A 57,474-nucleotide genomic window follows, 5' to 3' on the forward strand; every position below is an offset into this window, starting at 1 on the left:
TTTTCATCGCTGACCGTGCTGCCCGCCAACATCGCCTCCGTGGTGTTGAACGCGCTGGGTAATCTGGTCTCCGCTGTACTGATCATCTATCTGTACCGGCTGTATATGCTGTTACGTTAATCGTTACGGCGCTCACTCGGGCGCCATAACTGAACGCTCCTGCCCTAATTGGAAACGCTATGAAGCAGTTACTCGATTTTCTTCCCCTGGTGGTTTTCTTCATCTTTTACAAGCTGTACGACATCTTTGTCGCCTCCGGCGCATTGATTGTTGCCACCGGTCTGGCGCTGGTCGTCAGTTGGGTGCTCTATCGCAAGCTGGAAAAGATGACCATTTTCACCTTTGTACTGGTTGCGGTATTCGGCACGCTGACGCTGGTGTTCCACAACGATGAATTCATCAAATGGAAAGTCACGGTGATCTATTCACTGTTTGCCGTCGCACTGCTCTACAGCCAGTGGTTTATGAAGCAACCGCTGATCCAAACCATGCTGGGTAAAGAGTTGCAACTGCCGTCAGGCGTGTGGCGCAATCTCAACATTGCCTGGGCAATATTCTTTCTCGCCTGCGGCTTAGCGAATATTTATGTTGCGTTTTGGTTATCGCAGGAATTTTGGGTTAACTTTAAAGTGTTCGGTCTGACCGGCCTGACCCTACTCTTTACCCTGTTAAGCGGCGTGTATATCTGGCGACAGATGCCGCAACAAGAACAAAAATAATGCCACTCCGCCCGACAGCGTCGGGCTTCTCTTCACCTGCAGAAGAACTGAGCAATGGACGAAAAACATAAGTCGCCGCAAGGCGAGATGGTGTTGCGTACCCTGGCAATGCCAGCGGATACCAATGCCAACGGTGATATCTTTGGTGGTTGGTTGATGTCGCAGATGGATATGGGCGGCGCAATCAAGGCGAAAGAGATTGCTGAAGGACGTGTTGTTACCGTGCGCGTGGATGGAATGACGTTCCTTAAACCTGTAGCGGTTGGCGATGTGGTGAGCTGCTACGCACGCTGCATCCGCACCGGCAACAGTTCCATGACCATTAACGTCGAAGTGTGGATCAAGAAAGTGTCGTCGGAACCCATTGGACAGACTTACTGCGCAACCGAAGCGGTATTTGTCTACGTTGCCGTCGACAATACCGGGCAATCTCGCCCATTACCGCCCGGCAGAAGCAATTTAAGCGATCTCTAACACTAAAAAAGCGGTCATCTGACCGCTTTCTTTTTGCCTCTCAAACATGAATGCTTATTCGATATTGGCGCCGCCGTTGATGCGGAACACGATATTCATGGTCAGATTCTTGCCAGGACGACCCGGCTGATAACGCCATTTCTTCATCGCCTGCTTCACTTCGCGTTCGAACATGTTGCGCGGTTCAGCCGATAAAATCTGGACGTTATCGACACGACCGTCACTATCAACATCAAACTGCACGCGTACACGTCCCTCAACGCGCAGCGCGAAAGCGCGTGCTGGATAGGCTGGTTTGCTGACGTTCATCGCTTTCGGGCCATCAGAGATGCTTGGCGTTGCGGTTGGATTGGCTTTCGGCGCGGTAGTTGGACGCGTCTGCGTAGCTGGCGCGTCCTGCTTCACCGGATTTTCCTGCGGCTTCACTTCCTGACGCGGTTTCGGCTCAACCTTCTTTTCCACCTTTGGCTTCGGTTTAGGTTTTGGCTTCGGCTTAGGTTCCGGTTTAGGAATCGGCACCGGCTCAACCTTCGGCGGCTCTGGCGCTACTTCAGGTTCCGGCTCAGGCTCGGGAGGTGGTGGCGTAACCTGGGCAGGTGCAGGTTCGGGTTGCACTTCAGGCGCCACCAGCGAAACGCTGATAGGCTGCGACGCTTTTGGAACTTCAATGACCTGATGAAACGATGCATAGAGAATGCCAGCGATCAACGAACCGTGAAGTACCACGGATAAAATTACAGCAATGGGGGTACGTGTAGGTAAAGGCGTAGTCAACGTGGTCATATCATTCATGTTCATTGAGTGAAGCGCAGATTTTAAATGCAAATAGCAATCAGTTTCAATAAGCGATGTAAATGTGGCTGCAGAAAGGCCTTTTTTAACCCTGATTGCGCTGAATGACAGCGTATTTATCTTTCGTTTGCACTCTGATTAACGATCACTTAACGTGTCACGCAATTTCGGCAAGTCTAACGGGAGTATCCCATCGTGCTTTACGTCATTTATGCGGAAGATACCGCTGATTCACTGGAAAAACGCAACTCGGTACGTCCCGCGCATCTTGCTCGTTTACAGCTGTTGCAAGATGAAGGTCGTCTGATTGCTGCGGGTCCGCTGCCAGCGGTTGACAGCAACGATCCAGGCCCGGCCGGTTTCAGCGGTTCCGTGATCATCGCCGAATTCTCTTCACTGGAAGTCGCGGAATCATGGGCCAAGGACGATCCCTACATTGCCGCAGGCGTGTATGAGAAAGTCGCGGTCAAACCGTTCAAACGCGTTTTCTAATCTATGTGGCAGTCAGTTTTACTGCTGGTAATAGCATTCGCGCTTATCGGCAGAGCACTTTGGCTATGGCGTCAGCAAGGCTGGCGCAACGCTCGGCAGCACATTGTGATGTTAATTGTGCTGGCAGCGGCAGTAGAGATGGTCAATGTCATTCGGGTGCTACGCGGCGCATAGTGGCCGCGTAAGCCCATCAGACCATTTGCGAGATAAACAGGATGGAGCGGCGATGCTGCTGCGCCACCTGATGACGAATGGTGTGGATGCGTTTATAACGACGCGACTGCCCTTCCAGCCAGCGAGAACGACGACGGTGTACCTGACGTAACATTCTCCAGCGCGCCACTTCATTTTTGCTGCGTCTCATCACATCCTCTCAGACAGGCTAAACTCGGCAGGCATTATAAAGATCTGTTGGGAAATGCCAAATCGAAAGCTTCATCGAAACGTCATTCACGATTAAAGGTTTCACTACCTGTGATCAGCACGTAAACTTTGCACAACAAAGCGCGAACAGGATGTCCACTTAATGACCACATTTTATACCCTCATCAGTTGGTTGCTGCTGTTCGGTTACTGGCTGCTGATTGCGGGTGTCACGCTACGTATTCTGATGAAACGCCGCGCAGTCACTTCTGCAATGGCCTGGCTGCTGATCATCTACATTCTGCCGCTGGTGGGTATAATCGCCTATCTCTCCTTTGGTGAGCTGCATTTAGGTAAACGGCGTGCTGAACGCGCACGCACCATGTGGCCCTCTACCGCCAAATGGCTCAACGACCTCAAACAGTGTCGGCATATCTTTGCCACCGAACACAGCGACGTGGCGCGTTCCCTGTTTGATTTGTGCCGCCATCGTCAGGGCATTGCGGGCGTGAAAGGTAATCAGCTGCAGTTGCTGACCAGCTCCGACGATGTGATGCACGCGCTGATTCGTGATATCCAACTGGCACGTCACAATATCGAGATGGTGTTCTATATCTGGCATCCCGGCGGGCTGGCTGATGAAGTAGCGGAATCGTTGATGGCCGCATCGCGTCGCGGTGTGCATTGCCGCTTGATGCTGGATTCAGCAGGCAGCGTCACCTTCTTCCGCAGTCCGTGGGTCAATATGATGCGCAACGCTGGCATCGACGTGGTTGAAGCGTTGCAGGTAAGCCTGCTGCGTGTGTTCCTGCGCCGCATGGACTTACGTCAGCATCGCAAAGTGGTGCTGATCGATAACTACATCGCGTATACCGGCAGCATGAACCTGGTCGATCCACGCTTCTTTAAGCAGGAAGCGGGCGTGGGCCAGTGGATTGATCTGATGGCGCGCATGGAAGGTCCAGTGGCAACCACCATGGGCATTGTGTATGCCTGCGACTGGGAGATTGAAACCGGGAAACGCATTCTGCCGCCCGCGCCAGATGCCAACGTGATGCCCTTCGAACAGGAGAGCGGTCATACCATTCAGGTGATCGCTTCTGGCCCTGGTTTCCCGGAAGATATGATCCATCAGGCATTGCTCACGGCGGTTTACTCCGCGCGCGAGCAGCTGATCATGACCACGCCCTACTTTGTGCCGAGCGATGACCTGCTGCACGCCATCTGTACCGCGGCGTTACGCGGGGTGGAGGTGAGCATCATTGTGCCGCGCCACAATGATTCGTTGCTGGTAGGCTGGGCAAGCCGGGCCTTCTTTACCGAGTTGCTGGAAGCGGGCGTAAAAATTTACCAGTTTGAAGATGGCCTGTTGCATACCAAAAGTGTGCTGGTGGATGGGCAGCTGAGTTTGGTCGGCACTGTTAATCTGGATATGCGCAGCCTGTGGCTTAATTTTGAGATCACATTGGTGGTTGATGATGATGGCTTTGGCAGCGATCTCGCTACCGTGCAGGACGATTACATCGCCCGCTCACGCTTACTGGATGGCGCTCGCTGGGCTAAACGTGCCTGGTGGCAACGCATCGTTGAACGACTGTTTTACTTCTTTAGTCCTTTACTGTAAAACGAGCGAAAATATTACCGCCTCAGGGCAAGCAGGAATGACCATGGATTTAAATAATCGCCTTACTGAAGATGAAACGCTGGAACAGGCTTACGATATTTTTCTTGAGCTGGCTGGCGACAATCTCGATCCCGCTGACATTATTCTGTTCAATCTGCAGTTTGAAGAGCGCGGTGGCGCGGAACTGTTCGATCCTGCGGAAGACTGGCAGGAACATGTTGATTTCGATCTCAACCCAGACTTCTTCGCAGAAGTGGTGATTGGATTGGGTGAAGCCGACGGCGAGCCGATCACTGATGTGTTCGCACGCGTCCTGCTGTGCCGCGAGAAAGATCACAAACTCTGCCACATTTTGTGGCGCGAGTAAGAGACAGAACGAAAAACGCCGGGCAATCGCCCGGCGTTTTCATTTACAGCGGATCAACTTTCAGACAAGACACCGCATGTCGGAAACTGCCTTCCAGCAGCGGCCGGGTTTTCGCGCACTCTGGTCCGGCAATCGGGCAACGCGTGCGGAACACGCAACCTGATGGTGGATTGATCGGTGATGGCAGCTCCCCTTCCAGCAGTTGGATTTCCTTGTTCTTCTCCAGATCCGGATCGGGAATTGGCACCGCAGACATCAGCGCGCGGGTGTAAGGATGCTGCGGATTGTTATACACCGCATCGTAAGTACCCAGCTCGACCGCATGACCGAGATACATCACCAGCACGCGATCGGAGATGTGTTTTACCACCGCCAAATCGTGCGCGATAAAGATCAGTGACAAGCCCATTTCTCGCTGCAATTTCTGCAAAAGATTAACGACCTGCGCCTGAATCGACACGTCGAGCGCCGATACCGGCTCATCACAGATAATCAGTTTAGGTTCAAGGATTAGCGCACGCGCAATACCAATACGCTGACACTGACCGCCCGAGAACTCATGCGGATAGCGGTTGATGAGGTTAGGTAGCAACCCAACCTTCATCATCATGCTTTTGACCTTATCCTTCACTTCCTGACGCGGCATCTTCGGGTAATAGGTGCGCAGCGGCTCGGCAATGATGTCGCCTATGGTCATGCGCGGATTAAGCGATGCCAGCGGATCCTGAAAGATCATCTGGATATCGCTGCGCGCCTGACGCCACTGCTCCTGACTTTGCCCCAGCAAATCGCGTCCTAACCAGGCGACGCGCCCTTCCGTGGCTTTCACCAGGCCGATGATGGCGCGGGCCAGCGTCGATTTACCGCAGCCTGATTCACCGACAACACCCAGCGTTTCACCTTCGTACAAACGCAGGCTGACGCCGTCGACCGCTTTGAGCGTGTGCGGTGGCTGCCAGAACCACTGTTTGCCATCCTTAATCTCGAAATGCACCTTAAGGTCGGCGATCTCCAGCAGGACTTTTTTCTCTTCGACTACGGTGCTCATACTAATTCCTCCACCGGCTTGAAGCAGGCACGCAAGCGCCCTTCAGCAAAAGGCTCCAGCGGCGGTGCCTTGGCGCAAATGTCCATGGCGTAAGCGCAGCGAGGCTGGAACGGACAGCCTTGCGGCAGGCGCAGCAGGTTTGGTGGGTTGCCTGGAATAGTGGTCAGCGACTCGCCCTCTTCAGCGTCCAGTCGCGGCACCGCACTCAGCAAGCCAATCGAGTACGGATGTGCTGGATGATAAAACACATCGCGTGCACGGCCATATTCCATGGTACGGCCGGCGTACATCACCAGCACTTTGTCACAAATACCCGCTACCACGCCGAGGTCGTGGGTAATCATCACAATCGCGGTATTGAATTCGCGCTTTAGCTCATTCAGCAGCGTCATGATTTGCGCCTGCACGGTGACGTCAAGCGCTGTGGTCGGCTCATCGGCAATCAGCAGCTTCGGCCGGCACAGCAGCGCCATCGCAATCATCACACGCTGGCGCATGCCGCCAGAGAATTCATGTGGGAACATCTTCATGCGCTTACGCGCTTCCGGCATTTTCACGGCGTCCAGCATGCGTACCGACTCTTCAAACGCCTGGGCGCTGTTCATGCCTTTATGCAGCTTCAGCACTTCCATTAACTGCTCGCCAACGCGCATATACGGATTCAGCGACGTCATCGGGTCCTGGAAGATCATCGCGATCTGCTCAGCACGCAGTTTGTTCAGTTTGTTTTCTGGCAGATTGAGAATCTCTGCGCCGTTGAATTTTGCTGATCCGCCAATGCGCCCATTTTTCGCCAGCAACCCCATCAAGGCAAACGCGGTTTGCGATTTCCCGGAGCCGGATTCGCCAACAATGCCCAGCGTTTCACCCGCATGCAGTGAAAAGTTGAGGTCGTTCACAGCGGTGACATCGCCATCGTGGGTGCTGAAGGTGACGCGCAGATCTTTTACATCCAGCAGCAGGTTATTGTTTCCCGCACGTGCAGCCATGGCTGGCTGAAATTCATGAATGGTCATCGGGAAACTCCTTAACGATCTTTCGGGTCGAGGGCATCACGCAAGCCATCGCCGATAAAGTTAAAACAGAACAGCGTGACCACGAGGAAACCGGCCGGGAACATCAGCAACCACGGCGACACCTCCATCGAGTTGGCGCCATCACTCAGCAACGCGCCCCAACTGCTCAGTGGTTCCTGCGTGCCGAGGCCAAGGAAGCTGAGGAAAGATTCGAACAGAATCATGCTTGGCACCAGCAGCGAGGCATACACCACCACCACGCCCAACACGTTCGGCACAATGTGGCGCAATACGATTTTGAAGGTGCTGACACCGCCGACCTGAGCCGCTTCGATGAACTCTTTGCGCTTCAGGCCCAGGGTCTGCCCGCGCACGATACGCGCCATGTCCAGCCACGACACCATGCCGATCGCCACAAAGATCAGCAGGATATTGCGACCAAAGAAGGTCACCAGCAGGATGACGAAGAACATGAATGGGAAGGAGTTGAGGATCTCCAGAATACGCATCATCACCGAGTCGATTTTTCCGCCCAGATAACCCGCCAGTGAGCCATACAGCGTGCCCACCAGCACCGCGATCAGCGCGGAGGCAATGCCCACCATCAGCGAGATACGGCCACCAATCGCAACGCGCACCAGCAGGTCACGGCCAGACGAATCAGTGCCAAACCAGTGACCGGAAACGGTATCCGGCGCGGCAGACATCATCGCCCAGTCGGTATCGTCATATTTAAATTGCGACAACATCGGGGCGAACACCACGAACAGCGTGATCACCAGCAGCACCAGCAGGCTTATAAAGGCGGCGCGGTTGTGAATAAAGCGGCGACGCGCATCCTGCCAGAGGCTGCGCCCTTCGACTTCCAGTTTTTCACTGAAGGCATCCAGAGCTTCGCTGTTTTTCTTACTTAACATCATGGGCGAGCTCCACAATCAGTAACGGATTTTCGGATCGATCACGGCGTACAGCACATCAACGATCGCGTTAAACAGAATGGTCAGCACGCCAACCAGAATGGTCAGGCTCATCACCAGCGAGTAGTCACGGTTCAATGCCCCGTTGACGAACAACTGGCCGATGCCCGGCAAACCATAGATGGATTCAATCACCATGGAACCGGTGATGATGCCGACAAACGCCGGTCCCATATAGGAAAGCACCGGTAACATAGCGGGCTTCAGCGCGTGACGCAGCACGATACGGCGCAACGGCAGGCCTTTGGCGCGCGCCGTGCGGATGAAGTTTGAGTGCATCACTTCAATCATCGAACCACGGGTAATACGCGCGATGCTGGCGATATAGGCCAGCGAGAGCGCCACCATCGGCAGCAACATGTAATTCCATTGGCCGCCGTTCCAGCCGCCGCCTGGCAGCCAGCGTAAGGTAATCGCAAATACCAGCACCAGTAACGGTGCTACGACAAAGCTGGGGATCACCACGCCGGTCATCGCGACCCCCATCACGGCATAATCCCACAAACTGTTCTGCTTCAGGGCGGCGATCACGCCAGCCGTTACGCCTAGCACCACGGCGAGGAAGAATGCCGCAAGACCGAGTTTGGCTGATACCGGGAAGGCGTGGCCGACCAGATAATTGACCGAGTAATCTTTGTATTTAAACGAGGGACCAAAGTCACCATGTGCCAACTGCACCAGATAGCTCAGGTACTGTTTGCCAATCGGATCGTTGAGATGGTACTTCGCTTCGATATTCGCCATCACTTCCGGCGACAGAACACGTTCGCCGGTAAATGGACTGCCGGGTGCCAGTCGCATCATAAAGAATGAGATGGTGATGAGGATAAACAGCGTCGGGATGGCTTCAAGGAGCCGACGCAGGATGAATTTTAACATTGCCGTACCTACCAGGCTGTTGCTTCACAAAGTAAAAAGGCGGTGCCGCAGCACCGCCACTATCGATAGCCTGAGTGCTATTAATGTTTAATGATATACAGGTTTTTATCGACGGTTTTATCCAGCGGATCGTTGCCGGTGTAACCGCCCACGTAAGGTTTCACCAGACGCGCATTGACGTAGTAGTAAACCGGCACGATGGTGCTGTCTTTATCCAGAATCTGCTCAGCTTTCTGATAATCCGCTACGCGCGCTTTATCGTCTGTGGCTTTAACCGCATCGTGGATAACTTTATCGAAGTCAGCGCTCTTGTAGTGCGAGGTGTTACTGCTGCTGTCAGACAGCATGATGTTCAGGAATGAAGTCGGTTCGTTGTAATCCGCACACCATGCCGCGCGAGAGACATCAAAGTTGCCCTGATGACGCGTATCCAGGAAGGTTTTCCACTCCTGGTTCTCAAGCTTGATGTTAACGCCGATGTTTTTCTTCCAGATAGAAGAGGCAGCGATCGCCAGTTTCTTGTGCAGATCGGAGGTGTTGTACAGCAGATTGAAGGTCAGCGGTTTATCCGCAGTGTAACCCGCTTCAGCCAGCAGCTTTTTCGCTTCTTCGTTACGCTTGTTCTGATCCCACTTGAACCAATCCGGCGGCAGCAGTTCCATGCCATCGGTGGCTGGCGGGGTGAAGCTGTAAGCCGGTTGCTGACCTTGTGCCAGAACCTTGTTTACCATGATGTCGCGATCCAAACCGAGTTTCAGCGCGGTACGGACGCGTGGATCGGTGAATGGTGCTTTCTGGTTATTGATTTCGTAGTAATAGGTGCACAGATATGGCTTCACCATCAACTCTTTGCCGTTATCACGCTGCAGTTTTTTGAACAGCTCGATTGGCATGTTGTTGTAAGTGATATCGCTGCCGTTCTCAGAGAAGTAACGGTTAACGTCGCTGACTTCGGAGTTAATTGGCAGGAAGGTAACTTTGTTCAGAACGGTATGCTCGTTATCCCAATACTGCGTGTTACGCACCAGCGTTACGCGTTCGTTGATCACGTGTGATTCAAGTTTGAATGCGCCGTTACCCACCCAGTTCTGCGGTTGGGTCCACTGATCGCCGAATTTGTCGATAGCAGGTTTATAAACCGGAGACATTACTGAGTTGATCAGCAGCTTATAGAAGTAAGGTACGGGCTCGCTCAGCGTCACTTCCAGCGTGTGATCGTCGATGGCTTTTACACCCAGCTCGGATGTCGGCTTTTTACCGGCGATGATGTCGTCAACATTGACGATGTGGCCGTATTGCGGATAGCTGGCATAAGGCGATGCCGTTTTCGGATCGACCAGGCGCTGCCAGCTGTAAACGAAATCTTGTGCGGTGACTGGTTCACCGTTGGACCATTTGGCGTTCTTGCGCAGGTGGAAAGTCCAGACTTTGAAATCTTTGTTTTCCCAGCTTTCCGCCACGCCCGGAACTGGTTTGCCATCGCTGTCGCTGGTGATCAAACCCTCATACAGGTCACGCGCAATGTTGTCTTCCGGAACACCTTCAATCTTGTGTGGATCCAGCGACTGTACTTCATCGCCGTTACCGCGAACCAGTTCCTGTTTTGCTGCCAATTCAACGCCTGCTGGCACTGTTGCTGCCAGCGCGGCATTCCCTGCCAGCGCGCCGATTGCTGCTAATACGCCCGCTGCAATCAGGCTTTTTTTTGTGATGTTGTTCATTATTACGCTCCAGTTTTATTATCTTTACCGGGTCGATTTAACGCCCGGCGTACCCCGTTTCCAGGTGATATTCGCGTGTCTGAACGAAGACCCTAATCACCCTTCAGGGTTTACCACGGTAAAGTGCCGCCCGACTGTAGCGCCGGATCGGCCCATTACTCAATGTTTCTTTATGTAATAGTATTTCAACGCCAGCATGTCCTGCGGATCCTTACCGGTAAAACCGCCCACCCACGGTTTGACCAACCGCACGCTAACGCGGTAGTAGACAGGTACGATCGGCGAGTCTTTATCGAGTTGCGCTTCCGCTTGCTGATAAAGAGCGGCGCGCTTTGCTTCATCTGAAGTGGTTAATGTTTGCTTCATTAACTGGTCAAACGCCGGACTTTGGTAAAACGCGGTATTAATTGATGAACCGCTCAACAGCATATTCAGGAAGGTTGAGGGCTCGTTGTAATCTGCGCACCATGTCGCGCGTACCACGTCGTACTGCGCCTGGTGACGCGTCTCCAGCAGCGTTTTCCACTCCTGATTCTGTAATGTCACCACCGCACCGAGATTTTTTTGCCACATTGAGGCCGCAGCAATCGCCTGTCTTTTGTTCTGTTCGGAGGTGTTGTACAGCAGCGTAAAACGCAGCGGGTTTTGTTGATTAAAGCCGGCATCTGCTAATAACTGTTTGGCGCTGGCATTACGCTCGGACTGCGTTTGTTGCGCCCAGGCCGGTGGGGAAAGCGTGATGCCGTGGGTAAACGGCGGCGTCAATCCGTACGCAGGAATTTGCCCCTGGCCCATGATCTTCTGCGCAATGATGTCGCGATCAAGGGTTAACTTCAGGGCGGCGCGTACTCGGGCATCATCGAACGGCGCTTTTTTGTTGTTGATTTCGTAGTAGAAGGTGCACAGCAGCGGACTGATTTTGACCTCATCGCCCAGATCCTGCTGTAACTTTTTAAACAGCTCTGGCGGCACCGCGCTGTTGGTCATATCCGTGCCACCGCTGCGATAGCGGTTGATATCACTGTTCTCTGAAGAGAGCGGTAAGAACACGCCTTCTTCAATCGCCGTGTGTGCATTATCCCAATACTGCGGATTGCGTTTCACCACAATTTTTTCATTCACCACCCAGTCCGACAGCGTAAAAGCGCCATTGCCAACATAGTGTTGCGGCTGCGTCCACTGCTCGCCCCACTGCTCTATCGCCGGCCGATAGACCGGTTTCATCGCGCTGTGGGCCAGCATGGCAACAAAATAGGGAACGGGTTCAGAAAGGGTGACTTGTAGATGACGATCGTCGAGGGCTTTAACGCCAAGTTCAGCTGGCGCGGCTTTGCCAGACAAGATGGCATCAACGTTGGCGACATGGGCCGCCTGTAAATAGCTGGCGTAAGGCGAGGCCGTTTTGGGATCGGCCAGGCGCTGCCAACTGTAGACGAAATCCTGGGCGGTAACGGGCTGGCCGTTACTCCAGCGCGCATCGTCACGCAGCGTGAAAGTCCAGATGCGCCCCTCTTCGCTTTTCCATTGCTTAGCGACACCGGGGACGAGTTGACCGTTATTATCGGTTTCAACCAGACCTTCCAGCAAATTACGCATGACATTGGATTCCGGCACGCCTTCCCCTTTCTGCGGATCGAGCGTTGCCACTTCGCTGCCATTATTAATTACGATTCGCTGTAATTCGGATAATTCAGTGCCTGCGGGAATTTGTGCTGCCTGGCTTGAGGCCATTGCGCCTGTGAGACATAAGGCAAGCACTGAACGTACGGCCGTTTTCGCTACCATGCATTTCATCAACAAATATCAACCTTAATCATAAGCCTGATAGCCTGTAAGCAAGAAGCGTACACATTTGTCGCTATCAGATAAAAAATTTGTGATGTGCCGAAAATTATCAGAACCGATGCCCGCACGCCAAAGCTAAACTGCAAAAATGTTAGCAGATTCTCTTTTATCACGTTCAGCCAAGTAGGAAAAGTGTTAATTATTGGGATGAAATATCAATTAAGACACTGATTAACATCAATATAATATCGTTATCGCATAAAGTTTATTCATTATTGTTATTAAGTTATAGTTTTTACGAATACAACTGAGAAATCATCGTTTCACAACATAATGATTTCATCACCGCGCCAATGACTTTCCCGTAATGCTAACAAGAAAGAATTATACAGAGTATTTATCTGTGATAATTATCACAGTTTAATGTGAACTGCTGGAGACTTTTATCAGGATTAGTAGTAAAAGTGATGCGGAGGTTAATGCGTTAAGAAGGATGAATGAAATTACCAAAATGGTGCAATTAAGTTTAACGTTGCACCATTGTGGATCGCGTTGCTGGTTAAGATTAAAAATTAAGGGCTATTAATTGAGTAATCCTGGGAAGATTGATTTCATGCCGGTGACAATAAATTCTATGCCCAATGCCATTAACAACAATCCCATGATACGAGTGATAACGTTGATCCCGGTTTGGCCAAGTACTCGCACCATTAATGGTGCTGCGCGAAACAGTAGCCAACAGCAAAACGCGAAAATCGCAATCGCGATACTAAAGCCAATTAAGTTCTGCCAGCTGTGATAACGCGTACTCCAGACGATGGTTGAACTGATTGCGCCGGGACCGGCCATCAACGGTAACGCCAGCGGTACCACGCCGATACTTTCACGAATGGCGCTCTCTGACTTCTCCTGCTTGTTCTGCTTATCCTCACCCAGTTTTCCGCTGATCATCGACATCGCGATGGTGACGACCAGAATCCCGCCGGCAATACGGAACGAATCTATCGAAATACCAAACAGATGCAGGATGCCATCACCTAAGAAAAGTGACGTCCACAGGATAATGGCGACGGCCAGGTTCGCGGTGAGGTTGGTTTTGTTGCGCTCAACCACAGCCTGATAGCTGGTCATGCTGATAAAGACCGGGATGATACCTACCGGATTTACCAGGGCAAACAAACCGACAAAAAACTTAATGTAGCCGGATAGATCAAGTAGCACGGGGTTCAAAGTGGGCTCCGGTAAAGTCTGAGTAGAAAAACGCGCTTAATGTAGTGCATAAGCCGGGCGGAAAACCAGAGGCGCCAACAGAAATTTATGCTGCCGGCAAAGCTTTAAGTCAGTTCTTTCAACTACTGTTAACGTTGGGTTATCGCAATGAAGCCAGCAGGTACCGCAGATGTGGCACATCACGCTAACTTTACTTGCAAAAGTTAGTGCTGAAAGGTGTCAGCTTGGAGCAGGATTGATCTGTATCAAAATTTACCTACCTCATCAGGGGTAATCTTACCCCGTCGAAACAACTTCCTGACGCTTAAGCATCTTGACCAGGAAACCCTTTTAGTAAGCAAAGGCAAAACAGTCGCCAACCTGACCAAAATATAAGCATAGCGTGACTATACTTCTGGATTCAGGCTTGTTTACTAAAAGAGTTTAACTTCCTTCAGGAGAGCACTATGGCCGTTACTAATGTTGCCGAACTTAATGCACTGGTTGAGCGTGTAAAAAAGGCACAGCGTGAGTACGCTAATTTCAGTCAGGAACAAGTTGATGCCATCTTCCGCGCTGCCGCACTTGCTGCTGCAGACGCACGAATTCCTCTCGCCAAACTGGCTGTTGCCGAATCAGGCATGGGTATTGTTGAAGATAAAGTGATCAAGAACCACTTTGCTTCTGAATACATCTACAACGCTTACAAAGATGAAAAAACCTGCGGTATCCTCGCCACCGATGACACCTTCGGCACCATTACCATTGCTGAACCGATTGGCCTGATCTGCGGCATCGTTCCAACCACCAACCCAACTTCTACGGCTATTTTCAAAGCGCTGATTAGCCTGAAAACCCGTAACGGCATTATCTTCTCGCCACATCCACGTGCGAAAGATGCAACTAATAAAGCCGCAGACATTGTGCTGCAGGCAGCGATTGCGGCGGGTGCACCAAAAGATATTATCGGCTGGATCGATACCCCTTCTGTCGAGCTTTCTAATCAGTTAATGCATCACCCCGATATCAACTTGATCCTTGCAACCGGCGGTCCGGGCATGGTGAAAGCCGCATACAGTTCCGGAAAACCCGCGATTGGTGTGGGTGCGGGTAACACGCCAGTCGTGATTGATGAAACTGCGGATATCAAACGCGCCGTCGCGTCTATCCTGATGTCGAAAACCTTCGATAACGGTGTGATTTGTGCTTCTGAACAATCCGTGATTGTGGTTGATTCGGCTTATGACGCGGTTCGTGAGCGTTTTGCCAGCCACGGTGGCTACCTGCTGCAAGGTAAAGAGCTGAAAGCCATTCAGGATATCATTCTGAAGAATGGCGCGTTGAATGCGGCGATTGTAGGCCAGCCAGCGACGAAGATTGCCGAATTGGCGGGGATTAGCGTGCCTGCAACTACCAAGATTCTGATTGGTGAAGTGAAACTGGTTGATGAGTCTGAGCCTTTCGCACATGAAAAACTCTCTCCAACTTTAGCGATGTACCGCGCGAAGGATTACCACGACGCGGTCGATAAAGCTGAGAAACTGGTAACGATGGGCGGTATCGGCCACACCTCATGCCTGTATACCGACCAGGATAACCAAATCGAACGCGTGCACTACTTCGGCGACAAAATGAAGACCGCGCGTATTCTGATTAATACGCCGGCGTCACAAGGCGGTATCGGTGACCTGTACAACTTCAAGCTGGCTCCGTCACTGACGCTGGGCTGTGGTTCATGGGGCGGTAACTCCATTTCTGAAAACGTGGGACCAAAACATCTCATTAACAAGAAAACCGTGGCCAAGCGAGCTGAGAATATGTTGTGGCATAAACTTCCGAAGTCTATTTACTTCCGTCGCGGCTCACTGCCAATTGCTCTGGAAGAAGTGGCAACTGATGGTGCAAAACGCGCCTTTATCGTTACCGACCGCTTCTTGTTCAATAACGGCTATGCCGACCAGGTGACTCGCGTACTGAAATCACACGGTATCGAAACCGAAGTCTTCTTCGAAGTTGAAGCTGACCCAACGCTGAGCATTGTTCGTAAAGGTGCAGAGCAGATGAACAGCTTTAAACCTGATGTGATTATCGCACTCGGCGGTGGTTCACCGATGGATGCAGCAAAAATCATGTGGGTGATGTACGAACATCCTGAAACGCATTTCGAAGAGCTGGCCCTGCGCTTTATGGACATCCGTAAACGCATCTATAAGTTCCCGAAAATGGGCGTCAAAGCGCGCATGGTTGCCATCACGACCACTTCCGGTACCGGTTCTGAAGTCACACCATTTGCCGTGGTGACGGACGATGCAACCGGCCAGAAATACCCATTAGCGGATTATGCTCTGACACCAGACATGGCGATTGTTGACGCCAACCTGGTGATGGATATGCCGCGTTCACTCTGCGCCTTCGGTGGTCTGGATGCGGTAACGCACTCACTTGAAGCCTACGTTTCCGTATTAGCGAACGAGTATTCTGACGGCCAGGCTTTGCAAGCACTGAAACTGCTGAAGGAAAACTTGCCTGCCAGCTATCGCGATGGCGCGAAAAATCCAGTTGCTCGCGAACGTGTTCACAATGCGGCGACTATCGCGGGGATTGCGTTTGCTAACGCCTTCCTGGGTGTATGTCACTCAATGGCGCATAAACTGGGTTCTGAGTTCCACATTCCTCACGGTCTGGCAAACGCCCTGCTAATTTCAAACGTCATTCGCTACAACGCCAATGACAACCCGACCAAGCAGACGGCTTTCAGCCAGTACGATCGTCCACAAGCACGTCGTCGTTATGCTGAGATCGCCGACCATCTGGGACTTTCCGCTGCTGGCGACCGTACCGCGCAGAAAATTGAAAAACTGCTCGCCTGGCTTGAAGAGATGAAAACGCAGTTGGGCATCCCAACCTCTATCCGCGAAGCGGGTGTGCAAGAGGCGGACTTCCTTGCGAAAGTTGACAAGCTGGCTGAGGATGCATTCGATGACCAATGTACCGGTGCGAACCCACGCTATCCGCTGATTGCTGAGTTAAAACAAATCATGCTGGATACCTTCTACGGCCGTGAATTCTCTGAGTCACTGAATGAGAAAGCTGAAGAAGTTAAAGCCGAAGTAAAAGTTGATAAGAAAATGAAGAAAGCGTAAAGCGCTTTAAACAAAAAACCCGCTTCGGCGGGTTTTTTTATGGCTTGCTGAGCAGTTAAATCTGCGGCGATTGTGAGCCGTAAATCGCCTGAAGGGAACCTTCATCAATCGCTTGTTTATAGTGTTTACGGCAAACCGATATATAGCGCTCATTGCCACCAATCACTACCTGCTCGCCTTCGCTAAAAGGCTTACCCTTTGCATCGAGACGAAGGACCATGCTGGCTTTTCTGCCACAATGACAGATGGTTTTAAGCTCAACCAACTTATCCGCCCATGCCAGTAAATATTGGCTACCCACAAACAGCTCTCCACGGAAATCCGTGCGCAAGCCATAGCAAAGCACTGGAATATCCAGATTGTCGACAACATCAGATAACGCTTTCACCTGCTCGCGCGTCAGGAACTGGCTTTCATCGACCAACACACAATGCACGGGTTGCTTGGCATGCTCTGCCGCTATTTCTTCATCAAGCTTCGTCTCATCGTTATATAAAAATGCAGGAGACGAAAGACCGATGCGTGAACTGACTTTGCCTGCACCAAAGCGGTTATCGATCTCGGCGGTATAAACCAGCGATCGCATCCCGCGCTCGTGGTAATTATAAGAAGATTGCAGCAAAGCCGTTGATTTACCCGCATTCATCGCAGAGTAATAAAAATAAAGTTGAGCCATTAGAAAATCTCATCGTAGCCTATATCTGTTGCGCCGCAGTTTACCATAAAGCTGTATACCTGTAGCGATGCATTATTTTTATCATTTGCTCAAATTAACATCACCATCAAGATGGATATCACAGCGCCCAAAAAAGAGAGCACGTTTTGACAAAGTAGCGATTAAGCCGATATTTTATTCGTTTTAATTAAAGCCGAAGCGTCAGGATTAGCGTGGGCTAAGCGTTCAGCCTACAAAGCCAGTTAAAAAAGATTGCCAGATAAGTAAATATATTCTGAATAGCGTTATAAAATCACACTCCTTTTTTATTTTTACGTTTTGCTTTTAAATCCGACTATTGCAGTTATTTTTTCGCACCACTATTATGAGTCGGCAGAACAACCTCCATTTATTATATTTTGAGATTAGGACAATGAGCGAAGCACTTAAAATTCTTAATAATATCCGTACATTGCGCGCACAGGCTCGGGAATGCTCTCTGGAAACATTGGAAGAGATGCTGGAAAAACTCGAAGTTGTGGTCAATGAGCGTCGTGAAGATGATACTCATGCACAAGCGGAAAATGCAGAGCGCACACGCAAGCTTGAACAATATCGCGAGATGCTAATTGCCGATGGTATCGACCCAAATGAGCTATTGCAGGCATTATCTGAAACAAAAGTTCCGGGTAAAGCCAAGCGTGCTGCGCGCCCCGCTAAATATTCTTACGTTGATGAAAACGGTGAAAACCGCACCTGGACTGGCCAGGGCCGCACGCCTGCTGTGATTAAAAAAGCAATTGAAGAACAAGGTAAACAACTGGACGATTTCCTACTGTAATCATTCCAGCGCTCAGAATTGTAATTAGTTCACCACTAATTCACTTTGACCAGGTAAGAAAAAGGAAGCCAATGGCTTCCTTTTTTCATGCTTAATTATTGTTGATAGAAGCGGCGATACCAATCAACAAAATGCTGCACACCCTGCTCAACGCTAGTTTGAGGACGGAAATTGATCGCCTGATACAAAGGTTGTGTATCAGCGCTGGTACCCAGCACGTCGCCGGGTTGCATCGGCAGCATATTTTTCTTCGCTTCAATGCCCAATGCCTTTTCCAGCGACTCAATATAGGTCATTAAGCTGGTCGGCTGGCTATTGCCGATGTTGTAAACGCGATAAGGTGCCGAACTGCTTGCAGGAGAACCAGCTTCAACTGTCCAGCTATCATCCGGTTGAGGAATTACATCCTGCAAACGCACGATCGCTTCTGCGATGTCATCTATATAAGTGAAGTCACGCGTCATTTGTCCGTTGTTATAAACATCAATTTGTTCACCCGCTAACATCGCGCGGGTAAATTTGAACAGCGCCATATCCGGACGGCCCCACGGACCATAAACGGTGAAAAAGCGTAATCCTGTAGTGGGCAATTGATAAAGATGTGAATAGGTATGCGACATCAATTCGTTAGCTTTTTTAGTGGCCGCATAGAGTGAAACCGGATGGTCAACGGAATCGTCCGTTGAAAAAGGCATTTTGCGATTCAGGCCATAAACTGAACTGGATGAGGCATACAAAAGGTGGCCGATTTTATGATGGCGGCAGCCTTCAAGAATATTGAGATGACCGATTAAATTTGCTTCGGCATAAGCATGGGGATTTTCGATCGAATAACGTACGCCAGCCTGAGCGCCCAAATGAATAACGCGTTCAAACGCATGCTCAGCGAATAAAGAAGAAATGGCCTGGCGATCCGCCAGGTCCATTTTTACGAAAATAAAATCAGAATGTTGTGTGTTCTGGTCTAAACGGGCCTGCTTAAGGCTGACATCATAATAGTCATTCAGGTTATCGATACCGACAACCTGGTGACCAGCGGCCAGCAAGCGCTGACTGACGTGAAATCCAATAAAACCTGCCGCGCCGGTGACCAGAAACTTCATACATCCCTCATTATTCTACGATTTTAATTGATGCTCCGCGGCCGATTGCATAGTACGTGAAACCGCGCTTGCTGATACGCTCTGGATCATACAGGTTACGACCATCAAAAATCACGGGTTCTTTTAACGCACTTTTGATGACGTCGAAGTCTGGCGCACGGAAGTTTTGCCATTCAGTACAGATAACCAAGCCATCAGCACCCTGCAACGCTGCTTCCTTAGTACCCATCAACTTCAGATCGTTACGATGACCATAAACGCGTTGCGCTTCGTCCATCGCTTCTGGGTCAAACGCCTGAACCGTTGCACCGGCTTCCCACAGTGTTTCCATCAGCACGCGGCTGGAGGCTTCACGCATGTCGTCAGTGTTCGGTTTGAACGCCAATCCCCACAAAGCAAAGGTTTTGCCGCGCAGATCGTCGCCAAAATGACGCTTAATAAAGGTTGGCAGCTTGTTCTTCTGCGAATCGTTAACGTCTTCTACCGCCTGCAGCAGACGCGGAGTGTAACCAATTGACTCAGCAGTACGAATCAGCGCCTGCACGTCTTTCGGGAAACAAGAACCGCCATAGCCGCAGCCTGGATAGATGAAGTGATAACCGATACGTGAATCTGAACCGATACCCTGGCGAACCTTCTCAACGTCGGCTCCCAGACGTTCTGCCAGGTTAGAGATCTCGTTCATGAAGCTGATTTTGGTTGCCAGCATGCAGTTAGCCGCATATTTGGTCAGCTCTGCACTGCGGATATCCATCAAAATCATACGATCATGATTGCGGTTGAACGGCTCATACAGCTCGCGTAGCAGCTCAACCACTTCATCATTATCGGTACCGACAACGATACGCTCAGGACGCATACAGTCATTAACTGCTGCACCTTCCTTGAGGAATTCCGGGTTTGAAACCACGTCAAAGGTGATGTTCACATCACGCTTTTGCAAAGTTTCAGTCATCACCGCACGAACGCGATCCGCTGTACCTACGGGTACAGTTGATTTGTCGATAACAACTTTGTGATCGTTCATGTGCTGCGCGATTGTGCGCGCAACAGCTGTCACATATTTCAGATCGGCAGAACCGTCTTCATCCGGTGGCGTACCCACGGCGATAAACTGCATCACGCCATGATTAACGCCCTCTTCCGCATTCGTGCTGAACTTCAGGCGACCCGACTCGTAATTGGACATAACGAGTGGCGTCAGGCCCGGTTCAAAGATCGGAATATTGCCTTTCTTTAAGTTCTCGACTTTCTTTGCGTCGACATCAATACAGAGAACGTCATGTCCGACTTCGGCCAACACCGCAGCCTGAACCAGACCGACATAGCCGATACCAAATACAGTGACTTTCATTGAATTATCCTGTGTTTATTGAGTTACTTTTTGTTGCCTACCGCGCCTTCAAGCCACTGAGTGAAATCTTTACCCAGGACTGGATGGCGAACGCCGTACTCAACAAACGCTTGCATGTAACCCAGTTTGTTACCGCAGTCATGGCTAACACCGTTCAGGTGATACGCTTCAACGGTCTCTTTTTCCATCAGCATCGCAATGGAGTCAGTCAGCTGAACTTCGCCACCTGCACCTGGAGGCGTTTTCGCCAGCAGTGGCCAGATTTCAGCAGACAGCACATAACGACCAACAACGGCCAGGTTTGATGGGGCTTCAGAAGCTTTAGGCTTCTCAACCACGCCAACCATTGGCGCGCTCTGACCTGCAGAGAGATCAGCACCTTGGCAGTCAACCACACCGTAAGCGGTTACATCCGCAACTGGCTCAACCATGATCTGGCTGCGGCCGCTCTCTTCGTAGCGCGCCAGCATCTCTGCCAGGTTGTCTTTGGTTGGGTCAGATTCGTATTCATCGATGATTACGTCGGGCAGGATTACGGCGAATGGCTCATCACCAATCAGCGGATGTGCACACATTACTGCGTGGCCCAGACCTTTCGCGATACCCTGACGAACCTGCATGATGGTGACGTGTGGAGGGCAGATTGACTGGATTTCATCCAGCAGCTGACGCTTAACACGTTTTTCCAGCATAGATTCCAGCTCAAAACTGGTATCAAAGTGGTTTTCGATGGCGTTTTTAGAAGAGTGTGTAACCAGCACAATCTCGTTAATGCCTGCTGCAATGCACTCATTCACGACATACTGGATCAACGGCTTATCGACCAGCGGTAACATCTCTTTTGGAATAGCTTTGGTCGCAGGCAGCATACGCGTGCCGAGGCCTGCAACTGGGATTACCGCTTTTTTAACTTTAGTCTTATAGGCAGACATCAAAATACCTCTCTTAATAGGCCGTTCAAGTTAATACTTGATATGTCGGTTTAAAAACGAAATGAGTATATCAGTTACTATCAGGTGGATTTATCCTGGAAGAAGTTAATCCACGGAATTTAGGACTATTACCCAAGTGTAAAGCTTGCCCCTGGTCCTGTCTTCAACCCGTGGAAAATTTAAATCCGACTGGTCATTCTTCAGCTGATAGCATCAAACGTAGCCTGCCCCCAGCACCCCAAATATGGCACTGCCAGGCGTCGGCACGTTGACTGATTTGATTGAGATGGGTGCTGCCCATAGTACCAAGTGGCACACCATTACTGAGTTGGATTTGATGAGTATTGATATGCAATGTAGCGTTAAGTCCTGCTGAAACCAGGATCAGATTTTTCAACTGGCGATGGTAATAGCCCACCAGTAACGGGAACTGACCGCTGAGATTGGCTTGCCGTAACAGCATGTTGACCTGCCGTAGCAACCCATTTAATTCAGGCAATCGCTGCTTCTGGCCGGAGAGTTGCTCCTGTAGCAAGCCATTAAACAGCGCGCGCAGTAACAGCGCGGCTAACACGCCATTATCGCCAGCGCGTGTCACATCAAGGCAATAGAATGCCAAATCGTTATCAGACAGCGCCGCGATATCCAGCACTAAGCCCGGCTGTTCCGCCATGGTGAGCTGGCGGTAATTGATTCGGCAATTGGCGATGGTTTGCTGTACCGGCGGCTGAAGCTGTTTAAGTAATTTAGAGGCCGCCAGCGGATCGCTGACCAGCGCATCCCAATCCTGAAATAGCTGCTCATCCTCCTCCACTTTGGAGGTAAACATTGAGGGATAGAGGCACTCAAACACCGCTTCACGGAAACGTTCAAGATTTTTGAGCGGTTTGAGCAGCACATCCTGCACGCCCAAACGCAACACATGGGCGATATCCGCCATATTTTGTGTGGCGGAGATAATCAGAATGGGCACATTGTTGCCGCGCGTGCGAAGACGCTCAACGAACGGGATACCGCCCATACGCGGCATTTCAAGATCGCAAATAACCAGATCCACTGACTGCGCCGACAACAATGTTAAGCCATCAACGCCATCTCCCGCCTCAAGCGTACTGGCGCCCAAGCTGGTTAATAAATTGTCTATCAATGAACGGAAAACGACCTCATCTTCGACAATGAGTATCTTTTTGCCGATTAGCGGTTTTTCCATTCTCTCCCCCTGCGTACCAGATAATTCAATAGTGGTTCATAAAATGCAGTTGCGCCTTTCAGAATTGGCTGAAGTAGCAACACCTGTGAATGAACAACCTGACTATCTGCCACGGACCAGCGGTAATAGTTCATCCATTTTTTTCTCAACGGCGGCCTTGCCAGCCGCGATGGCTTCTTCTGCACGATGGAAGTCCAGTGTGGAAATTTGTGGACAAAACGGCTGAATCAGCACATCCGGCGGATCACCCGCCATGCGGTTACGTTTCAGGCGATTTTCCAGAACCTGGATGGATGTCGACATAATCTCCATCGCACCCGGCGTTTGATTAGCACGGCGTTGCGTCAGGCCAATCAGGCGTTGACGCAGTTTTTTCCCCCAGCTCAGCGCTTCAACTGCCGCCGCCTCTTCACCGCTTTGCGGCGTGACTGACAATAGATCTTGCTGCATCAGGTGCGCGTCATGCTGTAAATCCACGGCGATAACGATGTCAGCACCTAATGCGCGGGTTAATGAGATCGGTACAGGATTCACCACCGCACCGTCCACCAACCAATATCCATTGTAAGCGATGGGTGGTAATAAGCCTGGCATACTACAGGACGCACGCACAGCTTGATGCAAATCGCCCTCGGTTAACCACACTTCACGTCCGGTACTCAGATTGGTTGCCACCACGCCAAACGGCTTGTCGCACTCATCGATCAGATCGTTAGGAATCAGCTGGCGGATATGACTGAACACCCGATCGCCGCGCAGTAGACCGCCGCGCTGCCACGAGAGATCCATCAGTCGGATGACGTCCCAGTAACGGAATGCGCTCACCCATTTTTCCATCACGCCCAGCCGTCCATTCACGTAAGCCGAACCGACCAACGCGCCAACAGAACAACCCGCCACCACATCGATTTCAATCCCAGCGCGTTCCAGCGCATTGATCACGCCGATGTGCGACCAACCTTTGGCAGCACCTGAACCTAGTGCCAGCCCGATTCTGACTTTTCTCATCTCACCTCATGATGGGCATGGTACGTAGCATCACGCCTGACAGTCGGCTACCATAGCGCACGCTTTAATTTACTTTAATCACTTCCAGGAGATGACGTGTCTGAAAAGTGCCCTTGCTGCAGCGGAAAGGAGTATAGCCTATGTTGCCAACCCTTTCTGAATGGCCAAGCGAACCCGTCCAGCGCGGAGCAATTAATGCGCTCACGCTATACCGCCTACGTCGTGAAAGATGCTGCGTGGCTGGCAAAAACCTGGCACTCCAGTAAACGCGTGGCTGACCTCGAGACGTTATTATCCGAAAGTTTTAGTGGTACTGAATGGCTGGGCTTGAATGTAACTCGTTGTAATCATGGAAGCCACGAGAATGAAGCCTTCGTGACGTTTTTTGCGCGTTACCTCGAAAAAGGCCGCACTTCAGCCATCTATGAATGTTCGCGCTTTCTTCGCGAGGATCAACGCTGGTACTATGTCGACGGAACAACGCCTGAGTTGGGACGTAACGATCGCTGTCCTTGTGGCGCCGATAAAAAATACAAAAAATGTTGTGGTTAATCTGGACAGATAGACCCTAAATAATTTGAGTTGCAGCAAGGCGGCAAGTATGTGAATTCCCAGGAGCTTACAAAAGTAAGTGACTGGGGTGAGCATGCGCAGCCAACGCAGCTGCAGCGCAAAGTATGACGGGTATTCACAACGGCTTTACCATTCATCGCTTTGACAGGACTCTGATCGAGATGCAAGCGCAAACCATCCAACGAAAAGTTTTACGAACCATTTGCCCTGATGCGAAAGGTTTGATCGCCAAGATCACCAACATTTGCTACAAGCACGAACTCAACATTGTGCAGAACAATGAGTTTGTTGATCACCGTACCGGACGCTTTTTTATGCGCACCGAGCTGGAAGGCATTTTCAACGACAACACCTTGCTGGCCGATCTCGATAGCGCGCTGCCAGTGGGTTCTGTGCGTGAACTGCAAAGTGCCGGTCGTCGTCGTGTGGTGATTCTGGTGACCAAAGAGGCGCATTGCCTTGGCGATCTGCTGATGAAAAGCGCATTTGGCGGTCTGGATATGGAGATTGCGGCAGTCATTGGTAACCACGAAACGCTGCGCTCATTGGTGGAACGTTTTGATATTCCGTTTGTGTTGGTGAGCCACGAAGGCCACACGCGTGAAGAGCACGATAACCGCATGGCGGACGAAATTGATCGCTATCAGCCTGATTACGTAGTGCTGGCGAAATATATGCGCGTGTTGACACCCGCCTTCGTGCAACGTTATCCAAATCAGATTATCAATATTCACCACTCCTTCTTGCCGGCGTTCATTGGCGCGCGTCCCTATCATCAGGCTTATGAGCGCGGCGTGAAAATCATCGGCGCTACCGCGCACTACGTGAATGATAACCTCGATGAAGGCCCAATCATCATGCAGGACGTGATCAACGTCGATCACAGCTACACCGCAGAAGAGATGATGCGTGCAGGACGCGACGTTGAGAAGAATGTGTTGAGCCGCGCGCTGTATAAAGTGCTAGGCCAGCGCGTGTTCGTTTACGGCAACCGCACGATCATTCTTTAACCACTTCGGCGCTGAACTGCACAACTCTTCAGCGCCACGCGTAAAAAGTGGGCAAACAGTTTTTATTTTCAGTGACGGCGCTTTACAGGCTGAGCGCATTTGTTATGATGCGCCCCGCTTTAAGACGCAATGATTCAGGCCAGTGGTGGGATTCCCGAGCGGCCAAAGGGAGCAGACTGTAAATCTGCCGTCACAGACTTCGAAGGTTCGAATCCTTCTCCCACCACCATCTGAATCGTCTCTGCTTGAAGCCACAATACGTAATATCCCCGGTGGGATTCCCGAGCGGCCAAAGGGAGCAGACTGTAAATCTGCCGTCACAGACTTCGAAGGTTCGAATCCTTCTCCCACCACCATCACATGTTTTCCCCTTCTGCTTTAATCGCTGTTTTCTCCCGCTTATCACCATGACTTTTGCCCAAAAACTCGTTACCATCGCGCCATACTTTTGCGGATAAAAATGGCAGCGAAATGAAATTTGTCTCTTTCAACATCAACGGCTTGCGTGCGCGTCCTCATCAATTAGCCGCGCTGGTTGAACAGCATCAACCTGATGTCATCGGCTTGCAGGAAACCAAAGTGCATGACGATATGTTCCCGCTTGAAGACGTCAGCAAACTGGGTTATCACGTGTTTTATCACGGGCAGAAAGGTCATTACGGCGTCGCGCTGCTAACCAAAGCTGAGCCAGTCAACGTCTCACGCGGTTTTCCCGGCGATGATGAAGATGCTCAGCGCCGTATAATCATGGCGGAAATCCCGAGTCCAATTGGCGATATCACCGTTATCAACGGTTATTTCCCGCAGGGTGAAAGCCGCGACCATCCCACCAAGTTCCCGGCGAAAGAGAAGTTTTATCGCGATCTGCAAAGCTATCTTGAGCAGCAGTTGGCCGTGGATAAACCGGTGTTGATCATGGGTGACATGAACATCAGCAGCACAGATTTTGATATCGGCATTGGTGAAGATAATCGTAAACGCTGGCTGCGCACCGGCAAGTGCTCGTTCCTGCCTGAAGAGCGTGAGTGGATGGATCGCTTGCTGCAGTGGGGTTTGGTCGACACCTGGCGCGATAAGTTCCCGGAAACCAACGATCGTTTCTCATGGTTTGATTACCGCTCGAAAGGCTTTGACGACAATCGCGGTCTGCGCATCGATCTGCTGCTGGCGAGCCAGCCGCTCGCCTCGCGCTGTATTGAGAGTGGCATTGATTACGATATCCGCAGCATGGAAAAACCGTCGGATCACGCCCCAGTTTGGTCGACGTTTAAGCTGTAATGAAGCAGCGTGGCGTCATACGCCACGCGCTTTTATTTGATGATTTTCCAGATAAGCGGATTGGTGCCTAATACCTTCTCATCCCTGCCGCACTGCAATAACACGCCTTCTGCTTTAACCACCGCACCTTCAGAATAACTGCGATTCTCATAGGTACAGCACTGCATGCAGTTGCTCTGACGATTATTTTGCCCTTGCGTCCAGACTTCGGGTGGCAGATCCACCACCACATCGGTATTACCCGTACGATTATTTTCCGGCTGGCGGTTGGCCAGCGCCGAGGTGCTGCATAACAATAATCCGCCCAGCAACATCATTGCATAACGCATCACTCTGTCTCCTTGGTTTTGCGACGAGCCGTTTTTGGTTTGGCTCTTTTATTGGCCCCAGGCGCAGTCAATCCGCGAAAGGCCTGTAACGACGGTCGCTGGCGTGCTTCACCAATCAGCCCAATCAAGGTGCTGACCAGCGGCTGCATAAACTCATCATAGCGACAAGATTTCTCACTGATGCGGGTCAGCGTTGATTCCCATTGCGCCGTCATATCCGGCCGGGCGGCCATTTCTGGCAGCGCATGGATCAACGCCCTGCCCGCATCCGTCGAATGAATATAGCGGCCTTTTTTCACCAGAAAAGTGCGGCGGAACAGCAATTCGATAATGCCTGCACGCGTCGCTTCCGTACCTAAACCATCGGTTGCACGCAGCACTTTCTTTAATTCTTTATCCTGCACAAAGCGGGCGATGCCCGTCATCGCAGATAACAGTGTCGCATCGGTAAACGGACGTGGCGGCTGCGTCTGCTTCGCCAGCACTTCGCCGCGCTCGCACAGCAGCTCATCGCCTTTGGCGACCACCGGCAGCGGCGTGCCATCGTTCTCCTCGTCACGCTCTTTGCTGCCAAGCAGCGCACGCCAGCCGGCTTCGGCCAGAAAGCGCGCTTTGGCGATAAATTTACCGCCGCCGATATCGAGGTCAATCACGCATTTGCGGAACACCGCATCCGGGCAAAACTGCATCAGATATTGGCGCGCAATAAGGCCGTAAATATTGGCTTCATTTTCGGTCAGATTGACCTTACTGGCACGCGCGGTAGGAATGATGGCGTGGTGCGCATCGACCTTTTTATCATCCCAACAGCGGTTCTTCTGATCGGGATTGAAGTCTGCTGGCGGCGTCAGATTGGGCTGATGCGCCTGAATGGCATTCAATACCGCGTGGCGTCCGGCAAAGTGTTCATCGGGCAGATAGCGGCTGTCGGAACGCGGATAGGTGATCAGCTTGTGGGTTTCGTACAACCGCTGACAACAATCGAGTACGTTCTGCGCGCTAAGGCCAAAGCGTTTGCCGGCTTCTATCTGCAGGCCAGAAAGCGAGAATGGCAGCGGCGCGGTATCGGACTCACGTTTATCGTTATAGCCGGTGACCAGCGCGGGCTTACCGTTAATGCGCTCAAGTACGTGATCCGCCAGCGGACGATGCAGCAATCGTCCCTCTTCATCCTGCCACGGCTCGCAAGCATCGCTTGGTACCCATGTCGCGACAAAACGCTCCTCTTTTGGCGTGACGATGTGCGCTTTAACTTCGAAATAGTCCTTCGGGATAAAGTTTTCGATCTCTTCATCGCGACGCACCACCAGGCCAAGCACCGGCGTCTGCACGCGACCAACCGACAGCACACCATCGTAACCCGCGTTACGCCCCAGCAAGGTAAAAGCGCGCGTCATATTGATGCCATACAGCCAGTCGGCACGTGCACGCGCTAACGCAGACACGCACAGCGGAATGAATTCACGGTTCTCACGCAAACGGCCGACCGCGCGCTCAACCGCCGAGGGATTGAGATCGTTAATCAAACAGCGCTGCACCGTTTTGCGTTTCTCTGGCGCGAGTTGCAGGTAATCCAGCACCTCATCCACCAGCAGTTGACCTTCACGATCGGGGTCACCCGCATGCACCACCGAGCTGGCTTGTTGCAGCAGGCCTTCAATCACTTTTAACTGCTTCGCCACGGAAGGACGTGGCTGCAAGCGCCATTTTTCCGGAATAATTGGTAAATCAGCCAGATTCCAGCGCGCATAGCGGCTGTCGTAACTGTCGGGCTGCGCCTGCTCGAGCAGGTGCCCAACACACCAGGTCACAACCTGGTCATTTCCGCAGGAAATATAGCCGTCTCCGCGTCGATGCGGTTTCGGCAACACGTCGGCAATCGCACGCGCTAAGCTGGGTTTTTCGGCAATAAACAAACGCATGGATGGCGTCGTTCCTTAACGTCAGGTAACTACGGTAATCAGTGGACGATCGGCTTCGGCGGCAAACAGTTCGCCAATCGACGTTGCTTGTACGCCAGCTGCAGAGGCACAGCGCTGGAACGCATCAATGGCGCTGGGTTGAACCGCCACCAGCAAGCCGCCGGAGGTTTGTGGATCGCACAGCAACGCGCGGGTGGCGTCATCAAGCGGGGAAACCTGCTCGCCATAACTGGCGAAGTTGCGGCTGGTGCCGCCTGGCACCGCGCCTGCAGCGATATAGTCATCAACGCCCGCCAGGCGCGGCACCTGCGACGCAATCACTTCAGCACGTAATCCGGAACCGTGGCAGATTTCACTCAAATGACCAAGTAAGCCAAAACCGGTGACATCGGTCATCGCGCTCACGCCCGCCAGTTTGGCGAATTCCGCACCGGCATTATTCAGCTGGCACATCACATCGGCGGCCAGCGACTGGTGTTCAGGTCGCAGCAGGCCTTTTTTCTCGGCGGTGGTGAGAATGCCAATGCCTAACGGTTTGGTGAGGAAGAGCTGACAGCCAGCCTGTGCCGCGCTGTTCTTTTTCACTCGCGCTACATCGACGATACCGGTCACGGCCAGACCAAAGATCGGCTCTGGCGCATCAATCGAGTGCCCGCCCGCCAGGGCGATTCCTGCCGCCTGACAAGCAGCACGCCCGCCTTCGACCACCTGCTGCGCCACTTCCGGACTCAGAACATTCACCGGCCAGCCTAAAATAGCGATCGCCATGATCGGTTTCCCGCCCATGGCATAAATATCGCTGATAGCGTTAGTGGCGGCGATACGACCAAAGGTGAAAGGATCGTCAACGATCGGCATAAAGAAATCGGTGGTGCTTACCACCGCAGTACCGTTCCCGATATCGTATACCGCGGCGTCATCACGCGTTTCATTGCCCACCAGCAGTTGCGGATCGTGAAACGGGCTGAACTCACTGCGCAGAATGGTTTCTAAAACCTGCGGCGAAATTTTACACCCGCAACCCGCACCATGGCTGTATTGCGTCAAACGAAGAGGTTCACTCATGGCGACTTCCTTATGCGATGAACAGAAGGCGCTATGTTAGCCTGGCTGTCAGTTGGGAGTAAGTGTTGCACGACCTAACCTCGATCTTTCGCACAGGCTTTGTGCAATCTCTGCAACGGCGCTTAACCTGCCGTAAAAGGCCGCCGTTGTCTGTCAGAAATAACTGACAAACTGCGCGGTGTCCGGCGCCACCACGGTGGTGTTGGCTTTCAGCTGCGGCGTGCCGAGATAGAGGAAACCGACAATCGCATCCTGCTCGCGGCAGCCAAAGGCTTCGCGCACGGACGGATGATCGGTCCAGGGTCCGCTACGCCAGATGCCGTTGAAACCTTGCGCCACGGCTGCCATTTGCATCGCCATCACCGCACAGCTTGCAGACGCCAGCTGTTCCCAATGCGGCACTTTGGCGTTCTCTTCACAATGCGCCACCACGGTGATGATCATCGGCGCGCGAAAAGGCGCGGAAGCTGCTTTGTCGATCGCCTTCTGCTCAAGGTTGCTGTCACGCGCGGCCTGTTCCAGCAAGTTAGCAAAACGCTCGCGCCCTTCATTTTCGACAATAATGAAACGCCAGGGCTGTAATGTGCCGTGATCGGGTGCGCGCATCGCGGCGTGCAGAATATTTTGCAACGCTTCTCCCGCCGGAGCCGGTTCTGCCAGACGTGACGCCGAGCGGCGATTAACTAATAAATCCAGTGCATCCATTATTCTTCTCCCGTGAATAAAAAGCGTGGGCTAATCCTGGCACAGCGCGATCTTTTGTAACAGTCTGGCGCGATTTCCTGCTGACTTTTCGCACGCCGCTCTTTAGGATGAACCCGACATCGGGGCAGACCGCGTGCTGGCTGCCCTGCTACGTGAATATGGAGAGTTTATGCGCACTTTGTGGCGAATTATTTCCGGCTTGTTCCGCTGGACCTGGCGGGTACTGAATTTTATTCGGGAATTTATTCTTAATTTATTTCTTATTGTGTTGATCCTGGCGGGCGTAGGGATTTGGCTGCAGGTTTCCAGTTCCAATAGCAGTGAACCTGTGCAGCAAGGCGCGCTGAAAATCGATCTGAGCGGTGTGCTGGTCGATAAACCTTCCGTCAGCAATCGTTTGAGTCGTATCAGCCGCCAACTGTTAGGCGCCAACAGCGATCGCCTGCAGGAGAATTCCCTGTTTGACGTCGTTGATGCGATCCGCCAGGCCAAAACCGATAAAAACATCACTGGCATCGTGCTGGAGCTGCGTGACTTTGCTGGTGGCGATCAACCTTCGCTGCAATATGTGGGTAAAGCGTTGCGCGAATTCCGTGACGCCGGCAAACCTATTTACGCGGTCGGCGACAGCTACAGCCAGGCGCAATACTACATCGCCAGCTATGCCAACAAGGTCTATCTCTCACCGCAGGGCACGGTTGATCTGCACGGCTTCGCCACCAATGGTCTGTACTACAAGTCTTTACTGGATAAGTTGAAAGTGAACTCGCATGTGTTCCGCGTAGGCACTTACAAATCTGCGGTTGAGCCATTCCTGCGTGACGATATGTCACCGGAAGCGCGCGACGCCGACGGACGCTGGATTGGCCAGTTGTGGCAGAATTACCTGAATACCGTGGCGGCTAATCGTCAGATCACCCCAGAACAGCTGTTCCCTGGCGCAGCCGGCATCATTAGCGGCCTGCAAGCGGTGCAAGGCGATACAGCGAAATATGCACTGAACAATAAATTGGTGGATGTGCTGGATACGCGTGCGTCCGCCGATCAGGAACTGGTGAAAACCTTTGGCTGGGACAAGGCAAATAACGATTACCGCAGCGTCAGTATCTACGATTACACCGTTAAACAGCCGCCGCAGAGTCAGGATGGCAATATTGCGGTAATCCTCGCCAGCGGTGCGATTATGGATGGCGAAGAGAGCGCCGGAAACGTCGGCGGTGATACCACGGCGTCGCAAATTCGCGATGCGCGTCTGGATCCGAAAATTAAAGCCATTGTATTGCGTGTCAACAGCCCAGGCGGCAGCGTCACTGCGTCTGAAGCGATTCGTGAAGAACTGGCGGCAGCTCACGATGCAGGTAAACCGGTGGTGGTTTCGATGGGCGGCATGGCAGCATCCGGCGGCTACTGGATTTCAACGCCTGCCGATTACATTGTGGCAGCCCCCAGCACGCTGACCGGCTCTATCGGTATCTTTGGCGTGATTAACACCGTAGAAAACAGCCTGAGTTCGGTAGGTGTGCATACCGACGGTGTGGCTACATCGCCGCTGGCGGACGTCGCCACCACCAAAGCGCTGCCAACCGAAGTGCAGCAGCTGATGCAGCTGACCATTGAGAACGGCTATCGTAACTTCGTTGGTTTAGTGGCAACCTCGCGTCACAAAACGCCAGACGAAATCAATGCGATTGCGCAGGGTCACGTCTGGACCGGTAGCGATGCAAAAGCCAATGGTTTGGTCGATGCGTTGGGTGACTTTGACGATGCCGTGGCAAAAGCCGCTGAGCTGGCGAAAGTCGCCAAGCCGGAGTTGAGCTGGTATCAGGATGATCCGGGCATGATCGATCTGCTGCTGAATCAGATGAATGCGTCGGTTCAGGCGGTGCTGCCGGCAGCGCTGAAAGTCTGGCTGCCTGCGCCAATGCTGGACGTGATGAGCGCAATGAAGCAGCAACCTGGCTTACTGAATAACCTTAACGATCCGCAAAATCGCTACGCTTTCTGCCTGAACTGCGGCAACGTACGCTAATCTTTACAGCCCGGCCGCTGGTCGGGCTGCTTTTCGTTCGCAATCCCCTTATACTGCGCGTTTTACGGCAAGTCTGAGTTCCTTCATGCAAAAGAAAAATATCTACGTAGCCTACACCGGCGGCACCATCGGGATGCAGCGCTCTGCGCAGGGCTACATTCCGGTCTCGGGTCATCTGCAGCAGCAGCTGGCAAACATGCCCGAATTCCATCGGCCTGAAATGCCAGCTTTTACTATCCATGAATATCAGCCGCTGATGGATTCCTCGGATATGACGCCGCAGGATTGGCAATCGATTGCGAACGATATTAAGCAAAACTACGATCGCTACGATGGCTTTGTGATTTTGCATGGTACCGACACCATGGCCTTCACCGCTTCGGCGCTCTCCTTTATGCTGGAGAACCTCGCCAAGCCGGTGATTGTCACCGGCTCGCAAATTCCCCTGGCAGAATTGCGTTCTGATGGTCAGCAAAACTTGCTGAACTCGCTGTACGTGGCGGCCAATTATCCAATTAACGAAGTTGCCCTGTTTTTCAACAACACGCTGTTCCGCGGCAACCGCACCACTAAAGCACATGCTGACGGCTTTAATGCTTTCGCGTCGCCCAACCTGGCGCCATTGCTGGAAGCAGGCATTCATATCCGCCGGTTGAATACGCCGCCCGCACCGCAAGGTCATGGCGAGCTGATTGTGCATCCGATTACGCCGCAGCCGATTGGCGTGGTGACGATTTATCCGGGGATCTCTGCCGACGTGGTGGGTAACTTCCTGCGCCAGCCGGTGAAAGCCTTGATCCTGCGTTCCTACGGTGTGGGCAACGCGCCGCAAAACGCCGAGTTCCTGTCAGAACTGCAACAGGCCAGCGATCGCGGCATTGTGGTGGTGAATCTGACGCAGTGTATGTCCGGTAAAGTGAATATGGGCGGCTATGCCACCGGCAATGCGCTGGAGCATGCGGGCGTAATCAGCGGTTTTGATCTCACCGTTGAAGCGACATTAACCAAACTGCATTTTTTATTGAGTCAGAACCTTACCAGCGCGGAAATTCGTGCCAAAATGCAGCAGAATTTACGCGGCGAACTGACCGAAGATTGATACGGAGCGAAACCAATGAAGCGGGCATTGATAATTATCGATATTCAGAACGATTTTTGCCCCGGCGGCCCAATGGCGGTGCGTGATGGTGACCAAACGGTTGCTGTTGCCAATCGATTTGCGCGTGAGTTTCACGATCGGGGCGAATGTGTGGTGGCATTGCAAGACTGGCATCCAGCCAATCACGGCAGCTTCGCCTCAATCTCCGGCGAGCCGGTTTACACGCTGGGCGAATTAAACGGTTTAGCGCAAATCTGGTGGCCGGATCATGGTATTGAGAACTCTGTCGGGGCGGATTTCCATCCCGATCTCGACCGCTCTCTGATTGATGCCGTATTCCACAAAGGCGGCGATGTTGAGGTGGACAGCTACAGCGCCTTCTTCGATAACGGCCATCGCCGCAAGACAGAACTCGACAGCTGGCTGCGCGAGCGCGGCATTAGCGATTTAGTGATGTTGGGTATTGCAACCGATTACTGCGTCAAATACAGCGTGTTGGATGCGCTGGAGTTAGGTTACAACGTCGAGGTAGTTAAAGAAGGCTGCCGTGGCGTGAACCTGAATCCGGATGACAGTGAAATTGCGTTCGAGCAGATGGCAGCACAAGGTGCGGTATTAATCTGAAAATAAGGGGCTGGTGAGAACCAGCCCTTTGGCTTTTTAGTGCAGGTTGATGCGCGTGACATCGGGCTCAATGCCGAACTCTTCTTTCAGCTGTTTCTTCGATTTCATCACCATATCGCCACCTTTACTGATGGTCATATGCTGCGGATCGTCATTGTGGCGAGCCTGCCACAACATCACCAGCTGCAGGCAATTCTCTTTCTGCTCCGGCGTTAGCGCAACGCCATCCGGCCATTTTCCGATTTCAACTGCCGTGGAGAGTCGTTCGTAGACTTCCGGCGTCATCGCCTCCAGCATCGCTTCCAGTTCCTGTTTCATGCTTAGCCCTCTTGCTGATTGCCTTGCTCATCAGTGAAGTTTAGCGAAGCGGAGTTCACGCAATAGCGCTCGCCGCTTGGCTGTGGGCCATCCGGGAACACATGCCCCAAATGCGCGTCACAGTTGCCACAACGAATCTCAACCCGATGCATGCCATGTGAATCATCTTCCAGATAGCGGATAGCTTCGTCACTGAAAGGCTGATAGAAACTTGGCCAGCCACAGCCTGAATCATATTTGGTTTCGGAGAGAAACAGCGGCGAGTTACAAACTAAGCAGTAGTAAATCCCTTCCTGCTTATTGTGCAGCAAGGCGCCCGAGAAAGGGGGCTCCGTTCCACGATGCTGAGTGACATAGCGCTGCATTTCGGAAAGCTGCGCAATTTTTGCGTCGGGTGCGGTGTCTTTAGCCATTTTGAGTTCCGGAGTGTCATTCTGAAAAAATCGACTAGTATTCTAACAAACGTACAACATCTATCGGGTCTTTTTTCGTGCTAACGCATCCGACATCTCTTCCACAGCACGATTTTGTGATGGCGATCACCCTTTGCAAAAGTCATCCCTTTTCAGCCCGCATTCGGCGTAACATAGGCGCGCAATAAGGGTGCTGCGTAAGCGATTGCGCAACGAATTATTCCTGGTGTTGGAATTGACCTGTCGCAACAATTGACACGATTCCGCTTGACGCCTGGTAAGGTTTTTGTAATTTTACAGCCAACCTTTTATTCACTAACAAATAGCTGGTGGAATATATGACTATCAAAGTAGGTATTAACGGTTTTGGCCGTATCGGTCGCATCGTTTTCCGTGCTGCGCAGCAGCGTTCTGACATCGAAATCGTCGCGATCAACGATCTGCTCGACGCCGATTACATGGCATACATGCTGAAGTATGACTCTACTCACGGTCGTTTTGACGGCACTGTAGAAGTGAAAGACGGTGCACTGATTGTTAACGGTAAGAAAATCCGTGTTACCGCTGAGAAAGACCCGGCTAACCTGAAGTGGGACGAAGTGGGTGTTGACGTTGTTGCTGAAGCGACCGGTATCTTCCTGACCGACGAAACTGCACGTAAACACATCACCGCTGGCGCGAAGAAAGTGGTTCTGACTGGTCCTTCTAAAGACAGCACCCCAATGTTCGTACGTGGCGCTAACTTTGACAAATATGCTGGCCAGGACATCGTTTCTAACGCGTCTTGCACCACTAACTGCCTGGCTCCACTGGCTAAAGTTATCAACGACAACTTCGGTATCGTTGAAGGTCTGATGACCACCGTGCACGCAACTACCGCAACCCAGAAAACCGTTGATGGCCCGTCTCACAAAGACTGGCGCGGCGGTCGTGGCGCAGCGCAGAACATCATCCCATCTTCTACCGGTGCAGCTAAAGCAGTTGGCGTTGTTCTGCCAGAGCTGAACGGCAAACTGACCGGTATGGCGTTCCGTGTTCCTACTCCAAACGTGTCTGTTGTTGACCTGACTGTTCGTCTGGAAAAACCAGCGACCTACAAAGAAATTTGTGCAGTGATCAAAGCTGAGTCAGAAGGCAAAATGAAAGGCGTTCTGGGCTACATCGAAGACGACGTGGTTTCTACCGACTTCAACGGCGAAACCCTGACTTCAGTGTTCGATGCTAAAGCAGGTATCGCTCTGAATGACAACTTCGTGAAACTGGTTTCCTGGTACGATAACGAAACTGGTTACTCACACAAAGTTCTGGATCTGATTGCTCTGGTTGCTTCTAAGTAAGCTAACCGGCTAAACAGACAAGGGGTGACTTCGGTCGCCCCTTTTTTTCGACTGGATAAAGAGAAGGTCTGACCATGCAAGATACGCTTTATACCCTTCCGGTAGTGAATCAAATCACCCCTTATCTGTCACAGCGTCAACTGGGTGATTTGCCAATTGTGGTGATCAGCCATCCCAAAGTACGTGCGGCGATTGCCCTGCAAGGCGCACATCTGCTCTCGTGGCAGCCTAGCGGCCAGCAGCCGGTGATTTGGCTCAGTGAAAAGACGCCGTTTACCACGGGCAAAGCAATTCGCGGCGGCGTGCCTATCTGCTGGCCGTGGTTTGGTCCGGCAGGTGAACCTGCACACGGTTTTGCACGTAACATGCCGTGGACGCTGACCGCCCATGACGAAAACGAAGATGCGGTCTTGCTGACTTTCACACTGGGAAGCAACGCACAAACCAAAAAGCTGTGGCCACACGATTTCACCCTGCTCGCTCGTTTCCGTATTGCTGAACATTGTGAAATTGAGCTGGAAGCCTATGGCGATTATGAAGCTACGGCGGCGTTGCACAGCTACTTCCAGATTGCAGATATCGCGCAGGTCGAAGTGAGCGGATTGGGTAATAGCTTTATCGATAAGGTTAACGATAATGCGGTTGGCGCATCAGACGGCAAACAAACCTATCCTAATCGCGTGGATCGTATTCACACCGCGGCGGATGACTGCAGCGTGATTCACGATAAAGCCGGCAAACGTCAGATCGAAGTCTATCACCACTACCAGAGTGACGTTGTCACGTGGAATCCGGGTCCGGAATTGTCGTGCAGCATGGGTGATATGCCAAATGAAGGCTACAAAACCATGGTGTGCGTGGAAACGGCGCGCATTAGCAAGCCGTTAAAAAGCGCGGGCGAATCCCCTGCGCGTTTGGGCACCACGATTCGTATTGTTAAAAAGTAATAAGATGCGGCGCTGTTGCGCCGCTAAACCACATCCAATGCAGTTTTAGTCAGTGGCGCAGGAAACGCCCGATCGATGATGCTCAGCTCTTCAAGCGTCAGATTGATGCTAAGCGCCGCAGCGTTTTGCTGCACATGTGCAACGCTGCTGGCTTTTGGAATGGCTAAAATGCCCTGCTGACGTATCACCCAAGCCAGCATCACTTGCGCCACGCTAATGCCCTTCTGTTGTGCAATCTGTTGAAGATGCGGATCGTCAAACAGCGCCTGTCGCAGTCGCCCAGCCTGAGCCAACGGACAATAGGCCATAATGGGCATCTCACGCTGCTGACATTGCGGCAGTAAATCGAACTCGATCCCACGCGACGCTAAATGGTACAGCACCTGATTAGTTAAACACGCCTCGCCGCCAGGCTCATGCCACAGTTCCAGCATATCGTCGTGGTCAAAGTTAGAGACGCCCCAATGGCGAATTTTGCCCTGCTGCTGCAAAGATTCCATCGCGCGGATGGTTTCTTCTAAGGGCACATTGCCCCGCCAGTGCAACAGATAAAGATCGAGGTAATCGGTTTGCAGACGCTTAAGACTGCGCTCGCAGGCCTCGATTGCGTCAACTTCACCGGCATTCCATGGATAGACCTTCGATACCAGCCAGGCTTGATCGCGACGTCCGCGTAACGCTTCCCCGACCACCTGTTCAGCGCCGCCTTCTGCATACATCTCAGCGGTATCGATAACCTTGAGGCCGAGATCTAAGCCCGCCTGCAATGCCGCCACTTCCTGGCTGCGTAGCGTTGGATTCTCGCCCATATACCAGGTTCCCTGGCCGATGGCGGGTAAAGCTAATTCACCGTGAAATTGAATGGTCTTCATTACTCCTCCTGTTGCGCTAAATTGGGGCTCGGGATTGGTGCAATGTAAGAAAAACGCCTCATTACGAGGCGCTTATTTCATCATCAGAAGCTGTAACTGATGCCGGTCCAGAGTGTGTACTGCCCACTCTTATTGACCATCGGGCTATCTTTGATTTCGCTGTCGAAGCGCGTATAGCGACCTGACAAGCTGGCGTTCCAGCTTTCGCTGATTTGGTAGCTGGCGTTCATCTCAACATACGGTGACCAGCTGTCGTCAGGATGGTACTCAGCGATGCCAGTACGCGCACTTTCATGCGAGGAAACACCGTAGTAATAACGGTTCTGATTGGCGCTGTTCCACAGCGCACCAATGCCCGGCGTCAGGCTGAAAGCACCGAAATTAAAGCGATATAAATAGGTGAGATCCCACATCATGCCGTTGCTGTTATTGAGCACATCACCCAGCAATGTGGTGCGCACGATGCCCCAATCCGCCACATGACGATAGTTGGCGCCGGCCATCAGCGTCATTCGGCGCTTATCCAGCGCTTTCATATCACCCAAATCGTTGTCTTTAGGATCGTATTCCTGCGGCGATCCCAGCACGGTCAGCGACAGCTGATTCTGTGGGTCTTTCCACAGGTAATAGCCGCCTTGCAGGCTGCGGAACCAGAAGTTTTCACCTTCATAATTAATCACCGGAATCGGCAGATAGCGGTCTTGCCCGCCCCGATAAGGTGACTGCGCGTAAATGACCGAAGCGCCGAGAGATAAGGGTTCTGCATGAGTGCCGAACGCCGCAAAATAACAAGGAACAGCCAGAGCAAGCGCTTTAAGTTTGAATTGGTTCACAATTTAATCAGTCCATTAATATAACAATCACACGCAGAGTCTAACCAAATTTTTGCTATCGGTTAACGTTTAATGATGCTCTCTAACCAGCACAGGGAAATAATCTGAGTGGCTGCAACGCTCTCGCTGCTTAGGTTGATTGCCTCGGTGCTTATGAGACTTTGTTATTGATATATCGCTGAATAAGGAGAAAAGTGGCTGCAGGTTTTCTGAATGCCTTCTACAGTTAAATGTAAGACGAGACTTTTTTGTACGAGCAGAGTAACCATAAGAATTGTGTACCCCGATTAAAAAACGTCAGGTTGGCATAAGGGTTGCTGTACTCAATAAAGAATATCTTCCGGGAGCTGCTACAAACTTTTATTACGCTCCTTTACCTGTGCTAAAAACGAAAGGACGGGCATCGCTATGAATATATTCGATCACTATCGTCAGCGTTATGAAGCTGCCAAGGATGAAGAGTTCTCATTGCAGGAATTCCTCGCCATCTGTAAACAGGATCGCAGTGCATACGCCAACGCTGCAGAGCGACTATTAATGGCCATCGGTGAGCCGGTGATGGTTGACACTGCGCAAGAGCCACGCCTTTCCCGCATCTTCTCCAACCGCGTCATGGGACGCTACCCTGCCTTCGAAGAGTTTTACGGTATGGAGGAAGCGATTGAGCAAATCGTCTCCTATCTGAAACACGCCGCGCAGGGTTTGGAAGAGAAGAAACAGATCCTTTACTTACTGGGCCCGGTGGGCGGCGGTAAATCCTCGCTGGCGGAGCGCCTGAAAGCGCTAATGCAGCGTGTACCGATTTATGTGCTGAGTGCCGACGGCGAACGTAGCCCGGTAAACGATCATCCACTCTGCCTGTTTAACCCGCAGGAAGACGCCAATATTCTGGAAAAAGAGTATGGCGTGCCGCGGCGCTACCTTGGCACCATCATGTCGCCTTGGGCGGCAAAACGTCTGCACGAGTTTGGCGGCGATATTACCCGTTTCAAAGTGGTGAAAGTGTGGCCGTCGATTCTGGAGCAGGTGGCGATTGCCAAAACTGAACCGGGTGATGAGAACAACCAGGATATCTCTGCGTTGGTTGGTAAAGTCGATATCCGCAAACTGGAAAATCACGCGCAAAACGATCCTGATGCTTATGGCTATTCAGGTGCGCTGTGTCGCGCGAACCAGGGCGTGATGGAATTCGTCGAGATGTTTAAAGCACCGATTAAAGTGCTGCATCCGCTGCTGACCGCCACGCAGGAAGGTAACTACAACGGTACTGAAGGGATTTCTGCCCTGCCGTTCAACGGCATCATTCTGGCGCACTCCAACGAATCAGAATGGGTCACCTTCCGCAATAACAAAAACAATGAGGCGTTCCTTGACCGTGTTTACATCGTCAAAGTGCCTTACTGCTTACGCGTCTCCGAAGAGATCAAGATCTACAACAAACTGTTGGATCACAGTGAGTTGACCACTGCGCCATGCGCGCCGGGTACGCTGGAAACGCTGGCCCGCTTCTCCATTCTGTCGCGTTTGAAAGAGCCGGAAAACTCCAGCATTTACTCAAAAATGCGCGTTTATGATGGTGAGAGCCTGAAAGATACCGATCCAAAAGCGAAATCCTGGCAGGAGTATCACGATTACGCGGGCGTAGATGAGGGCATGAACGGCCTTTCTACCCGCTTCGCGTTTAAAATCCTGTCGCGCGTGTTCAACTTCGACCATGCCGAAGTGGCGGCCAACCCGGTGCACCTGTTCTACGTACTGGAGCAGCAAATTGAGCGCGAGCAGTTCCCGCAGGATCAAGCCGAGAAGTATCTGGAGCACCTGAAAGGCTACCTGATTCCGAAATACGCCGAGTTCATTGGGAAAGAGATTCAGACCGCGTATCTGGAGTCCTACTCTGAATACGGTCAGAACATCTTTGATCGTTACGTCACCTACGCTGATTTCTGGATCCAGGATCAAGAGTACCGCGATCCTGACACCGGACAGCTGTTTGACCGCGAATCGCTGAACGCCGAGCTGGAAAAGATCGAGAAACCTGCCGGGATCAGTAACCCGAAAGATTTCCGTAACGAGATTGTCAACTTTGTGCTGCGTGCCCGCGCGCAGAATAGTGGGCGCAATCCGAACTGGACCAGCTACGAAAAACTGCGCACGGTTATCGAGAAGAAAATGTTCTCGAACACCGAAGAGTTGCTGCCGGTGATTTCGTTCAATACCAAAACCTCAACGGACGAGCAGAAAAAACACGATGATTTTGTCGATCGCATGATGGAAAAAGGCTATACCCGCAAGCAAGTTCGTCTGCTGTGCGAGTGGTATCTGCGCGTGCGTAAATCTTCATAATCGTTATCTGTAAGCGTCGCGGTGCTTCGGTGCTGTAACAGGAGGCCGGGTTTTCCCGGCCTAAGCTTGCAATGCAGTTTGGGGGATTTTTATGGCCTATTTTATCGATCGGCGTCTCAACGGTAAGAATAAAAGCGCCGTCAATCGGCAGCGCTTTCTGCGCCGTTATAAGTCGCAAATCAAGCAATCGATCTCCGAGGCCATCAATAAGCGTTCGGTGACCGATGTCGAGAGCGGCGAATCGGTCTCGATTCCAATTGACGATATCAATGAGCCGAGTTTCCATCAGGGCCGTGGCGGCAGTCGCCATCGCGTTCATCCTGGGAACGACCATTTCGTGCAAAACGATCGCATTGAACGCCCGCAAGGTGGCGGCGGCAGCGGTGGTAGCGGCCAGGGCAACGCCAGTCAGGACGGTGAAGGCCAGGATGAATTCGTCTTCCAAATATCTAAAGATGAATATCTCGATTTGCTGTTCGAAGATTTGGCGTTGCCGAACCTGCGTAAGAATCAGCATCGTCAGTTAAACGAGTACAAAACCCATCGCGCGGGCTACACCTCAAATGGTACGCCGGCCAACATCAGCGTGGTGCGTTCGCTACAAAACTCATTGGCGCGTCGTACGGCGATGACGGCAGGTAAACGCCGCATGCTAAACGAACTGGAAGCCACGTTAACCGAAGTGGAAAACAGCGAACCAGCGCAGTTACTGGAAGAGGAGCGTTTACGGAAAGAGATCGCCGAGCTGCGCGCGCGCATCGATCGCGTGCCGTTTATCGATACATTTGATCTGCGCTACAAAAACTTCGAGAAGCGGCCAGAACCCTCCAGCCAGGCCGTGATGTTCTGCCTGATGGACGTATCAGGTTCGATGGATCAGGCCACCAAAGATATGGCGAAGCGTTTCTATATTCTGCTGTATCTGTTCCTGAGCCGTACTTATAAGAACGTCGACGTGGTTTACATTCGTCATCACACTCAGGCGAAAGAGGTCGACGAACAGGAGTTCTTCTACTCGCAGGAAACCGGCGGCACCATTGTATCCAGTGCATTGAAGTTGATGGATGAAGTGGTTAAAGAGCGTTATGACCCGTCACAGTGGAACATCTATGCGGCGCAAGCGTCGGATGGTGACAACTGGGCCGATGATTCACCGCTCTGCCACGAGATCTTAGCCAAGCATATTCTGCCGGTTGTGCGTTATTACAGCTACATCGAAATCACGCGCCGCGCGCACCAGACCTTATGGCGCGAGTACGAACATCTGCAAGCGATGTTTGATAACTTCGCAATCCAACATATTCGCGAGCCAGAAGACATCTATCCAGTATTTAGAGAACTTTTCCACAAGCAGGCTGCAGAAGCCTAAGTCTATAAGCCGGTCACTGACCGGCTTTTTCTTTGCAGCAGCCCCGCTCACTTCCCGCCATTTCTTGTTGTTTTTTCATACAAATTTAGCTGTATATGGGATATGCCCCCACAGAATGAAAAAATGTGCAATTAAGCGCTGACAAGCTATTGATAAGGCATTATCTTTTCACCTTGTCTGTGTGAATCCCCCGCAGTTTGTCTTTTTTGCCCCGCCGCAGGAGAACGCCGTTGAATACCAGCATGATTTACAGTGTGTTTATTATTGGGTCCGTGCTGGTAGCAGCAAGTATTTTACTCAGTTCCTTTTCCTCGCGCCTTGGCATTCCGATTCTGGTGATCTTCCTCGCGCTCGGCATGTTGGCCGGCATTGATGGCATTGGTGGCATCGCGTTTGATAACTATCCGGTTGCCTATCTGGTCTCAAACCTGGCTTTAGCCATCATCTTGCTCGATGGCGGTATGCGCACCAAAGCGACCTCGCTAAAAGTGGCGCTCGGCCCGGCGCTATCGCTGGCGACCGTCGGCGTGATGATCACCGCAGGTTTAACCGGCGTAGCCGCTGCCTGGTTGTTTAAACTCGACCTGATGCAGGGCTTCCTGATTGGCGCGATTATCGGTTCCACCGATGCCGCCGCAGTATTTTCACTGCTGGGTGATAAAGGCCTCAACGAACGTGTCAGCTCCACGCTGGAGATTGAATCTGGCAGCAACGACCCGATGGCGGTGTTTCTCACCATCACGCTGATCGAAATGATCCAGCAAGGCCAGTCCGGCCTGAGCTGGATGTTCGTAGTGCATCTGGTGCAGCAGTTTGGTCTTGGCATCGTATTAGGCCTTGGCGGCGGCTGGGCGCTGCAGCAGTTGATAAACCGCATCAATCTCGCGCAGGGTTTATATCCGCTGCTGGCGGTGAGCGGCGGCATCATCGTGTTTGCGCTGACCACGGTTATGGAAGGCAGCGGCATTCTGGCGGTATATCTGTGCGGCTTCCTGCTGGGCAACAGCCCGATTCGCAACCGCCACGGTATTTTGCAAACCTTTGACGGCATGGCATGGCTGAGCCAAATCGGCATGTTTATTGTGCTGGGTTTGCTGGTGACGCCGTCCGATTTATGGCACATCGCGGTGCCGGCGATGATTCTGTCACTGTGGTTGATTCTGGTCGCGCGCCCACTATCGATTCTGGTTGGCCTGTTGCCTTTCAAGGGCTTCACCGGACGCGAACGTATCTTTATCAGTTGGGTGGGCTTGCGAGGCGCGGTGCCAATCATTCTCGCAGTGTTCCCGATGATGGCCGGACTGGAAAACGCCAAACTCTACTTCAACATCGCCTTCTTTGTGGTGCTGGTATCGCTGATGCTGCAAGGTACGTCGCTGGGCTATGCCGCCAAACGCGCCAAAGTAGTGGTGCCGCCAACCGCCTCGCCGATTAGCCGGGTTGGACTGGACATCCATCCGGAGAATCCGTGGGAGCAATTCATTTACCAGTTGGGCGCAGACAAGTGGTGCGTCGGCGCGGCACTGCGTGATTTGCAGATGCCACGTGAAACCCGCATCGCCGCTCTATTCCGTGACAACGTGTTGATGCATCCCAACGGCAACACGCGTCTGAAGGAAGGCGATGTGCTGTGTGTGATTGGCCGGGAACGCGATCTCCCCGCATTGGGTAAAATGTTCAGCCAATCGCCGCCCGTCTCGCTGGATCAACGCTTCTTCGGCGACTTTATCCTCGATGCCGAGGCACGTTTGAAAGATGTGGCGCAAATTTACGGGCTGGAGTTGGATGAACAAACCAACGATCAGCAGTCGCTAGGACAGCTGGTGATGAGTTTGCTGGGCAGTACGCCGGTGGTTGGCGATCAGGTGGAATGGAACCAGTTAACCTGGACGGTGGCAGAAAAAGAAGACAATCAAATCGTGAAAATCGGCGTACGTGTAATGGAAGACAAGGAATAATCCGAGGCCATTATCACTCGTAAACTGCGTGTGAACGACTATGCTCACTAATCAACCCAGTTAATACGGGAGAATATAATGGGACACGTGGTGAAGATTGGTCGTTATGAAATTGTTGATGCAGAGTTCAATACTGACAATGGCGATACTGTGAGTATTCCCTGCCATACCAATCCCGGCCTGAGTGACCAACTCGACGGCTGGGATGTGGATACCAGTGTACCGGCATGGATTGATGAAGAGGCTGTCGATCTGCAAATCGGACACTACGACAAGCAGCAGGATCTTTGGGTACTGAAAAAACCTGCCTGACTGGCTGGCGCCGCCATTGATGGAAATGGCGGTCATTCCGAAAAGTTGTCTTAAAATGAAGCGTTATATCCGCGATATATTAACTTTTAACGATAGTTTTCAAGTAGATAGCCAATTATTTCTTTAGTCATTTTTTTCCTTTTCAGACTATTTCCATATTAACTCTGTCAAATAACTCCTGCATACTCTTAAACGTTGCTGCAGCTTTTCGTGACGTGCATCACGTCTCAAACGGTCCTTTCCTTGCAGCGCTTATGGCAGCACAGACTTATAAATCGCTGAAAGAATTATTCTTTCTGCTTTTCAGCGGATCACTCCTGAGCGCGTACTTGATTCTGGTCAGGCCATCTTTTACTTAAGAAAAGAGAGCAGGTTTTATGGCAAGTACTTTGATAATGAATGATGCAACCCGCTCGTGGAGCGGATTGCGCAAAAACCTCATCGCAAAAGTCGCACTTAGTTTCTCGGATTTAATTGCGTTAAATCTGGCATTGTTTTTATCTGCCGCCACCGTTCAAGGTATTTGGGGCGAACTGGATACGTTTATTCCGCCTCAGCAGATTGAATACCGATTTATTGCCCAATTTAGCCTTTCTATTCTTTGCAACGCCTGGTTCTGGGTGCGTATGCGTCACTACACCTATCGCAAACCGTTTTGGTTTGAATTGAAAGAAGTGATTAAAACCCTGTTCGTCTTCTCGCTGCTTGATCTGGCGCTGATTGCCTTTTCAAAATGGGACTTCTCGCGCATGGTTTGGGTGTTCAGCTGGACTTACGCCCTGCTGCTGCTGCCGCTGATGCGTGCCGTGGTAAAACGCGCGATCAATCGTGCAGGTCAGTGGCAGAAGGAAACCATCATTATTGGTTCCGGTAAAAACGCCATGGAAGCCTATGCGGCGCTGCAGAGCGAGGAGATCCTGGGTTACAACGTGCAGGCGTTCATCTCACTGGATGATGACCAGCAGCACGAAAAAGTGAATGGCGTTCCGGTTATCACCTGGAAAGACATCAACTGGCAAACCATGGACCGTGACAACACGCAATTTATCGTCGCCACCGAATTTGAGCAGCAAGTGGTGCGCGATAAATGGCTGAAGTTCCTGTCCAAAATGAAGTGCCGTTCGATTTCCGTGATCCCAACGCTGCGCGGCGTGCCGCTGTATGGCACCGACATGTCATTCATCTTCAGCCATGAAGTGATGATCTTACGTGTCAGCAACAACCTGGCAAAACGCTCTTCACGCTTCCTGAAACGCACCTTCGATATTGTGGTGGCATCCATGCTGCTGCTGTTCCTCGGTCCGGTATTCGGTCTGCTGTGTGCGATGGTGAAACGTGACGGCGGCAATGCGATTTATGGCCATGAACGCGTTGGACAAGATGGCGTGAAGTTTAAGTGCCTGAAGTTCCGCTCGATGGTAACCAACTCGCAGGAAGTGCTGCAAAATCTGCTGGCGACCAGCGAGGAAGCGCGTGCTGAATGGGACCGTGATTTCAAACTGAAAAACGATCCGCGCGTGACTAAAATTGGGAACTTCCTGCGCAAAACCAGCCTTGATGAGCTGCCACAGTTGTGGAACGTGATTCGCGGCGAAATGAGTCTGGTCGGTCCGCGTCCGGTGATTGAAGCGGAACTGGAGCGTTATGCCGGTGATGTGGATTACTACCTGATGGCGAAACCGGGCATGACCGGCTTGTGGCAGGTCAGCGGCCGTAACGACATCGACTACGATACGCGCGTTTACTTCGATTCCTGGTACGTGAAAAACTGGGCATTGTGGACTGACATTGCGATTCTGTTCAAAACCGCTGGCGTAGTGGTCCGTCGCGACGGCGCTTACTAATACCCTCGAGGCGATGCCTGTGCACTTCGGCAGGCATCGCTTTTTTTATCCCTTTCTTTTTCCCCAAAGAGTCATTACCCTTCCGGATTGTTTAACAGGTCGTCCGGTTCGTAATGCAAAAATTCACCTTAATACTTCTTAGCCTGGTGCTGCTGGCCCCACTGGGCATTGATCTTTACCTCCCTACATTGCCGCAAATCGCCGAAGGTCTTAATAGCCCGGTGAGCCTTATCCAAATCACAATTCCCCTGTTTTTATTGGTGATGGGCATCGGCCAACTGATTACCGGTCCGCTGGTGGATAATTTTGGTCGCAAGCCGATCGCCTTGATTGGTCTGGCGCTTTACATCCTTGGCAGCGCAATAGCCGCCACCAGCACGTTGTGGCCGGTGTTCTTCCTTGCGCGCATCATTCAGGGATGCGCCGTGTGCTGCACTGCGGTGGTGGCATTCAGTGGCGTGCGCGATCGTCTCAGTGGCGAAGATGCCGCACGCGCTTACGGCTTTCTCAATGGTGCGCTGAATATCGTACCTGCGCTGGCACCGCTGCTTGGTGGGATTCTGGCTGAAGCCTACGGCTGGCGTATGCCGTTCTGGTTCCTGTGTGGCTATGCGGTGGTAATCGGCTTGATCGTGATGCTGTGGCTGCCGGAAACGCGTCCCGCAGACACGTTGCGCGTTAAAGGTTTACCGCTGGCGCAGTACGCTGCCATCGCCCGTGAACCGCGCTTCCTTGCCTTTGCTTTTGCCAATGCCGGCGCGCTAGGCATGGTGCTGACCTATGTGTCGCTGGCACCACACGTGCTGATGACCGAAGGCGGCCTGACGCCGCTACAATTCTCCTTTGCCTTTGGCGCCAATGGTTTTTGGATCATGCTGGTTAGCGCTTTCGTGAACAAAACCATTCGCAAAGCGGGACGTCCATTCTGTCTGGCGATGGGTTTCGCCACCATGTTGATCGGCGCGATTCTGTTAATGATGGGCACCACGCTATTACCGGCAGCGTGGCAAAACCATTGGTCGCTGTACATGATTCCCGTGGCGGTTTCCGTGGCTGGCCTGGCGTTCACGGTCGGTCCTGCCACCAGCTACGCGTTGGAGCCGTATCAGCAGCAAGCGGGCGTGGCCTCAGCACTGCAAGGATTTATTCAGATGGCGTGTGGTGCGGGCGGCAGCATGGCAATCGTGGCATTGCCGGTTGCGGAAAAATCGTCACTGGCACTGATGATGCTGCTGGGTGCAGCGCTGGCTATGACCGCCTGGCGCTGCAGCAAGAAAATGCACGGTCGCGTGACCGCGCTTAAATAACCTCAACCGGAACGCGTGGCGCGAGCGCGCACATCAGCTCGTAGCCCACCGTTCCGGCGGCTTTTGCCACCTCATCGATCTTCACCTGATTGCCCCACAGCTCAACCTTCGAACCAATGCCGGCCTGCGGGCAAGGTTCCAAATCGATCATCATCATGTCCATAGAAATGGCGCCGAGCGTTTGCGTGCGGATGCCATCCACGCTGACTGGCGTGCCGGTTGGCGCATGTCGCGGATAACCATCGGCGTAACCGCAGGCGACAATACCGATACGCTGCGCGCCGCTGGCGTGATAGCGATAACCGTAACCCACGCCTTCACCGGCGTTCAGCTGCTGCACGCCAATGATTTCGCTGTTGAGCGTCATCACCGGTTGCAATCCGGTGCTGGCGATATCCTGCCAGTCACCGCTCGGTGACGCACCGTAGAGAATAATGCCGGGACGCACCCAATCAAAATGCGCTTCAGGATGCCATAGCGTAGCCGCTGAGTTAGACAAGGAACGCGGGCATCCGAGCCCTTCCGCCGCCCGTTCAACGCACTTCATCGGCTCAACTAATCCTTGCGGATTCTCTGCATCGGCAAAGTGCGCCATTAACGTCATTTCACCGACGTTCGGCAAAGCACGCAGTTTCTGCCACGCCGCATGAGCCTGCTCAGGACGGAAACCAAGTCGATTCATGCCGCTGTTGATTTTGAGGTAAACATCGACCGGCGCCGACAGCTGCGCTTTGGCTAGCGCCTGAATTTGCCAGTTGCTGTGTACGCTGGTGGTGAGGCGATAGCGATCGATCAGCGCTAAATCATCGGCATGGAAGAAGCCTTCCAGCAGCAGGATCGGCTTTTTCCAGCCCTGCTCCCGCAGTAAGATCGCCTCTTCCATATTCAGCAGCGCAAAGCCGTCGGTTTCGGCCAGACTTTGCCACACGCGGGCCACACCGTGACCATACGCATTGGCTTTCACCACCGACCAGACGCGTGATTGCGGTGCCGCCTGGCGTACGACAGCCAGATTATGACGCAGTGCCTGTTGATTGATGGTGGCACCGGTTGGACGTGACATGCTTCTACTCTCCCTGAGGTCTCAGCGCGCCGCGCTGGCGTTACGCAGCGGCGAAGAATGTGGCTCAAAACCTGGCAGGTAGCGCAGCACTGACAAATCATCTGCGGCAATCGCCGGTTTCTGACCGGAAATTAAATCAGCCAAAAGCTGACCGGAACCACAAGCCATCGTCCATCCCAGCGTACCGTGTCCGGTATTGAGATAGAGATTGGAGAGCGGCGTGCGCCCGACAATCGGCGTACCGTCTGGCGTCATTGGACGCAATCCGGTCCAGAACGTGGCCTGTTCGACAAACCCGCCTTCAGGATAGAGATCGCGGACCACCATCTCCAGCGTTTCGCGTCGTGCCGGCAACAGTTTGGTGTTAAAACCAACAATTTCTGCCATGCCGCCCACGCGAATGCGATCGTCAAAGCGCGTCACCGCCACTTTGTAGGTTTCGTCGAGGATGGTGGAAACCGGTGCAGCGTCAGCGTTTTTGATCGGGATGGTCAGCGAATAACCCTTCAGCGGATAAACCGGGATGGCGAGGATGTCTTTCAGCAGCGCGGTGGAATAGGAACCGAACGCCACCACGTAAGCATCGGCTTTAATCACCTCATCGCCACACTTCACGCCATAAATACGATTGCCCTCGCGCAGCAACTGATCAACCGACGTGTTGTAGCGGAAGGTCACGCCCGCCGCCGCAGCCATTTCGGCCAGGCGCTGAGTAAACAGTTGGCAGTCGCCGGTTTCATCGTTAGGGAGACGCAAACCGCCGGTGAGTTTATGCGCCGTCGCCGCCAGCGCGGGTTCGACATTTTTCAGCTGATGCGCTTCCAGTAATTCATAGGGAACGCCCGCATCACGCAGCACGGCGATATCTTTGCTGGCGCTTTCGAACTGTTGCTGCGTACGGAACAGCTGCAGCGTGCCGCCCTGACGACCTTCATAGGCGATGCCGGTGCTGGCGCGCAGTGTTTTCAGGCAGTCGCGGCTGTACTCCGCGATACGCACCATGCGGCTTTTATTCTCTTGATAGTGCTGCATGTCGCAGTTACGCAGCATATTCCACATCCATTCCAGCTGGAACTTACTGCCATCGAGACGAACCGCCAGCGGCGCGTGACGCTGGAACATCCATTTGACCGCTTTCAGCGGAACGCCCGGCGCCGCCCAAGGCGCGGCATAGCCCGGAGAGATCTGCCCTGCATTACCGGCGCTGGTTTCCAGCGCGGCGGCAGGTTGACGATCGATGACCGTAACCTCATGTCCGGCCTGCGCCAGATACCATGCGCTCGCTACCCCAACGACACCACTACCCAGAATCACTACGCGCATAAGCCCCTCGTCGCAGCAAAAGAATAATTAACTATTAACCAAGCCCAATACAGCATAACCCGACCGCCACTTAAATCTTACATTCGACCGACTTATTTCACATGTTTTTTACCTCACTGCACACTGAAATCATGCAACAGCGGCAAAATCAGGATTTTTTATGCCTTAAATCCCTTAATCAGCAATTTATTATGCGGATGGCAGCGGTTTTGACTTTTTTCAGGAGAAAGCGCCGCAGTCATACAATCCACTTATAAACAGAGCATTATTCTGCCAAATAAAACAAAACCAACACTTGTCATCAGTATCGGCTTAACTAACGCTTTTTGAATGATTTTCTGCCAAAAGAATTCGATTGAGATTCAGTTTCGGATAGGCGACAGTGGACTATCATTGAAGTGTTCGCTCAGTTTTATTGGGCCATCTTTACTCAGGATGAGGCCTTAAACGATCGTGACAGGTAATTCCTGCCGCTTGCAAAACAGAGGTGCGCTATGACGACAATCTTTGACGAGCCAACCCGCAACAGTAAACGACTCAGTGATGGTCCCGACTGGACTTTCGAACTGCTGGATGATTATCTGGCGGAAATTGACCGCGTAGCCAAAAGTTACGGACTGGAAACCTATCCGCACCAAATTGAAGTGATCACCTCCGAACAGATGATGGATGCCTACTCCAGCGTAGGTATGCCGATCAACTATGCACACTGGTCGTTCGGCAAGAAATTCATCGAAACAGAACAGCGCTACAAGCACGGTCAGCAAGGTCTGGCGTATGAGATCGTCATCAACTCCAATCCGTGTATCGCCTATCTGATGGAAGAGAACACCATGACCATGCAGGCGCTGGTGATGGCGCATGCTTGTTACGGTCACAACTCTTTCTTCAAAAATAACTATCTGTTCCGCAGCTGGACCGATGCCAGTTCCATCGTGGATTACCTGTTGTTCGCCAGAAATTACATTACCGACTGCGAAGAGCGCTATGGCGTGGAGGAAGTTGAGCGGCTGCTCGATTCCTGTCATGCGCTGATGAACTACGGCGTGGATCGCTACAAACGTCCGCAGAAAATTTCGCTGCAGGAAGAGAAAGCTCGCCAGCAGAGCCGTGAAGAGTATTTGCAGAGTCAGGTAAACACGCTGTGGCGTACGCTACCGCGTAAAGAGAAGGAGTCGGTGCACGTTGAGGCATCCCGCTACCCTTCTGAACCGCAGGAAAACCTGCTCTATTTCATGGAAAAAAATGCGCCGCTGCTGGAATCCTGGCAACGTGAAGTACTGCGCATTGTGCGCAAGGTCAGCCAGTATTTTTATCCGCAGAAACAGACGCAGGTAATGAATGAAGGCTGGGCCACGTTCTGGCACTACACCATCCTTAATCATCTGTATGACGAAGGCAAAGTGTCGGAACGCTTTATGATGGAGTTCCTGCACAGCCACACCAACGTGGTGTATCAGCCGCCGTATAACAGCCAGTGGTATAACGGCATCAACCCGTATGCGCTGGGCTTCGCGATGTTCCAGGACATCAAGCGTATCTGTCAGACGCCAACTGAAGAAGACCGCTACTGGTTCCCGGACATTGCTGGTTCGGACTGGCTGAAAACCATGCATTTTGCCATGCGCGAGTTTAAGGATGAGAGCTTTATCAGCCAGTTCCTGTCACCGAAAGTGATGCGTGATTTCCGTCTGTTCACGGTAATGGATGATGACCGCAACAATTTCCTCGAAATTGCAGCGATCCATGATGAAGCGGGTTATCGCGCCATTCGTCAGCAGTTGTCGGCGCAGTACAATCTGAGCAATCTGGAACCGAACATTCAGGTCTACAACGTGGATTTACGTGGCGACCGCTCACTGACGTTGCGTTATGTGCCGCAACAGCGTGCGCCGCTCGATAAGAGCCGCAAAGAAGTGTTGAAGCATGTGCATCGTTTGTGGGGCTTTGATGTGATTCTGGAGCAGCAGAACGAAGACGGCAGCGTCGAGTTGCTGGATCGTTCACCCGCGCGCGGCCCAACGCTATAAAGCAAAAAACCGGACTGTTGAGGTCCGGTTTTTCTTTTATCGCTTGCTGGCTAAATCGTCCGGCATGCTTTTCTGCATCTTGTGCCAAATCTCACCGCTGCGGCGTCCGTATTCTCGCACGCTATCGACAATCTGCTCCTGCGATGGGTTGGCCACGCACAGGTCAGCCAATTGGCGATAGAAGTTACGCGCCAGTTCACGCGCTTCCAGGCTGGAGAAGTAGTGACGACCAACGCGGGTATACAATCCTTTCAGGCCGTTCAAAATCAGACCATAAATCGGGTTGCCCGAGGCAAACGCCAGGCCGCGGAACACGCGATAATCCAGCTCGGTATAGGCTTCGGCTTTATCTTCCTCAATCAGCGCATTCTCCAGCACTTCACGCGCTTTTTCTGGATGATGACGCAGCGCACGGCTGATAAAAATCGACGAGATGTTGGTGCGCACCGACAGCAAATTATCAATCAACTGCGGGACGCTATCGTGATCGAGTCGGGCCAGGGTTTCGAGGATGTTTAAACCGGAGGTTTCCCAGAAATCGTTAACGCGAGTTGGTTTGCCATGTTGAATGGTCAACCAGCCATCACGCGCCAGACGCTGCAACACTTCACGCAACGTGGTGCGTGTTACGCCAATTAGTTCAGAAAGCTCACGTTCGGCAGGTAGAATGGATCCCGGCGGAAAACGACTGTTCCAGATGCTTTCAATAATATACTCTTCAGCAAATCCCGCGGGGCTCTGCGCCTTAATCACCATAGCATTTATTTCTCGTTGCTTTCTTTATCGTAATGCGACTCATCATACCAGAGCGGCTATAGCGTAAATAGCCTGCCAACCGATTAAAAGCGCGCGCTGGCGCAAAATTCAGCCGTGAATTCAGAGTAAATTCCCCGGCCAGGCACACGTTTGCGCTGCGTCTGCAGCTTGCGCTCTTCGGGTCATGCGCTCAACAGACACTTTTTTGGCCTCAAGGCGACTTAAGTCATTTTTGTACATGATTTTTTCCCGTTACCTGGCTGGCACGGTTGCGCTTTTGGTTTACACTGCGAAACATTAACGGTTACAGGAAAAGCAATATGTTGCGATATTTAAATCAATGCTCGCGTGGACGCGGTGCCTGGCTTCTGCTGGCCCTGACGGCGTTGGCGTTTGAATTGACGGCGTTGTATTTTCAGCACGTGATGGGGCTGCAACCCTGCGTAATGTGTATTTATGAGCGTTGCGCGTTGTTTGGCGTGATGGGCGCGGGCATTGTGGGCGCTATTGCGCCGAAAACACCGCTACGCTGGGCGGCCATTCTCATCTGGATCTACAGCGCGATTGAAGGCACGCGCCTCTCTTACGATCACACCATGATTCAGCTGCATCCCAACCCGTTTGTCACCTGCGACTTTGCCGCGCGTTTCCCAACCTGGTTGCCGCTGGATAAGTGGTTGCCTTCTGTATTCGTAGCGAGCGGTGATTGCGCTGAGCGCGGCTGGACCTTCCTGACCTGGAGCATGCCGCAGTGGATGATCGTGATTTTTGCCGCTTATCTGCTGGTGGCGCTGCTGGTGCTGATTGCACAACCCTTCAAACCGAAACGCCGCGATCTGTTCGGACGCTAAGCACAAACAAAACAGGCAGCCTTGGCTGCCTGTTTTATGCTTAACCGTTACGATCCGGTCGATCGATAATATGCTCTTCCCAATCCCGCACTTCACTCTCACGCACCGCAATAAAACGCACGGAAATGCGCTGCGCATGCATCGCCTTTTTAGAACCAGCGATAAGCGGATGCCACGCCGGCAAGGTTTTGCCTTCTCCTAACACACGATAGGCGCAGGTGCGCGGCAGCCATTCAAAACTGGTGAGGTTTTCACGCGTCAGCTTGATGCAATTCTCTTCCAACTCAAAACGATGCTCGTAGTTACGACACTGGCAGGTTTTGATATTCAGCTGATTGCAGGCCACGTTGGTGAAGTAGATTTCGTCGGTGTCCGCATCCTGCAACTTATTCAGGCAACATTGGCCGCAGCCGTCGCACAGGGATTCCCACTCTGCGTCGTTCATTTGGTCAAGGCGTTTAGTCTGCCAGAAAGGTTGTTCAGTCATGATGGCGGTCCGGGTTAGCAAAGAGACCGCACCTTATAAAGCTTCAGGTGCGGTGATGCAAGTTTTACAGAACGCGCGTCGAAATACCGTGACCGGCCAGCGTGATTTCCAGCTTATCGCCAGAGCGCATTGGGCCAACGCCCTCTGGCGTCCCGGTCAGCACCACATCGCCCGCGCGCAGGGTGAAATACTGGCTCATATAGGCAATCAGCGGCAAAATTTTGTGGATCATATCGGCGGTCGTGCCGTGCTGGCGCACTTCGCCGTTAACAATCAGCTTCAGTTCGGTGTTCTGTGGATCGCCGCTAAACTCAGAAACGGGAATAAAACCCGACAGCGGGCACGAGTTATCGAAACCTTTGGATTTTTCCCACGGTTGGCCCGCTTTCTTCAAACCCGCTTGCACGTCACGCAAGGTCAAATCCAGCGCAACGCCATAGCCAGCAATCGCCTTCGCCACGTGCTCTTCGCTCGCCTGTTTCAGCGTTGAACCAATCAACACCGCCAGCTCCACTTCATGATGCACTTCACCAAAATTTGCCGGAATCGACAGCGGCTGGCGCAGATCGCACACCGCAGTTTCCGGTTTGATAAACACCACCGGTTCGGTTGGCGTGGCACTTCCCATCTCCTTTATGTGCTTCGCATAGTTGCTGCCGACGCAAACCACTTTGCTGACCGGATAATCCAACAGAGCGCCCTGCCAGTTACGATGCTGATACATGCTATTCCCCTGCTTTGGTTGTGTTTGCCGCCAGTGCATCTGGCGATGAAGTCTGGCTCAGTGCCGGAACGCGGCAGGCTGAGGTGGAATATATTAGCGGGTTTATGGCGGCAGGCGTGGCGGAAATTGTCAAAAGTCGTTAATCGTATACAACAAAATCAGCTAAACGCTTGGATAATTGCCCGCAATAAAGGGTTAAAGCGGGCAGTTAATTAACGCAAATAGCACTGATTATTTCTACAGGATATATTTACAGATGAATCTGAATTAATCTTTTTTACCCTGATCGAGATGAATGTTGAGCAGACTTTCAACCGGTGGTGGAATTTGCAAATAATAGCCGTGTTCGCTTAAACCTTGCTTAACTTTATTGATATCCGCGTTAGCCAGCTTGTCACGCTTATCCAGCGATAACACCATTGCCAGCTGGGGTTTGCCGAAGCCACGCAGCAGTTCTTCTGGTACCCGTGAAAAATCGTCTTTTTTTTCAACATACAGATAAGTCTGTTCACGTTGCGGGCTTCTGTAGATCACACAAAACATATTTTTTACTCGAATTAACCGATGGCGTCACTTGCCTGAATATAGCAGTAACTATAACATGCTTGCAGAACTTCGAATATTGACCGTTTGATGTTATTGCCGATTTTATCGGCGTACATTTAAGGGTCGTAAAACAGGACTGAGTCAGCACAGATGTCGCAAACGCCAATCGAATTCAAGGGAAGCAGTTTTACCCTGTCAGTCGTTCATCTGCATCATTCGCAACCCGAGGTGATTCGTCAGGCGCTACAGGACAAAATCGATCAGGCACCTGCCTTTTTGCTGAATGCGCCGGTGGTGCTGAATGTGTCAGCGTTAACCGGCGACATTAACTGGAAACAGATGCAACAAGCGGTGATGGCGACCGGTCTGCGTATCGTCGGTGTCAGCGGTTGCAAAGATGAAGCCCTGAAAAAAATGATTGCCCGCGCGGGTTTGCCGGTACTTTCGGAAGGTAAAGAGAGCCGCAAACAGGCTGCGGCTCCCGTGGTTGAAGCCGCGCCGGTTGTTCCGGCAGTGATCGCTGAAGCCGCCAGTAAAACCCGCATCATTAATACGCCGGTGCGTTCGGGCCAACAGATTTATGCGCGCAATGCCGACCTCATCGTCACCAGCAGCGTCAGCGCCGGTGCCGAACTGGTCGCCGACGGCAACATCCATATTTACGGCATGATGCGCGGTCGCGCGTTGGCCGGTGTCGGCGGACAACGCGACAGCCAGATTTTTTGCACCAACCTCGCCGCAGAGTTGGTCTCTATTGCCGGGGAATATTGGATGATGGACCACATTCCGGCGGAATTCTTTGGTAAAGCGGCGCGTTTGAGTCTCAAAGAAGGCGCGCTGACCATTCAGACACTTAATTAAGCCCCTTTTCTTTCGTTAAGGAAATCAACATTTATGGCACGCATTATTGTAGTTACATCGGGTAAAGGGGGCGTTGGCAAGACCACGTCAAGCGCGGCCATCGCCACCGGCTTAGCGCAGAAAGGCAAAAAAACTGTCGTCATCGATTTCGATATCGGCCTGCGTAACCTCGATTTGATCATGGGCTGTGAACGTCGCGTGGTGTATGACTTTGTTAACGTCATTCAGGGTGACGCGACGCTGAACCAGGCGCTGATTCGCGACAAGCGTACAGAGCAGCTTTATATTTTGCCAGCTTCACAGACGCGCGATAAAGATGCGCTGACGCGTGAAGGCGTTGAGAAAGTGCTGAACGATCTGGCGGCAATGGAGTTCGACTTTATCGTCTGCGACTCACCAGCAGGTATCGAAACTGGCGCGCTGATGGCGTTGTACTTCGCTGATGAAGCCATCATCACCACCAACCCGGAAGTCTCTTCAGTACGTGACTCCGACCGTATTCTGGGCATCATCTCTTCGAAATCCCGTCGTGCAGAGAACAGCCAGGATCCGGTGAAAGAGCATCTGCTGCTGACCCGTTACAATCCCGGCCGCGTTACCCGTGGCGATATGCTGAGTATGGAAGACGTGCTGG

Annotated in this window: 55 protein-coding genes and 2 tRNA genes (2 of these 57 only partly in view); 28 read left to right on the forward strand and 29 right to left on the reverse strand. The window is 52.2% G+C overall.

Going from position 1 to position 57,474, the window contains the following annotated elements; translation table 11 throughout:
* The 3 genes in view from ACXIZX_RS09910 to yciA are tightly spaced (at most 59 nt apart) and all read left to right on the forward strand, a layout consistent with a single transcriptional unit that may run on beyond the window.
* A protein-coding gene (locus ACXIZX_RS09910; protein WP_479404081.1) for a YciC family protein crosses the window boundary here: on the forward strand, window positions 1-120 show its 3' end. 615 nt of this gene lie to the left of the window's left edge; the window shows 120 of its 735 coding nt (coding positions 616-735); its start codon lies off the left edge, out of view; its stop codon occupies window positions 118-120.
* Window positions 121-179: 59 nt separating this feature from the next.
* Window positions 180-719: a septation protein A gene (locus tag ACXIZX_RS09915; protein ID WP_008106564.1), complete on the forward strand. Its 540-nt coding sequence runs from the start codon at window positions 180-182 to the stop codon at window positions 717-719.
* Between the two features lie 54 nt (window positions 720-773).
* Window positions 774-1,193 carry an acyl-CoA thioester hydrolase YciA gene (gene yciA, locus ACXIZX_RS09920; protein ID WP_007892397.1) on the forward strand — a complete coding sequence of 140 codons (420 nt, stop codon included), beginning with the start codon at window positions 774-776 and terminating at the stop codon, window positions 1,191-1,193.
* Between the two features lie 54 nt (window positions 1,194-1,247).
* On the opposite strand, the gene tonB is transcribed toward yciA, so the two are convergent.
* Window positions 1,248-1,976, reverse strand: a complete 729-nt coding sequence (tonB, locus tag ACXIZX_RS09925) for a TonB system transport protein TonB (protein ID WP_179450685.1) — start codon at window positions 1,974-1,976, stop codon at window positions 1,248-1,250.
* Between the two features lie 204 nt (window positions 1,977-2,180).
* Between tonB and ACXIZX_RS09930 the strand changes: the two genes are divergently transcribed.
* Window positions 2,181-2,477: a YciI family protein gene (locus ACXIZX_RS09930; RefSeq protein WP_008106569.1), complete on the forward strand. Its 297-nt coding sequence runs from the start codon at window positions 2,181-2,183 to the stop codon at window positions 2,475-2,477.
* A 190-nt stretch (window positions 2,478-2,667) separates the two neighbouring features.
* Here ACXIZX_RS09930 and ACXIZX_RS09935 read toward each other — a convergent pair whose 3' ends face one another.
* Complete coding sequence (locus tag ACXIZX_RS09935; RefSeq protein ID WP_007892390.1) at window positions 2,668-2,841, reverse strand: YciY family protein; 174 nt, start codon at window positions 2,839-2,841, stop codon at window positions 2,668-2,670.
* 162 nt (window positions 2,842-3,003) lie between these two features.
* On the opposite strand from ACXIZX_RS09935, the gene cls reads away from it, so the two are divergent.
* Together cls and ACXIZX_RS09945 are read left to right on the forward strand one after the other, a co-directional pair.
* On the forward strand, window positions 3,004-4,464 hold the full coding sequence (gene cls / locus ACXIZX_RS09940; protein WP_008106571.1) for a cardiolipin synthase: 1,461 nt from the start codon (window positions 3,004-3,006) through the stop codon (window positions 4,462-4,464).
* A 37-nt stretch (window positions 4,465-4,501) separates the two neighbouring features.
* Window positions 4,502-4,831: an HI1450 family dsDNA-mimic protein gene (locus ACXIZX_RS09945; protein ID WP_196761379.1), complete on the forward strand. Its 330-nt coding sequence runs from the start codon at window positions 4,502-4,504 to the stop codon at window positions 4,829-4,831.
* 43 nt (window positions 4,832-4,874) lie between these two features.
* Here ACXIZX_RS09945 and oppF read toward each other — a convergent pair whose 3' ends face one another.
* The 7 genes from oppF to ACXIZX_RS09980 all read right to left on the reverse strand — a co-directional run bounded on the left by oppF (window position 4,875) and on the right by ACXIZX_RS09980 (window position 13,487).
* Window positions 4,875-5,879, reverse strand: a complete 1,005-nt coding sequence (gene oppF, locus ACXIZX_RS09950; protein WP_154156320.1) for a murein tripeptide/oligopeptide ABC transporter ATP binding protein OppF — start codon at window positions 5,877-5,879, stop codon at window positions 4,875-4,877.
* A complete protein-coding gene (gene oppD, locus ACXIZX_RS09955) occupies window positions 5,876-6,895 on the reverse strand; it encodes an ABC transporter ATP-binding protein (RefSeq protein WP_061718771.1) in 1,020 nt (339 codons plus the stop codon). The genes oppF and oppD overlap by 4 nt, the downstream gene beginning before the upstream one ends.
* 11 nt (window positions 6,896-6,906) lie before the next feature.
* Entirely contained in the window at window positions 6,907-7,815 is a 909-nt protein-coding gene (oppC, locus tag ACXIZX_RS09960) for an oligopeptide ABC transporter permease OppC (protein ID WP_008106577.1), read from the reverse strand.
* 15 nt (window positions 7,816-7,830) lie between these two features.
* Window positions 7,831-8,751, reverse strand: a complete 921-nt coding sequence (gene oppB / locus ACXIZX_RS09965) for an oligopeptide ABC transporter permease OppB (protein ID WP_007892378.1) — start codon at window positions 8,749-8,751, stop codon at window positions 7,831-7,833.
* Between the two features lie 80 nt (window positions 8,752-8,831).
* Window positions 8,832-10,472, reverse strand: a complete 1,641-nt coding sequence (gene oppA, locus ACXIZX_RS09970; RefSeq protein ID WP_008106580.1) for an oligopeptide ABC transporter substrate-binding protein OppA — start codon at window positions 10,470-10,472, stop codon at window positions 8,832-8,834.
* A gap of 159 nt (window positions 10,473-10,631) precedes the next feature.
* Window positions 10,632-12,266: an ABC transporter substrate-binding protein gene (locus ACXIZX_RS09975; RefSeq protein WP_179450681.1), complete on the reverse strand. Its 1,635-nt coding sequence runs from the start codon at window positions 12,264-12,266 to the stop codon at window positions 10,632-10,634.
* A gap of 573 nt (window positions 12,267-12,839) precedes the next feature.
* Window positions 12,840-13,487: a YchE family NAAT transporter gene (locus tag ACXIZX_RS09980; protein WP_008106584.1), complete on the reverse strand. Its 648-nt coding sequence runs from the start codon at window positions 13,485-13,487 to the stop codon at window positions 12,840-12,842.
* Between the two features lie 446 nt (window positions 13,488-13,933).
* On the opposite strand from ACXIZX_RS09980, the gene adhE reads away from it, so the two are divergent.
* A complete protein-coding gene (gene adhE / locus ACXIZX_RS09985; protein ID WP_179450679.1) occupies window positions 13,934-16,609 on the forward strand; it encodes a bifunctional acetaldehyde-CoA/alcohol dehydrogenase in 2,676 nt (891 codons plus the stop codon).
* 55 nt (window positions 16,610-16,664) lie between these two features.
* On the opposite strand, the gene tdk is transcribed toward adhE, so the two are convergent.
* Window positions 16,665-17,285, reverse strand: a complete 621-nt coding sequence (tdk, locus tag ACXIZX_RS09990) for a thymidine kinase (protein WP_061718768.1) — start codon at window positions 17,283-17,285, stop codon at window positions 16,665-16,667.
* 412 nt (window positions 17,286-17,697) lie between these two features.
* Here tdk and hns point away from each other — a divergent pair, with 412 nt between their 5' ends.
* Window positions 17,698-18,105, forward strand: coding sequence for a histone-like nucleoid-structuring protein H-NS (gene hns, locus ACXIZX_RS09995; protein ID WP_008106589.1), 408 nt, complete (start codon window positions 17,698-17,700; stop codon window positions 18,103-18,105).
* Between the two features lie 95 nt (window positions 18,106-18,200).
* On the opposite strand, the gene ACXIZX_RS10000 is transcribed toward hns, so the two are convergent.
* The 5 genes from ACXIZX_RS10000 to rssA all read right to left on the reverse strand — a co-directional run bounded on the left by ACXIZX_RS10000 (window position 18,201) and on the right by rssA (window position 23,712).
* Window positions 18,201-19,208, reverse strand: a complete 1,008-nt coding sequence (locus ACXIZX_RS10000; protein ID WP_154156331.1) for an NAD-dependent epimerase — start codon at window positions 19,206-19,208, stop codon at window positions 18,201-18,203.
* Window positions 19,209-19,218: 10 nt separating this feature from the next.
* Window positions 19,219-20,562, reverse strand: coding sequence for a UDP-glucose dehydrogenase family protein (locus tag ACXIZX_RS10005; protein ID WP_479404082.1), 1,344 nt, complete (start codon window positions 20,560-20,562; stop codon window positions 19,219-19,221).
* Window positions 20,563-20,585: 23 nt separating this feature from the next.
* Window positions 20,586-21,494 (reverse strand): UTP--glucose-1-phosphate uridylyltransferase GalU, encoded by a 909-nt coding sequence (galU, locus tag ACXIZX_RS10010; RefSeq protein WP_008106595.1) that lies wholly within the window; start codon window positions 21,492-21,494, stop codon window positions 20,586-20,588.
* A 193-nt stretch (window positions 21,495-21,687) separates the two neighbouring features.
* The gene (gene rssB, locus ACXIZX_RS10015) at window positions 21,688-22,704 is read right to left on the reverse strand and encodes a two-component system response regulator RssB (protein WP_061718765.1); all 1,017 of its coding nucleotides are present in this window, start codon (window positions 22,702-22,704) and stop codon (window positions 21,688-21,690) included.
* 102 nt (window positions 22,705-22,806) lie between these two features.
* Window positions 22,807-23,712, reverse strand: a complete 906-nt coding sequence (rssA, locus tag ACXIZX_RS10020) for a patatin-like phospholipase RssA (RefSeq protein WP_008106599.1) — start codon at window positions 23,710-23,712, stop codon at window positions 22,807-22,809.
* Between the two features lie 96 nt (window positions 23,713-23,808).
* Here rssA and ACXIZX_RS10025 point away from each other — a divergent pair, with 96 nt between their 5' ends.
* The 5 genes from ACXIZX_RS10025 (at window position 23,809) to xthA (ending at window position 26,573) form a co-directional block, all read left to right on the forward strand.
* Window positions 23,809-24,264 carry a YchJ family metal-binding protein gene (locus ACXIZX_RS10025; RefSeq protein WP_179450671.1) on the forward strand — a complete coding sequence of 152 codons (456 nt, stop codon included), beginning with the start codon at window positions 23,809-23,811 and terminating at the stop codon, window positions 24,262-24,264.
* Window positions 24,265-24,446: 182 nt separating this feature from the next.
* Window positions 24,447-25,295: a formyltetrahydrofolate deformylase gene (gene purU / locus ACXIZX_RS10030; RefSeq protein WP_036648946.1), complete on the forward strand. Its 849-nt coding sequence runs from the start codon at window positions 24,447-24,449 to the stop codon at window positions 25,293-25,295.
* Between the two features lie 144 nt (window positions 25,296-25,439).
* A tRNA-Tyr gene (locus ACXIZX_RS10035) sits at window positions 25,440-25,524 on the forward strand.
* Between the two features lie 42 nt (window positions 25,525-25,566).
* Window positions 25,567-25,651: transfer RNA gene (locus ACXIZX_RS10040), tRNA-Tyr, on the forward strand.
* A 115-nt stretch (window positions 25,652-25,766) separates the two neighbouring features.
* A complete protein-coding gene (gene xthA, locus ACXIZX_RS10045) occupies window positions 25,767-26,573 on the forward strand; it encodes an exodeoxyribonuclease III (protein ID WP_008110344.1) in 807 nt (268 codons plus the stop codon).
* 32 nt (window positions 26,574-26,605) lie between these two features.
* Here the strand turns inward: xthA and ACXIZX_RS10050 are convergent, their stop codons facing one another.
* From ACXIZX_RS10050 to ACXIZX_RS10065, 4 genes are all read right to left on the reverse strand, one after another.
* A complete protein-coding gene (locus tag ACXIZX_RS10050) occupies window positions 26,606-26,902 on the reverse strand; it encodes a YnjH family protein (protein WP_008110345.1) in 297 nt (98 codons plus the stop codon).
* The gene (locus ACXIZX_RS10055) at window positions 26,902-28,824 is read right to left on the reverse strand and encodes a DNA topoisomerase III (RefSeq protein WP_479404083.1); all 1,923 of its coding nucleotides are present in this window, start codon (window positions 28,822-28,824) and stop codon (window positions 26,902-26,904) included. Before ACXIZX_RS10055 ends, ACXIZX_RS10050 begins: the two co-directional genes overlap by 1 nt.
* Before the next feature lie 21 nt (window positions 28,825-28,845).
* A complete protein-coding gene (gene selD / locus ACXIZX_RS10060) occupies window positions 28,846-29,889 on the reverse strand; it encodes a selenide, water dikinase SelD (RefSeq protein ID WP_479404084.1) in 1,044 nt (347 codons plus the stop codon).
* 153 nt (window positions 29,890-30,042) lie between these two features.
* Entirely contained in the window at window positions 30,043-30,594 is a 552-nt protein-coding gene (locus ACXIZX_RS10065) for an NAD(P)H nitroreductase (protein WP_479404085.1), read from the reverse strand.
* 169 nt (window positions 30,595-30,763) lie between these two features.
* Here ACXIZX_RS10065 and sppA point away from each other — a divergent pair, with 169 nt between their 5' ends.
* The 3 genes from sppA to pncA all read left to right on the forward strand — a co-directional run bounded on the left by sppA (window position 30,764) and on the right by pncA (window position 34,346).
* Window positions 30,764-32,623: a signal peptide peptidase SppA gene (gene sppA / locus ACXIZX_RS10070; RefSeq protein ID WP_479404086.1), complete on the forward strand. Its 1,860-nt coding sequence runs from the start codon at window positions 30,764-30,766 to the stop codon at window positions 32,621-32,623.
* A gap of 85 nt (window positions 32,624-32,708) precedes the next feature.
* Window positions 32,709-33,722 carry an asparaginase gene (gene ansA / locus ACXIZX_RS10075; protein WP_008110353.1) on the forward strand — a complete coding sequence of 338 codons (1,014 nt, stop codon included), beginning with the start codon at window positions 32,709-32,711 and terminating at the stop codon, window positions 33,720-33,722.
* Window positions 33,723-33,737: 15 nt separating this feature from the next.
* Window positions 33,738-34,346: a bifunctional nicotinamidase/pyrazinamidase gene (pncA, locus tag ACXIZX_RS10080; protein ID WP_154156339.1), complete on the forward strand. Its 609-nt coding sequence runs from the start codon at window positions 33,738-33,740 to the stop codon at window positions 34,344-34,346.
* Between the two features lie 36 nt (window positions 34,347-34,382).
* On the opposite strand, the gene ACXIZX_RS10085 is transcribed toward pncA, so the two are convergent.
* Together ACXIZX_RS10085 and msrB are read right to left on the reverse strand one after the other, a co-directional pair.
* Window positions 34,383-34,664: a YeaC family protein gene (locus ACXIZX_RS10085; RefSeq protein WP_101764217.1), complete on the reverse strand. Its 282-nt coding sequence runs from the start codon at window positions 34,662-34,664 to the stop codon at window positions 34,383-34,385.
* A gap of 2 nt (window positions 34,665-34,666) precedes the next feature.
* On the reverse strand, window positions 34,667-35,077 hold the full coding sequence (gene msrB / locus ACXIZX_RS10090) for a peptide-methionine (R)-S-oxide reductase MsrB (protein WP_479404087.1): 411 nt from the start codon (window positions 35,075-35,077) through the stop codon (window positions 34,667-34,669).
* Between the two features lie 338 nt (window positions 35,078-35,415).
* On the opposite strand from msrB, the gene gapA reads away from it, so the two are divergent.
* Window positions 35,416-36,414: a glyceraldehyde-3-phosphate dehydrogenase gene (gapA, locus tag ACXIZX_RS10095; RefSeq protein WP_007889697.1), complete on the forward strand. Its 999-nt coding sequence runs from the start codon at window positions 35,416-35,418 to the stop codon at window positions 36,412-36,414.
* A gap of 74 nt (window positions 36,415-36,488) precedes the next feature.
* The gene (locus ACXIZX_RS10100) at window positions 36,489-37,361 is read left to right on the forward strand and encodes a D-hexose-6-phosphate mutarotase (protein ID WP_479404088.1); all 873 of its coding nucleotides are present in this window, start codon (window positions 36,489-36,491) and stop codon (window positions 37,359-37,361) included.
* Between the two features lie 23 nt (window positions 37,362-37,384).
* Here the strand turns inward: ACXIZX_RS10100 and ACXIZX_RS10105 are convergent, their stop codons facing one another.
* Complete coding sequence (locus ACXIZX_RS10105) at window positions 37,385-38,233, reverse strand: aldo/keto reductase (RefSeq protein ID WP_479404089.1); 849 nt, start codon at window positions 38,231-38,233, stop codon at window positions 37,385-37,387.
* Window positions 38,234-38,316: 83 nt separating this feature from the next.
* On the reverse strand, window positions 38,317-39,066 hold the full coding sequence (locus ACXIZX_RS10110) for a MipA/OmpV family protein (protein WP_061723508.1): 750 nt from the start codon (window positions 39,064-39,066) through the stop codon (window positions 38,317-38,319).
* Window positions 39,067-39,474: 408 nt separating this feature from the next.
* Here ACXIZX_RS10110 and yeaG point away from each other — a divergent pair, with 408 nt between their 5' ends.
* From yeaG to ACXIZX_RS10140, 6 genes are all read left to right on the forward strand, one after another.
* Window positions 39,475-41,409, forward strand: coding sequence for a protein kinase YeaG (yeaG, locus tag ACXIZX_RS10115; RefSeq protein WP_008110364.1), 1,935 nt, complete (start codon window positions 39,475-39,477; stop codon window positions 41,407-41,409).
* A 91-nt stretch (window positions 41,410-41,500) separates the two neighbouring features.
* Complete coding sequence (locus tag ACXIZX_RS10120) at window positions 41,501-42,778, forward strand: YeaH/YhbH family protein (RefSeq protein WP_258143421.1); 1,278 nt, start codon at window positions 41,501-41,503, stop codon at window positions 42,776-42,778.
* 230 nt (window positions 42,779-43,008) lie between these two features.
* Complete coding sequence (locus tag ACXIZX_RS10125) at window positions 43,009-44,736, forward strand: potassium/proton antiporter (RefSeq protein WP_479404090.1); 1,728 nt, start codon at window positions 43,009-43,011, stop codon at window positions 44,734-44,736.
* A gap of 78 nt (window positions 44,737-44,814) precedes the next feature.
* Entirely contained in the window at window positions 44,815-45,048 is a 234-nt protein-coding gene (locus ACXIZX_RS10130) for a DUF1480 family protein (RefSeq protein ID WP_008110367.1), read from the forward strand.
* Window positions 45,049-45,425: 377 nt separating this feature from the next.
* On the forward strand, window positions 45,426-46,892 hold the full coding sequence (gene wbaP / locus ACXIZX_RS10135) for an undecaprenyl-phosphate galactose phosphotransferase WbaP (RefSeq protein ID WP_479404091.1): 1,467 nt from the start codon (window positions 45,426-45,428) through the stop codon (window positions 46,890-46,892).
* Window positions 46,893-47,005: 113 nt separating this feature from the next.
* Window positions 47,006-48,199, forward strand: coding sequence for a multidrug effflux MFS transporter (locus tag ACXIZX_RS10140; protein WP_479404092.1), 1,194 nt, complete (start codon window positions 47,006-47,008; stop codon window positions 48,197-48,199).
* On the opposite strand, the gene dadX is transcribed toward ACXIZX_RS10140, so the two are convergent.
* Together dadX and ACXIZX_RS10150 are read right to left on the reverse strand one after the other, a co-directional pair.
* On the reverse strand, window positions 48,192-49,262 hold the full coding sequence (dadX, locus tag ACXIZX_RS10145) for a catabolic alanine racemase DadX (protein WP_154181699.1): 1,071 nt from the start codon (window positions 49,260-49,262) through the stop codon (window positions 48,192-48,194). The genes ACXIZX_RS10140 and dadX overlap by 8 nt on opposite strands.
* 21 nt (window positions 49,263-49,283) lie before the next feature.
* On the reverse strand, window positions 49,284-50,585 hold the full coding sequence (locus ACXIZX_RS10150; RefSeq protein ID WP_008110371.1) for a D-amino acid dehydrogenase: 1,302 nt from the start codon (window positions 50,583-50,585) through the stop codon (window positions 49,284-49,286).
* Window positions 50,586-51,079: 494 nt separating this feature from the next.
* On the opposite strand from ACXIZX_RS10150, the gene ACXIZX_RS10155 reads away from it, so the two are divergent.
* Complete coding sequence (locus ACXIZX_RS10155; protein ID WP_061718741.1) at window positions 51,080-52,615, forward strand: SpoVR family protein; 1,536 nt, start codon at window positions 51,080-51,082, stop codon at window positions 52,613-52,615.
* Between the two features lie 36 nt (window positions 52,616-52,651).
* Here ACXIZX_RS10155 and fadR read toward each other — a convergent pair whose 3' ends face one another.
* On the reverse strand, window positions 52,652-53,371 hold the full coding sequence (fadR, locus tag ACXIZX_RS10160) for a fatty acid metabolism transcriptional regulator FadR (protein ID WP_008110376.1): 720 nt from the start codon (window positions 53,369-53,371) through the stop codon (window positions 52,652-52,654).
* 320 nt (window positions 53,372-53,691) lie between these two features.
* Between fadR and dsbB the strand changes: the two genes are divergently transcribed.
* Entirely contained in the window at window positions 53,692-54,222 is a 531-nt protein-coding gene (dsbB, locus tag ACXIZX_RS10165) for a disulfide bond formation protein DsbB (protein WP_154156351.1), read from the forward strand.
* Window positions 54,223-54,262: 40 nt separating this feature from the next.
* Here the strand turns inward: dsbB and ACXIZX_RS10170 are convergent, their stop codons facing one another.
* The 3 genes from ACXIZX_RS10170 to ACXIZX_RS10180 form a co-directional block, all read right to left on the reverse strand.
* Window positions 54,263-54,709, reverse strand: coding sequence for a YcgN family cysteine cluster protein (locus ACXIZX_RS10170; protein ID WP_008110381.1), 447 nt, complete (start codon window positions 54,707-54,709; stop codon window positions 54,263-54,265).
* 64 nt (window positions 54,710-54,773) lie between these two features.
* A complete protein-coding gene (locus ACXIZX_RS10175) occupies window positions 54,774-55,433 on the reverse strand; it encodes a fumarylacetoacetate hydrolase family protein (protein WP_154181697.1) in 660 nt (219 codons plus the stop codon).
* A gap of 267 nt (window positions 55,434-55,700) precedes the next feature.
* Window positions 55,701-55,976 carry a YcgL domain-containing protein gene (locus tag ACXIZX_RS10180; protein ID WP_007889664.1) on the reverse strand — a complete coding sequence of 92 codons (276 nt, stop codon included), beginning with the start codon at window positions 55,974-55,976 and terminating at the stop codon, window positions 55,701-55,703.
* A 153-nt stretch (window positions 55,977-56,129) separates the two neighbouring features.
* Here ACXIZX_RS10180 and minC point away from each other — a divergent pair, with 153 nt between their 5' ends.
* Window positions 56,130-56,840, forward strand: a complete 711-nt coding sequence (gene minC / locus ACXIZX_RS10185) for a septum site-determining protein MinC (RefSeq protein ID WP_479404093.1) — start codon at window positions 56,130-56,132, stop codon at window positions 56,838-56,840.
* Between the two features lie 33 nt (window positions 56,841-56,873).
* On the forward strand, window positions 56,874-57,474 hold the 5' portion of the coding sequence (gene minD, locus ACXIZX_RS10190; protein ID WP_007889662.1) for a septum site-determining protein MinD. The gene runs 212 nt beyond the window's last position; only the first 601 of its 813 coding nucleotides appear in the window; the start codon lies at window positions 56,874-56,876; its stop codon lies beyond the right edge, outside the window.

It is taken from the genome of Candidatus Pantoea symbiotica (genome assembly GCF_056491525.1).

Bases quoted from the DNA above. Each gene is read 5' to 3' on its own strand.
- ACXIZX_RS09915 (WP_008106564.1), top strand. From the start codon at position 180: ATGAAGCAGTTACTCGATTTTCTTCCCCTGGTGGTTTTCTTCATCTTT.
- yciA (WP_007892397.1), top strand. From the start codon at position 774: ATGGACGAAAAACATAAGTCGCCGCAAGGCGAGATGGTGTTGCGTACC.
- tonB (WP_179450685.1), bottom strand. From the start codon at position 1,976: ATGACCACGTTGACTACGCCTTTACCTACACGTACCCCCATTGCTGTA.
- ACXIZX_RS09935 (WP_007892390.1), bottom strand. From the start codon at position 2,841: ATGAGACGCAGCAAAAATGAAGTGGCGCGCTGGAGAATGTTACGTCAG.
- cls (WP_008106571.1), top strand. From the start codon at position 3,004: ATGACCACATTTTATACCCTCATCAGTTGGTTGCTGCTGTTCGGTTAC.
- ACXIZX_RS09945 (WP_196761379.1), top strand. From the start codon at position 4,502: ATGACCATGGATTTAAATAATCGCCTTACTGAAGATGAAACGCTGGAA.
- oppF (WP_154156320.1), bottom strand. From the start codon at position 5,879: ATGAGCACCGTAGTCGAAGAGAAAAAAGTCCTGCTGGAGATCGCCGAC.
- oppD (WP_061718771.1), bottom strand. From the start codon at position 6,895: ATGACCATTCATGAATTTCAGCCAGCCATGGCTGCACGTGCGGGAAAC.
- oppC (WP_008106577.1), bottom strand. From the start codon at position 7,815: ATGATGTTAAGTAAGAAAAACAGCGAAGCTCTGGATGCCTTCAGTGAA.
- oppB (WP_007892378.1), bottom strand. From the start codon at position 8,751: ATGTTAAAATTCATCCTGCGTCGGCTCCTTGAAGCCATCCCGACGCTG.
- oppA (WP_008106580.1), bottom strand. From the start codon at position 10,472: ATGAACAACATCACAAAAAAAAGCCTGATTGCAGCGGGCGTATTAGCA.
- ACXIZX_RS09975 (WP_179450681.1), bottom strand. From the start codon at position 12,266: ATGAAATGCATGGTAGCGAAAACGGCCGTACGTTCAGTGCTTGCCTTA.
- adhE (WP_179450679.1), top strand. From the start codon at position 13,934: ATGGCCGTTACTAATGTTGCCGAACTTAATGCACTGGTTGAGCGTGTA.
- tdk (WP_061718768.1), bottom strand. From the start codon at position 17,285: ATGGCTCAACTTTATTTTTATTACTCTGCGATGAATGCGGGTAAATCA.
- hns (WP_008106589.1), top strand. From the start codon at position 17,698: ATGAGCGAAGCACTTAAAATTCTTAATAATATCCGTACATTGCGCGCA.
- ACXIZX_RS10000 (WP_154156331.1), bottom strand. From the start codon at position 19,208: ATGAAGTTTCTGGTCACCGGCGCGGCAGGTTTTATTGGATTTCACGTC.
- ACXIZX_RS10005 (WP_479404082.1), bottom strand. From the start codon at position 20,562: ATGAAAGTCACTGTATTTGGTATCGGCTATGTCGGTCTGGTTCAGGCT.
- galU (WP_008106595.1), bottom strand. From the start codon at position 21,494: ATGTCTGCCTATAAGACTAAAGTTAAAAAAGCGGTAATCCCAGTTGCA.
- rssB (WP_061718765.1), bottom strand. From the start codon at position 22,704: ATGGAAAAACCGCTAATCGGCAAAAAGATACTCATTGTCGAAGATGAG.
- rssA (WP_008106599.1), bottom strand. From the start codon at position 23,712: ATGAGAAAAGTCAGAATCGGGCTGGCACTAGGTTCAGGTGCTGCCAAA.
- purU (WP_036648946.1), top strand. From the start codon at position 24,447: ATGCAAGCGCAAACCATCCAACGAAAAGTTTTACGAACCATTTGCCCT.
- xthA (WP_008110344.1), top strand. From the start codon at position 25,767: ATGAAATTTGTCTCTTTCAACATCAACGGCTTGCGTGCGCGTCCTCAT.
- ACXIZX_RS10050 (WP_008110345.1), bottom strand. From the start codon at position 26,902: ATGCGTTATGCAATGATGTTGCTGGGCGGATTATTGTTATGCAGCACC.
- ACXIZX_RS10055 (WP_479404083.1), bottom strand. From the start codon at position 28,824: ATGCGTTTGTTTATTGCCGAAAAACCCAGCTTAGCGCGTGCGATTGCC.
- selD (WP_479404084.1), bottom strand. From the start codon at position 29,889: ATGAGTGAACCTCTTCGTTTGACGCAATACAGCCATGGTGCGGGTTGC.
- ACXIZX_RS10065 (WP_479404085.1), bottom strand. From the start codon at position 30,594: ATGGATGCACTGGATTTATTAGTTAATCGCCGCTCGGCGTCACGTCTG.
- sppA (WP_479404086.1), top strand. From the start codon at position 30,764: ATGCGCACTTTGTGGCGAATTATTTCCGGCTTGTTCCGCTGGACCTGG.
- ansA (WP_008110353.1), top strand. From the start codon at position 32,709: ATGCAAAAGAAAAATATCTACGTAGCCTACACCGGCGGCACCATCGGG.
- pncA (WP_154156339.1), top strand. From the start codon at position 33,738: ATGAAGCGGGCATTGATAATTATCGATATTCAGAACGATTTTTGCCCC.
- ACXIZX_RS10085 (WP_101764217.1), bottom strand. From the start codon at position 34,664: ATGAAACAGGAACTGGAAGCGATGCTGGAGGCGATGACGCCGGAAGTC.
- msrB (WP_479404087.1), bottom strand. From the start codon at position 35,077: ATGGCTAAAGACACCGCACCCGACGCAAAAATTGCGCAGCTTTCCGAA.
- gapA (WP_007889697.1), top strand. From the start codon at position 35,416: ATGACTATCAAAGTAGGTATTAACGGTTTTGGCCGTATCGGTCGCATC.
- ACXIZX_RS10100 (WP_479404088.1), top strand. From the start codon at position 36,489: ATGCAAGATACGCTTTATACCCTTCCGGTAGTGAATCAAATCACCCCT.
- ACXIZX_RS10105 (WP_479404089.1), bottom strand. From the start codon at position 38,233: ATGAAGACCATTCAATTTCACGGTGAATTAGCTTTACCCGCCATCGGC.
- yeaG (WP_008110364.1), top strand. From the start codon at position 39,475: ATGAATATATTCGATCACTATCGTCAGCGTTATGAAGCTGCCAAGGAT.
- ACXIZX_RS10120 (WP_258143421.1), top strand. From the start codon at position 41,501: ATGGCCTATTTTATCGATCGGCGTCTCAACGGTAAGAATAAAAGCGCC.
- ACXIZX_RS10130 (WP_008110367.1), top strand. From the start codon at position 44,815: ATGGGACACGTGGTGAAGATTGGTCGTTATGAAATTGTTGATGCAGAG.
- wbaP (WP_479404091.1), top strand. From the start codon at position 45,426: ATGGCAAGTACTTTGATAATGAATGATGCAACCCGCTCGTGGAGCGGA.
- ACXIZX_RS10140 (WP_479404092.1), top strand. From the start codon at position 47,006: ATGCAAAAATTCACCTTAATACTTCTTAGCCTGGTGCTGCTGGCCCCA.
- dadX (WP_154181699.1), bottom strand. From the start codon at position 49,262: ATGTCACGTCCAACCGGTGCCACCATCAATCAACAGGCACTGCGTCAT.
- ACXIZX_RS10150 (WP_008110371.1), bottom strand. From the start codon at position 50,585: ATGCGCGTAGTGATTCTGGGTAGTGGTGTCGTTGGGGTAGCGAGCGCA.
- ACXIZX_RS10155 (WP_061718741.1), top strand. From the start codon at position 51,080: ATGACGACAATCTTTGACGAGCCAACCCGCAACAGTAAACGACTCAGT.
- fadR (WP_008110376.1), bottom strand. From the start codon at position 53,371: ATGGTGATTAAGGCGCAGAGCCCCGCGGGATTTGCTGAAGAGTATATT.
- dsbB (WP_154156351.1), top strand. From the start codon at position 53,692: ATGTTGCGATATTTAAATCAATGCTCGCGTGGACGCGGTGCCTGGCTT.
- ACXIZX_RS10170 (WP_008110381.1), bottom strand. From the start codon at position 54,709: ATGACTGAACAACCTTTCTGGCAGACTAAACGCCTTGACCAAATGAAC.
- ACXIZX_RS10175 (WP_154181697.1), bottom strand. From the start codon at position 55,433: ATGTATCAGCATCGTAACTGGCAGGGCGCTCTGTTGGATTATCCGGTC.
- ACXIZX_RS10180 (WP_007889664.1), bottom strand. From the start codon at position 55,976: ATGTTTTGTGTGATCTACAGAAGCCCGCAACGTGAACAGACTTATCTG.
- minC (WP_479404093.1), top strand. From the start codon at position 56,130: ATGTCGCAAACGCCAATCGAATTCAAGGGAAGCAGTTTTACCCTGTCA.